Source organism: Methanobrevibacter sp., from assembly GCF_045130115.1.
GTDB lineage: Archaea > Methanobacteriota > Methanobacteria > Methanobacteriales > Methanobacteriaceae > Methanocatella.
The window spans coordinates 1-57,671 of the sequence record NZ_JBGUPC010000022.1; the positions used below are offsets into that span (position 1 = coordinate 1).

Annotated in this window: 49 protein-coding genes and 1 pseudogene (1 of these 50 running past the window's edge); 12 read left to right on the forward strand and 38 right to left on the reverse strand. The window is 36.2% G+C overall.

All coding sequences use genetic code 11. From position 1 onward, the window contains the following. The 5 genes from psmB to ACJMML_RS03795 all read left to right on the forward strand — a co-directional run. Positions 1–606 (forward strand): archaeal proteasome endopeptidase complex subunit beta (gene psmB / locus ACJMML_RS03775; RefSeq protein WP_405306043.1); only part of this gene is annotated, 606 nt, incomplete at its 5' end. Positions 607–737: 131 nt separating this feature from the next. Then, positions 738–2,651: a beta-CASP ribonuclease aCPSF1 gene (locus ACJMML_RS03780; protein ID WP_405306044.1), complete on the forward strand. Its 1,914-nt coding sequence runs from the start codon at positions 738–740 to the stop codon at positions 2,649–2,651. A gap of 97 nt (positions 2,652–2,748) precedes the next feature. Next, complete coding sequence (purM, locus tag ACJMML_RS03785) at positions 2,749–3,768, forward strand: phosphoribosylformylglycinamidine cyclo-ligase (RefSeq protein ID WP_405306045.1); 1,020 nt, start codon at positions 2,749–2,751, stop codon at positions 3,766–3,768. Between the two features lie 30 nt (positions 3,769–3,798). Continuing rightward, a complete protein-coding gene (comC, locus tag ACJMML_RS03790; RefSeq protein WP_405306046.1) occupies positions 3,799–4,827 on the forward strand; it encodes an L-sulfolactate dehydrogenase in 1,029 nt (342 codons plus the stop codon). A 216-nt stretch (positions 4,828–5,043) separates the two neighbouring features. After that, entirely contained in the window at positions 5,044–8,436 is a 3,393-nt protein-coding gene (locus ACJMML_RS03795; RefSeq protein ID WP_405306047.1) for a hypothetical protein, read from the forward strand. A 45-nt stretch (positions 8,437–8,481) separates the two neighbouring features. Here the strand turns inward: ACJMML_RS03795 and ACJMML_RS03800 are convergent, their stop codons facing one another. Genes ACJMML_RS03800 through ACJMML_RS03820 form a run of 5 tightly spaced genes read right to left on the reverse strand, consistent with a single transcriptional unit; the run spans position 8,482 to position 13,565 of the window. Beyond that, positions 8,482–10,266, reverse strand: coding sequence for a DNA polymerase domain-containing protein (locus ACJMML_RS03800; RefSeq protein ID WP_405306048.1), 1,785 nt, complete (start codon positions 10,264–10,266; stop codon positions 8,482–8,484). Continuing rightward, positions 10,267–11,289, reverse strand: coding sequence for an AI-2E family transporter (locus ACJMML_RS03805; protein ID WP_405306049.1), 1,023 nt, complete (start codon positions 11,287–11,289; stop codon positions 10,267–10,269). It abuts the gene before it with no gap. Between the two features lie 16 nt (positions 11,290–11,305). After that, positions 11,306–12,103, reverse strand: a complete 798-nt coding sequence (locus ACJMML_RS03810) for a dihydroorotate dehydrogenase electron transfer subunit (RefSeq protein WP_405306050.1) — start codon at positions 12,101–12,103, stop codon at positions 11,306–11,308. After that, a complete protein-coding gene (locus tag ACJMML_RS03815; RefSeq protein WP_405306051.1) occupies positions 12,096–13,001 on the reverse strand; it encodes a dihydroorotate dehydrogenase in 906 nt (301 codons plus the stop codon). Before ACJMML_RS03815 ends, ACJMML_RS03810 begins: the two co-directional genes overlap by 8 nt. A 24-nt stretch (positions 13,002–13,025) precedes the next feature. Next, entirely contained in the window at positions 13,026–13,565 is a 540-nt protein-coding gene (locus tag ACJMML_RS03820) for a coiled-coil domain-containing protein (RefSeq protein ID WP_405306052.1), read from the reverse strand. 115 nt (positions 13,566–13,680) lie between these two features. Between ACJMML_RS03820 and ACJMML_RS03825 the strand changes: the two genes are divergently transcribed. Both ACJMML_RS03825 and ACJMML_RS03830 read left to right on the forward strand, forming a co-directional pair. Next, on the forward strand, positions 13,681–14,832 hold the full coding sequence (locus tag ACJMML_RS03825; RefSeq protein ID WP_405306053.1) for an NOP5/NOP56 family protein: 1,152 nt from the start codon (positions 13,681–13,683) through the stop codon (positions 14,830–14,832). A 2-nt stretch (positions 14,833–14,834) separates the two neighbouring features. After that, the gene (locus tag ACJMML_RS03830) at positions 14,835–15,476 is read left to right on the forward strand and encodes a fibrillarin-like rRNA/tRNA 2'-O-methyltransferase (protein WP_405306054.1); all 642 of its coding nucleotides are present in this window, start codon (positions 14,835–14,837) and stop codon (positions 15,474–15,476) included. Positions 15,477–15,549: 73 nt separating this feature from the next. On the opposite strand, the gene ACJMML_RS03835 is transcribed toward ACJMML_RS03830, so the two are convergent. The 14 genes and pseudogenes from ACJMML_RS03835 to ACJMML_RS03900 form a co-directional block, all read right to left on the reverse strand. Then, positions 15,550–17,274: an MATE family efflux transporter gene (locus ACJMML_RS03835; protein WP_405306055.1), complete on the reverse strand. Its 1,725-nt coding sequence runs from the start codon at positions 17,272–17,274 to the stop codon at positions 15,550–15,552. Between the two features lie 11 nt (positions 17,275–17,285). Next, entirely contained in the window at positions 17,286–25,103 is a 7,818-nt protein-coding gene (locus ACJMML_RS03840; protein WP_405306056.1) for an amino acid adenylation domain-containing protein, read from the reverse strand. Positions 25,104–25,252: 149 nt separating this feature from the next. Then, the gene (locus ACJMML_RS03845; protein WP_405306057.1) at positions 25,253–25,552 is read right to left on the reverse strand and encodes an STAS domain-containing protein; all 300 of its coding nucleotides are present in this window, start codon (positions 25,550–25,552) and stop codon (positions 25,253–25,255) included. Between the two features lie 1,563 nt (positions 25,553–27,115). Beyond that, positions 27,116–27,760, reverse strand: a complete 645-nt coding sequence (locus ACJMML_RS03850) for a phosphopantothenoylcysteine decarboxylase (protein ID WP_405306058.1) — start codon at positions 27,758–27,760, stop codon at positions 27,116–27,118. A gap of 1 nt (position 27,761) precedes the next feature. Beyond that, positions 27,762–28,271: a flavoprotein gene (locus ACJMML_RS03855; protein ID WP_405306059.1), complete on the reverse strand. Its 510-nt coding sequence runs from the start codon at positions 28,269–28,271 to the stop codon at positions 27,762–27,764. A 9-nt stretch (positions 28,272–28,280) separates the two neighbouring features. Continuing rightward, a complete protein-coding gene (locus ACJMML_RS03860) occupies positions 28,281–28,823 on the reverse strand; it encodes a hypothetical protein (RefSeq protein WP_405306060.1) in 543 nt (180 codons plus the stop codon). A gap of 15 nt (positions 28,824–28,838) precedes the next feature. Next, complete coding sequence (locus ACJMML_RS03865; RefSeq protein ID WP_405306061.1) at positions 28,839–29,576, reverse strand: endoglucanase; 738 nt, start codon at positions 29,574–29,576, stop codon at positions 28,839–28,841. Positions 29,577–29,637: 61 nt separating this feature from the next. After that, positions 29,638–30,441 (reverse strand): prephenate dehydratase, encoded by an 804-nt coding sequence (pheA, locus tag ACJMML_RS03870; protein WP_405306095.1) that lies wholly within the window; start codon positions 30,439–30,441, stop codon positions 29,638–29,640. A gap of 34 nt (positions 30,442–30,475) precedes the next feature. Next, positions 30,476–31,279 (reverse strand): annotated as a pseudogene (locus ACJMML_RS03875) (CBS domain-containing protein). 22 nt (positions 31,280–31,301) lie between these two features. Next, positions 31,302–32,240, reverse strand: a complete 939-nt coding sequence (locus tag ACJMML_RS03880; RefSeq protein WP_405306062.1) for a CBS domain-containing protein — start codon at positions 32,238–32,240, stop codon at positions 31,302–31,304. Between the two features lie 64 nt (positions 32,241–32,304). Next, entirely contained in the window at positions 32,305–33,003 is a 699-nt protein-coding gene (locus ACJMML_RS03885; RefSeq protein WP_405306096.1) for a 7-carboxy-7-deazaguanine synthase QueE, read from the reverse strand. Then, positions 33,003–33,518: a 6-pyruvoyl trahydropterin synthase family protein gene (locus ACJMML_RS03890; RefSeq protein WP_405306063.1), complete on the reverse strand. Its 516-nt coding sequence runs from the start codon at positions 33,516–33,518 to the stop codon at positions 33,003–33,005. The genes ACJMML_RS03885 and ACJMML_RS03890 overlap by 1 nt, the downstream gene beginning before the upstream one ends. Next, positions 33,518–34,108 carry a DUF366 family protein gene (locus ACJMML_RS03895; RefSeq protein WP_405306064.1) on the reverse strand — a complete coding sequence of 197 codons (591 nt, stop codon included), beginning with the start codon at positions 34,106–34,108 and terminating at the stop codon, positions 33,518–33,520. The genes ACJMML_RS03890 and ACJMML_RS03895 overlap by 1 nt, the downstream gene beginning before the upstream one ends. A gap of 118 nt (positions 34,109–34,226) precedes the next feature. Next, entirely contained in the window at positions 34,227–38,663 is a 4,437-nt protein-coding gene (locus ACJMML_RS03900; protein WP_405306065.1) for a hypothetical protein, read from the reverse strand. Positions 38,664–39,152: 489 nt separating this feature from the next. Here ACJMML_RS03900 and ACJMML_RS03905 point away from each other — a divergent pair, with 489 nt between their 5' ends. The 3 genes from ACJMML_RS03905 to cas4 all read left to right on the forward strand — a co-directional run bounded on the left by ACJMML_RS03905 (position 39,153) and on the right by cas4 (position 42,849). After that, positions 39,153–40,226, forward strand: coding sequence for a DNA polymerase subunit beta (locus ACJMML_RS03905; RefSeq protein WP_405306066.1), 1,074 nt, complete (start codon positions 39,153–39,155; stop codon positions 40,224–40,226). Between the two features lie 213 nt (positions 40,227–40,439). Then, entirely contained in the window at positions 40,440–41,918 is a 1,479-nt protein-coding gene (locus ACJMML_RS03910) for a sodium-dependent transporter (RefSeq protein WP_405306067.1), read from the forward strand. Between the two features lie 136 nt (positions 41,919–42,054). Beyond that, positions 42,055–42,849 carry a CRISPR-associated protein Cas4 gene (gene cas4 / locus ACJMML_RS03915; protein WP_405306069.1) on the forward strand — a complete coding sequence of 265 codons (795 nt, stop codon included), beginning with the start codon at positions 42,055–42,057 and terminating at the stop codon, positions 42,847–42,849. A 53-nt stretch (positions 42,850–42,902) separates the two neighbouring features. On the opposite strand, the gene ACJMML_RS03920 is transcribed toward cas4, so the two are convergent. Genes ACJMML_RS03920 through ACJMML_RS04000 form a run of 17 tightly spaced genes read right to left on the reverse strand, consistent with a single transcriptional unit; the run spans position 42,903 to position 52,756 of the window. After that, positions 42,903–43,562 (reverse strand): DUF5612 domain-containing protein, encoded by a 660-nt coding sequence (locus ACJMML_RS03920; RefSeq protein ID WP_405306070.1) that lies wholly within the window; start codon positions 43,560–43,562, stop codon positions 42,903–42,905. Then, positions 43,555–43,818 carry an energy-converting hydrogenase B subunit P gene (locus ACJMML_RS03925; RefSeq protein WP_405306071.1) on the reverse strand — a complete coding sequence of 88 codons (264 nt, stop codon included), beginning with the start codon at positions 43,816–43,818 and terminating at the stop codon, positions 43,555–43,557. The genes ACJMML_RS03920 and ACJMML_RS03925 overlap by 8 nt, the downstream gene beginning before the upstream one ends. A 13-nt stretch (positions 43,819–43,831) precedes the next feature. Next, entirely contained in the window at positions 43,832–44,830 is a 999-nt protein-coding gene (locus ACJMML_RS03930) for a respiratory chain complex I subunit 1 family protein (protein ID WP_405306072.1), read from the reverse strand. A gap of 4 nt (positions 44,831–44,834) precedes the next feature. Next, positions 44,835–45,962 carry a nickel-dependent hydrogenase large subunit gene (locus ACJMML_RS03935; RefSeq protein ID WP_405306073.1) on the reverse strand — a complete coding sequence of 376 codons (1,128 nt, stop codon included), beginning with the start codon at positions 45,960–45,962 and terminating at the stop codon, positions 44,835–44,837. A gap of 10 nt (positions 45,963–45,972) precedes the next feature. Further along, entirely contained in the window at positions 45,973–46,419 is a 447-nt protein-coding gene (locus tag ACJMML_RS03940; RefSeq protein ID WP_405306074.1) for an NADH-quinone oxidoreductase subunit B family protein, read from the reverse strand. Continuing rightward, positions 46,420–46,911 (reverse strand): 4Fe-4S dicluster domain-containing protein, encoded by a 492-nt coding sequence (locus ACJMML_RS03945; protein ID WP_405306075.1) that lies wholly within the window; start codon positions 46,909–46,911, stop codon positions 46,420–46,422. It lies immediately after the preceding gene. Further along, complete coding sequence (locus ACJMML_RS03950) at positions 46,912–48,321, reverse strand: 4Fe-4S binding protein (protein ID WP_405306076.1); 1,410 nt, start codon at positions 48,319–48,321, stop codon at positions 46,912–46,914. An 11-nt stretch (positions 48,322–48,332) separates the two neighbouring features. Then, complete coding sequence (locus tag ACJMML_RS03955) at positions 48,333–48,584, reverse strand: energy-converting hydrogenase B subunit J (RefSeq protein WP_405306077.1); 252 nt, start codon at positions 48,582–48,584, stop codon at positions 48,333–48,335. Beyond that, complete coding sequence (locus ACJMML_RS03960) at positions 48,581–49,057, reverse strand: MnhB domain-containing protein (RefSeq protein WP_405306078.1); 477 nt, start codon at positions 49,055–49,057, stop codon at positions 48,581–48,583. The genes ACJMML_RS03955 and ACJMML_RS03960 overlap by 4 nt, the downstream gene beginning before the upstream one ends. Continuing rightward, positions 49,054–49,332: an EhbH gene (locus ACJMML_RS03965; protein ID WP_296785701.1), complete on the reverse strand. Its 279-nt coding sequence runs from the start codon at positions 49,330–49,332 to the stop codon at positions 49,054–49,056. Before ACJMML_RS03965 ends, ACJMML_RS03960 begins: the two co-directional genes overlap by 4 nt. Further along, on the reverse strand, positions 49,325–49,660 hold the full coding sequence (locus tag ACJMML_RS03970) for a hydrogenase (protein WP_296785697.1): 336 nt from the start codon (positions 49,658–49,660) through the stop codon (positions 49,325–49,327). Before ACJMML_RS03970 ends, ACJMML_RS03965 begins: the two co-directional genes overlap by 8 nt. Next, positions 49,657–51,111 carry an energy conserving hydrogenase EhbF gene (gene ehbF / locus ACJMML_RS03975; RefSeq protein WP_405306079.1) on the reverse strand — a complete coding sequence of 485 codons (1,455 nt, stop codon included), beginning with the start codon at positions 51,109–51,111 and terminating at the stop codon, positions 49,657–49,659. The genes ACJMML_RS03970 and ehbF overlap by 4 nt, the downstream gene beginning before the upstream one ends. Continuing rightward, a complete protein-coding gene (locus ACJMML_RS03980) occupies positions 51,104–51,490 on the reverse strand; it encodes a cation:proton antiporter subunit C (RefSeq protein WP_405306080.1) in 387 nt (128 codons plus the stop codon). Before ACJMML_RS03980 ends, ehbF begins: the two co-directional genes overlap by 8 nt. Further along, positions 51,490–51,723, reverse strand: coding sequence for a DUF4040 domain-containing protein (locus ACJMML_RS03985; protein ID WP_405306081.1), 234 nt, complete (start codon positions 51,721–51,723; stop codon positions 51,490–51,492). The genes ACJMML_RS03980 and ACJMML_RS03985 overlap by 1 nt, the downstream gene beginning before the upstream one ends. A 2-nt stretch (positions 51,724–51,725) precedes the next feature. Further along, a complete protein-coding gene (locus ACJMML_RS03990) occupies positions 51,726–52,103 on the reverse strand; it encodes a cation:proton antiporter (RefSeq protein ID WP_405306082.1) in 378 nt (125 codons plus the stop codon). 41 nt (positions 52,104–52,144) lie between these two features. Then, entirely contained in the window at positions 52,145–52,411 is a 267-nt protein-coding gene (locus ACJMML_RS03995; RefSeq protein ID WP_296785682.1) for a hypothetical protein, read from the reverse strand. A 30-nt stretch (positions 52,412–52,441) separates the two neighbouring features. Next, on the reverse strand, positions 52,442–52,756 hold the full coding sequence (locus tag ACJMML_RS04000; RefSeq protein WP_405306083.1) for a monovalent cation/H+ antiporter subunit E: 315 nt from the start codon (positions 52,754–52,756) through the stop codon (positions 52,442–52,444). Positions 52,757–53,051: 295 nt separating this feature from the next. On the opposite strand from ACJMML_RS04000, the gene ACJMML_RS04005 reads away from it, so the two are divergent. Continuing rightward, entirely contained in the window at positions 53,052–54,017 is a 966-nt protein-coding gene (locus ACJMML_RS04005; protein WP_405306084.1) for an arsenic resistance protein, read from the forward strand. On the opposite strand, the gene ACJMML_RS04010 is transcribed toward ACJMML_RS04005, so the two are convergent. Continuing rightward, positions 54,014–54,721, reverse strand: a complete 708-nt coding sequence (locus ACJMML_RS04010) for a metal-dependent hydrolase (RefSeq protein ID WP_405306085.1) — start codon at positions 54,719–54,721, stop codon at positions 54,014–54,016. The two genes, ACJMML_RS04005 and ACJMML_RS04010, sit on opposite strands and share 4 nt — an antisense overlap. Positions 54,722–55,015: 294 nt before the next feature. Continuing rightward, positions 55,016–55,756 (reverse strand): succinylglutamate desuccinylase/aspartoacylase family protein, encoded by a 741-nt coding sequence (locus tag ACJMML_RS04015; RefSeq protein WP_405306086.1) that lies wholly within the window; start codon positions 55,754–55,756, stop codon positions 55,016–55,018. 44 nt (positions 55,757–55,800) lie between these two features. On the opposite strand from ACJMML_RS04015, the gene ACJMML_RS04020 reads away from it, so the two are divergent. Then, on the forward strand, positions 55,801–57,671 hold the 5' portion of the coding sequence (locus tag ACJMML_RS04020; protein WP_405306087.1) for an IGHMBP2 family helicase. Its footprint extends 52 nt past the window's final position; the window shows 1,871 of its 1,923 coding nt (coding positions 1–1,871); the start codon lies at positions 55,801–55,803; its stop codon lies beyond the right edge, outside the window.

Below are 57,671 nucleotides of genomic sequence, written 5' to 3' on the forward strand. Positions count from 1 at the left end.
AAAATACTAGAAGGTACAACAACCGTTGGAATTACTTGTAAAGACGGAGTTGTATTTGCAAGCGAAAGAAGAGCTAGTATGGGAAACCTTGTAGCTCACAAAGTAGCAGAAAAAATATTTAAAATTGACGATCACATTGTAACCACCATAGCTGGTTCCGTTGGAGATGCTCAAAGCTTAATGAAAGTCATTGAAGCAGAAGTCTCACTTTATCAGATGAGAAACAACGACGCAATTAGCGTTAAGGCTGCTGCATCATTAACTGCAAACATCTTACGTTCCGGACCGATGTATGTTCAAACATTACTTGGAGGAATGGACGGTGACAAACCATCTCTTTACTCATTAGATCCAGCTGGAGGTATGATTGAAGATACCTACATCTCAACTGGATCAGGTTCTATCGTAGCTTACGGAGTTCTTGAAGACAGATTTAGAGATGACTTAACAACTGACGAAGGAATTGAAATAGCCATAAGAGCTATAAGAGCCGCTGCTGAACGTGACACATTCTCCGGAAACGGATATTTGGTTGCTAAAGTAGACAAAAACGGCTTTGAAATGTTAGATAATGAAAAAATTAATGAGATTCTTGGGAAACTATAAGTAATAAGCTAATTTTTCATAACTAACTATTTTTTATATAACAGTGTAGATAGTTTATGGAATTTTACTAATTATAGCTTAAATGCTTTCATAAACTATTATCCTACACAAACTTTTTTTGAAGGGATTATATGACTTCAGACATTTTAGAAGAAATTAAAAAAGAGATTTTAGATAAACTGCCGGATGAAATTCAGGTTTCAAAAGTGGAATTTGAAGGTCCAGAAGTAGTGGTTTACACTAAAAATCCAGAAATTATTACTGAAAACGGCGACCTTATTAGGTCACTTGCAAAAGAACTTAGAAAAAGAATAATTATTAGATCTGACAAAAGTGCTTTACTTGAACCGGAAGCAACTATAAATAAAATTCATGAAATAGTTCCAGACGGAGCTGAAATTACAGATATTTACTTTGACACCGTAACCTGTGAAGTGGTCATTACCGCAAAAAAACCTGGACTCGTCATTGGAAAATACGGAGTAACCTCAAGGAATATCGTAAAAAATACAGGATGGGCACCTAAAATCTTAAGAACCCCTCCAATTAGTTCAGACATTATTGGAAAAATTAGAACAATTCAAAAGAACAGCAGTAAAGACAGAAAAAAATTACTGCAAAAGCTTGGACGTCAAATCCACCAAGGAAGCAAATTCCCAAATGATTGGGCCAGAGTCACTTCAATGGGAGGATTTAAAGAGGTAGGACGTTCATCAATGTTATTACAAACACCAAACAGTCGTGTTTTACTCGATTGTGGTGTTAATGTTGCTGCATCAGACAATAAAAATGCATTCCCATACTTGAATGCTCCTGAATTTTCAATTGAAGAATTGGATGCAGTCATAATATCTCACGCTCACTTAGATCATTGCGGATTTGTACCGTACCTTTTCCATTATGGATATGATGGACCTGTTTACTGTACAACCCCGACAAGAGATTTAACCACACTTTTACAATTCGATCACCTGGATATTGCTCACAGAGAGGGCAATCCATTACCGTTTACCTCAAAAAATGTAAAACATCAAATCAAGAATACCATTACACTCGACTATGGTGAAGTAACCGACATTTCACCGGACATAAGGTTGACCCTACACAATGCAGGACACATCTTAGGTTCAGCAATCTCCCACATGCACATTGGAGACGGAGCTCACAACCTGGTATATACCGGAGACTTCAAATATGAACCTTCAAGACTACTTGAACCTGCTACAATCAGATTCCCACGTGCTGAAACCGTGATAATGGAAAGTACCTATGGTGGAAGGGAGGACGTGCAGCCTTCCAGAAACAACGCTGAAAAGGAAATGATGAAAACCATTTATAAAACCCTTAAACGTGGCGGAAAAGTATTGGTTCCAGTATTTGCAGTAGGAAGGGCACAGGAATTAATGGTAGTTCTTGAGGAGTACATGAGACATGGAATGATTGAAGAGGTACCAATCTACATTGACGGTATGATTTGGGAAGCTACCGCAATCCATACCGCAAGGCCGGAATACCTAAGCAAAGATTTAAGAGACCAAATATTCCACATGGGAAGAAACCCATTTGTATCCGAAATGTTTAAAAAGGTCCAAAATCATGAACAAAGAAAGGACATTGTTGAAGCGAAACAGCCTGCAATCATCCTATCAACATCTGGTATGCTGACCGGAGGAAACTCAGTTGAATACTTCAAATGGCTATGTGAAGATGAAAGAAATACAATCATCTTTGTAGGATACCAATCCGAAGGATCAATGGGTAGAAGAGTCCAAAAAGGTTGGAAGGAAATTCCTCTTGAAGATGATGATGGAAGAACAAGACAATTCTGTGTCAAAATGCAAGTTAAAACCATTAATGGATTCAGTGGTCACTCCAACAGAAAACAACTAATGGAATATGTCAAAAGACTCAATCCAAGACCTGAAAAGGTCATCACCTGTCACGGTGACCCATATAAGGCTGTGGACTTGGCCTCATCAATTCATAGAAGTTATAAGATTGAGACCAAAACTCCAATTAATTTAGACTGTGTAAGAATTCATTAATAATAATTTTATATACTATATAAAACAAAATATATAGTATTATGAAGATGTTGTAAATCCATTACAACATTAATTTTATTTTTAAATAGGTGTAATTATGGTTACTTATTCAGAATCTGGTGTTGATATTGATTTGGAAGCAGTTACTGTTTCTGCACTAGCAGACAAACTCAAATCAACATTGGAATGTAGAGATATTATTACTGACAGTGGTCATTATGCGGCTTTAGTGAGATTAGGCGATAAAGCCATCGCAATGAGTACTGATGGTGTTGGAAGTAAAATTTTAATTGCTGAAATGATGAACAAATACGATACCGTTGGTATCGACTGCATTGCAATGGTTGTAAACGACATATTATGTGTCGGAGCAGAACCGATTGCACTTGTCGATTACCTTGCAGTTGAAAAGCCTGACCCTAAAAGGGCAGCAGAAATTGCTGAAGGATTAGTAACAGGCGCAAACGAGTCAAGAATCGCAATCATTGGAGGGGAAACAGCTTCACTTCCAGGAATCATTAAAGACTTTGACCTTGCAGGAACCGGTATCGGTTTTGTGGACGTGGACAAAATCATCACAGGTGAAGACATCCAGCCTGGAAACGTTTTAATAGGTATCAACAGTAATGGAATTCACTCCAACGGATACAGTCTTGCAAGAAAAGCATTGTTCGATGATGCTGGATTAAGTGTTGACGACAAGATGCCTAACGGTGAAACTACAGTTGGCGAAGAGCTAATCAGACCTACTGAATTATACGTTAAGCCTATTGTAAGCCTATTTGAAAAAGAATATAAAATTAATGGACTTGCCCACATTACCGGAGGCGGATTTACCAATCTCAGACGTTTGAAAAAAGGTGTCGGATATGACATCAATGACCTTCCGGAAGTTCCAGAAATATTCAAACTTATTTATGAACAGAACGTGGACATCAAGGAAATGTATAAGGTTTTCAACATGGGTGTCGGTTTTGTTGTTATCTGCGATGAGACAGAAGCGGATAAGATCATGGAAACTTTAAAAGAATACTGTGATTGTCAAATAATCGGTAAAGTTACAGATGATGAAAAAATCACCGTCAAGACTTTTGAAGGAACTCAAATTGAATACTAATTATTACAAAATAGAGAGGGGAGTGAAAGAATGAAGATAATGAAAGATAAGGAAATGGCTCTTGTAAAGGAGATATTGGCTAAGCTTGGAGCTAGCGAAGAAGATCAAGAATTAGTTGCAGAAGCTACATTGGATGCAGACTTAAAAGGATTCACATCACATGGGCTTGGAAGATTCCCACAATATTTAATTAGTATCAAAGCAGGCACAATCAATTTGGAAGAAAATATCACTATCGAAAAGGAAACTCCTGCTATCGCATTAATCAATGGTAACAGCGGATTTGGACAAGCAGTATCATACAAAGCAATGCAAATCGCAATCAAAAAAGCTAAAGAAGTTGGTATTGCATGTGTAGGTGTTCACAATACCAATCACTTTGGAGTTACAGGATTTTACTCTGATTTGGCTTTAAGAGAAAACTGCATCGGTTTGGTTTTAGCAAATACCGATCCTGCTATCGCACCATTAGGCGGTAAGGATAAATTAATCGGAACCAATCCTCTCGCATTAGGAATTCCATCAGATTCATACATTACCGTGGACATGGCAACTTCAGTCACTGCCCGTGGAAAAATCATCGAATCAAAAAGAAAAGGACTTGATTTGCCTGACGGTTGGGCATTAGACAAAGATGGAAACCCAACAAATGACCCTGAAGCAGCACTTGAAGGTTCAATTTTACCATTTGGAGGATTCAAAGGATATGCATTATCCTTATTGATTGAAATCCTAACCGGACCATTAGTACAGGCAGGATATGGTCTTGGAGTAACAGGTACAGCTTCACCTGATAAGGACTGTACCAAAGGAGACTTATATGTCGTTATTGACCCTTCAAAATTCGGTGACTTTGATGAGTTCAAGGCAAACACCGAAGACTTCATCTCCCAAGTGAGGGCAACCGGCGAAACCGTAGCCATTCCTGGAGATTTGGAAGTTAAAAGAATTGCTGAAGCTGAAGCAAACGGTGTGGCAATTGATGAAAAATTATATGAACAATTAAAAGGAATTTGTGACGATTTAGACATTGACATAGATTCATATGTTGAAGAATAGTCACTATTCTTCATAAATCTTTTTTTTAAATCATCGATGATATATTTTTACATATCATTAAAATTTTGCCTTAAATTTAATTTTAACTTGAAAATACTAAAAATATCTTGAAAATAGACAAACCTTTAAATGTAAAAAAATACCAATATTATTATACTGAAAATCATAAATTATTTTTCAAAAAATATGATTTTCATAAAAGGAGGAACTAAATTTATGAAATTTAAAAACTCTTATATCTTATTAATAGCGATGGTAATATTCCTATTAGTAAGTATCGGGTCTGTTTGTGCTAGTGAAAACATCACTGCAGATAGTGACAGTCCATTAGCTAGTGCAGATACAGAAGTTGCTCTTGCCGACGGAGAAGACACAGGCAATGATGCAACGCAAGAAAAAATCAATACTACTATTGAAGCTGAAGATAAATATTTTAACTATGATGAAGACAAGAACATTAGTGTTACTGTAAAAGACAATGAAAGTGCAGACATTAATGTTAACGCAAGTGATTTACAGGTACTTGAAGGAAGCAAATCACTTAACTTCACATACAACAATTCAATACTCAGTATTACAGAAAAATTAAATGTTGGAAAACATAACATTACACTCAATTACTTAGGTAATGCTACATATGCTAATTCCACAAAAAATATTATACTATCTATTTTAGGAAATAAAACATTGGAATCTCCAGATAATATTGTAAAAACTGGGGATGAATTTGAAATCAAGGGCATTAAAGTCTCTGATGGAGTTGATGATCATATCACAGATTTAGATGTTACAAAATTCATCGTAAATGTAACATACATTGACAGCGAAGGAAACCTAACATCAGAAAATATTCGAGATTTTACTTACAACAATGGAACAATAAGATTCACATATGAGAGACTTATAAAAAGCATACTTTTAAACTACACTGATGCAGTTAATACAAAAACAATTGGCGTAAGGTATGCTACAAGCGTTAATGCAACTGGCGGCAAATTTAAGATAACCGATGACAAAAACATTACTGGCGTACATGTTTATGATAATCAAAATCATGAAATAACAATCAGCAAAAACGATTTAAGAGTTCTTGAAAATGGTAAAGAAGTTGCTTTTGATTATAATAACTCAGTAATTACCGTCAAAAATTTAGCTATTGGCGTTCACACTTTAAATGTCCTTTTTGTAGGTAACAGCACATATGCACAATCCAACAGGACAGTGACAGTTAAAGTATGGGGCAATCAAACATTTGACCCTGATAAAACTGCAAACTTAGATTCAAACGGTGATGTAAATATTACTTTAAACCTTAATGATGGTTCAGATCCAGTTAATGTTACTATAGGCAATTTAACCCTTACATTATTCTACAAAGTGGGCAATCAAACTTACAATAAAACTATTAGCCCAGTTACACTTCTCGATGACAAACAAACCATCAAATTTAATGTAGATAAGACCTTTGACAGTGCATATGTTGACATCAAATATGCTGCTGAAAACAACTTAACCGCTAGAACCACCATTAAAGTGGGTACTGAAATCTCTGTTCCTGCATCATTAGCACAAGGATCAGAACAAGTTGCCAACTTTACCGTTACTGTTATTGCAGCTAACGGAACTAACATTGCAATTAATGTGAACAACACTAAAGTCTACAGCAACGGCAAAGAAATCAAATTCACATGCAACGACTCAGTTATCACATTAACTGACAAGTTCGGTTTCGGCGTTTACAACATTACTGTTAAGTACCTTGGTACCGACACATACTCTGAAGTGTCTAAAAGTTTTAACCTGACCGTTTATGGAATCAATGCTACTTCAACCATTAAAGTTAACTCTACTAAAGAAGGAGACATTAAATTAACCATTGTAAACGGTACTGAAATCGTTGAAATCACTGCAGACGAATTAACTCTTAATCTTACATATAAAGATGGAAATAATACTGTAGAGATTCCAATTGCATCAAAAGTGATTAACAATAACACTTTAATTATCACTCTTGAAAATGGAAACTTCACTACCGCAACATTAAACATCAGATATAACAATGCTACAACAAATGTCACTTTAAACAGAGTTTACAATATTAAAGTTGAAGCTATTAACAATGTTGTTGAATATCAAAGCGGAAAGTTAACCTATAAAATCACTGATATTGATACAAATGAAGGTCTAGCAAATAAAACTGTCAATTTAGAGTACAAAATAACAGCTGGTTCAATTAGTATAAGTGGTATCAGCGGTAGTGGAATCACAATCATATCCACAATTTCCAATACAACCGATGAAAATGGAATAGTAGCTTTCGATAACAATAAAATGAATGGTCAAGGATGGGGATTCATGGATGCAGGTAATCATACCGTTACCATCAAATCCAATGCGTTCAATAAAACAAATGGAACCAGTCAAAACATTGTCATTAACAAAGCAAACATAAACATCAAAATCGACGATTACAAAGAGTACTATGGCAGCGACAAAAAGATTAAAATTACTGTAACCAATGCAGCAAATGGAGATCCAGTTAAAAATACCATATTACATCTTTACTTGCCGGTTACCACTCAAAAAGATTACTATTTCCAAACCAATGAAAACGGTACCAGTGAAATTAATGTAAAAGGATTTGTTGCTGGAACTTATGATTTAACCATAAGCAACAATGACACTAAAAACATCAACAGCAAAAGTACTAAAGGAAGTTTCACAATTATAAAAATCCCTGTTACCCTTACTGCCAAAGACGTTAGTGTATACTATAATTCTGGAGCTACCCAAACAATTAAAGTTACCAAAGACGGTAAAGCTGTAAGCGGAATGTATCTCCTCATTAGATTGTACAGCACTTCCAAAAAGTACAATGACTACCTGTTCCAAACCAACAGCAAAGGTCAAGTTTCATATAGTGCTTCATTAGCAGTCGGAAAACATAAAGTTATAATCGCTTCTGCAGATAACAGATATGACTTTAAACAGGCAACTAAAACTATTACAGTTAAAAAGGCCAGTGCAAAAATCACTGCTAAAAAATTAACCACCTACTACAAAGGCGGCAAATACTTCACTATAAAATTGACCAACACTAAAAATAAGAAACCAATCTATGATGCAAAAATGAATATCAAATTATTCATTTCAAAAAACAGATATTACAACTACAATGGTAATACAGGTATGAACGGTCAAATAAAATTATCACTTGACCAATTGAAACCTGGTACCTATTATGCAGTTGTTTCAGGTGCAGACAAGAAAAACTTCGCCGCCAAAGAGGTAACTGCAAAGATTGTTATTAAAAAGGCTCCGGCAAAATTAACTCCTAAAAAATTGACCGCTAAAAAAGGCGCTAAAAAATACTTTAAAGTCACTGTTAAAAACAAAAAGACTAAAAAAGTAATTCAAGGAGTTAAAGTTAAAATCAAAGTCTATACTGGTAAAAAAGCAAAAACCTACACCGCTAAAACTAATGCGAAAGGTATTGCAAAAATCAGTACCGCCAAATTAAAAGTTGGAAAACATAAGGTAGTGGTTGCTTCAGCAAACAAGTATGTTGTTGCTAAAAAAGCAAAATCAACTATTAAAATTAAAAAATAAGAGAAATTAATTTTCTCTTAACCCTTTTCTTTTTTTTAAAAAAAATTATTCTTTTTTGTATTTCGCATAAAAACCATCAGTGTCAGCATATATTGCATAGAATCCGTATTCTTCAGCTTTTTTTATTGATGATTTAATATATTGTCTTCCCCATGAGGTGATTGCCTTTGCACATTCAAAGGAATACCATCTGAATCGTGGAAATCCATAAATCCCATACATTGTATTTGCCAATCTCTTAATGGCCTGTTGCTGTACATCAAGAGCTATCTTTTCCTGAGGATCATCAGATTCCTTCATCTGACGCTTGATTCTAAACCTTTCCTGCAATATCTTATCAATGACGGATGGAATGAAACCCTGTGGAGATTTTTTGAATTTAACACCATGTTCAGGTGAAATATTGTAATCGTCTTCGTTTTCAACCTCTCCCAAAGTCATTACATCAGGAGATATATTTTTTGAAATGATGATGCTCGGATACAGGCTCCTGAAGTCAAACTGAACCAAATTCTCATGCAGACCCTTTTCAGGTTCCCTTACGTATCCCCCTTCATTGTCTTCAGCGGAAGCACGGTCAGCGAAGTTTGATCCCTGCTTATTCGGCACAACCTCACCGTCAAAATAAGCCTGCTTTACCAAAAACCATTCCGCCTGCTGGCCTGTTGCCATACGAGATACGTCAAACAGAGGCTGACCTATAATACGAGTAAGTTCCAGATTAAGCGGCAAGGTCTGTTCAGCAATTTTTAAGGTGGATACCACATCATCAAGAGAATAATCAAATAATGTATCAAGTTCCTCTCCTTCATTGTCCCAGAATTCCCAGATACGGTCACCGGGAACATCAATCTTTTCCTCGCCGAACAGTTCATAATAAACCCTTTCTAATGTATATCTGTCCAATGTCATGTATCTTCTCATTACAAGATATAAATCAACATGAATCAATCCCTTAAAGGATGCTGCATTCGCATATCCCCTGCGGATAAATCTAACATCAGACTCATCCATTCCAATATCCAAATCGACATCCAATATTTTTGCCCTGTCCTTAAGGTATGGGAAATCAAAATTATCCGAGTTGTATCCGACAATTATGTCGACATTATTGTCTTTGATGATCTTTACAAACTCCTCAATCATTTCCCTTTCAGATGAAACCTGATTTACAAAGTTTCCCCTATCTTGTGAGTTTGTTTTGGTGGATATCACCTGATTGATTCCGAAATTGCTGGCAACACCAATCATGATGATTTCATCTTCGGCAGAATCAGGCATTCCATGAGGGTTTCTGACTTCCAAATCAAAGCTCAATATCCTGAAATTCTGCGGATATTCCTCTGCCCTCACTAACCTATCAGTCAATTTTATTATTCTGACATCCTGCTTTGTTGAATCCAAATCCATGAACGTTTCAAGTTCCTCTCCGATTGCAGTTACTTCAGTCATAGGAATCACGTCACGGTCCATCAGGTATCTCCTGTAGAATGGAATGTCAAATTCCCTTATCTGGATTACGCTTTCCAAATCCCTTATTGCATCACGATTCTTTGCAAGTTCCTGAGGATGCTTGAATGTGACCTTAATGAATTCCGTTTCGATTTGGAAATCCTTTTTTATCACTCTTTCTATATTAATCACATCAATGTTATCCTCAATTTCGGATATGCATTCCTCAATATCGTCTGACATAACATATAAGTAAGGTTCGAACGTGTCGTCTATGAGAATTATGTTCTCATCACCTTTTTTTGAAAATAATCTGATAACAGGCCTTTCCTCATATGTGACATAATCTATATCCAAAATCACAACATTATCCTGCATCTATTCATCCCCCAGAATATATTCCTTTCTATAGTTATCTAAAACAGTATATGTGATTCCCAAAATAAGAGGACCTACAATAAAACCGACTATTCCGTAAACAAGAGGTCCTGACAGGAACCCGACAAGCAATATCAGCGGATGAATGTCTGCATAATGGCTTGACAGAGCTGGCCTTATATACATATCTATTGTGCTTAGGAAAAATCCGAAAAGAAGAACAATGATTGCTCTCGGATAATTTCCGGCAAGAATATCCATAAAGAACAATGCCCAATAGATAGGCCATGGGCCGAATACCGGAATGAGCTGCAGGATACCGGTTATCACACCTAAAAAGATTCCAAACGGATATCCCAGAAGAGAGTATCCTATTGCCCCAAATATCCCAATTATTACTGAAGTCAGGAAGTGTCCGTAGAAAATGCTTCTCAAGACATCCTTCACTGATTCAACTGTATTGTCAAAGAAATCCTTTGAATCGTCAGGAACAAAAGACCTTATGAATTGAAGAAAATTATTTCCGTCACGAACAAAGTAGAAAACTGAACAGACAAGAATAAACAGGTCCAGAGTGATATTCATAAGACTGCTTGCAAACTTGACAAGATAATTCAGGACATATTTTCCAATTTCCTGGACTGATGAGTTTATTGATGCTGAAATGGAATTTACATCAAAGCTCCATGGCAAGTAAGCGGATACTGATGACATCACTGAATTGATGTCAGTATAGGTAGTTGAAGATGATGCACCGGACAATATCGCTATAAGTTCAATGACAATATATGCAATCAGCAATATCAACGGTATCAAAACGACTACCATCGCAAGCAATATTGACAATGAGCTGAACTTGAGCTTTGACTGGATTTTATTGGCCACCGGCTTTACTCCATATGCCAAGATGGCTCCCAGGACGATCATGTTCAAAACGGGAAATACAATCATCAATGAGACTATAACCAGAAATATTACCAAAAGCACTGGTGGAGTCAAGTGTTCTTTAATGTCAATTCCCATTTTATCATACCCTTAATCAGTATTTTACGCCTGAGGCATCCCTTCTGTATTTTGCAAATTCAGTGATTTTAGTAATCTTGTCGTTTTCAAAAACAGGACCTTCAACACAGATTCTCCATCCTTCACTGTCAACACAACACTGACCACACACTCCCAGTGCACATTTCATGTATCTTTCAAGAGAATATTGGCCATTTATTCCTGCATCTTCAAGGATATCAAAGATTCCCTTCATCATTATCTCAGGTCCGCAGACAAATGCATAATCATAAGTCGAATCTTCAAGCAAATCACTAAGACAATTTGTTGCAAATCCTTCAAATCCAAAACTTCCATCATCAGTGCATGGGTAAACACTGACCCCTGACTTTTCAAGTGAATCCAAAAACAGCAATTCATCTTTTGTCTGGGCAGCTGAAATGACACTAACATCATTATTTGGAGCCAAATCAGTGGCAATGGCATTGACCGGAGCCATACCTACTCCTCCACCGATAGCTATGATTTTTTTGCCTTCAAATGAATTGTCAAATCCGTTTCCGTAACTTCCCCTAACTCCAATTTGGTCTCCAACCTGCAAATCATGCAGCTGGGAAGTGAACTCACCGATGTTTTTAACGGTTATGGCAAGCTCGTTGTCATTGATTTGAGATATTGACATGGGCTTTTCATTATTGAAATTCCAGATCATTAAAAACTCGCCGGGATTAGGTTTTCCGAGTGTTTCAAAATCCCAATCGAATTTGAAGGTTTTAATTGTAGGAGTTTCAGTGATAATTTCCTTAATTTCAACGATTTTCGGTTCATTAATCATGTGCAATCCCCACCATTTCATCAATTGAAGAATAACCTTTGTCTTTCATGAACTCTTCAAGGCCCTGATTGATTTTACCGAATACCTCAACGCCCTCGTCCATGATGGCAGTGCCTATCTGGACCGCACGGGCGCCTGCAAAGATAAATTCGACAACATCTTCAAAAGTATAAATTCCTCCAACACCAATCAATGGAATGTCCACAGCCTCATAAACTGAATAGACATTGCTGACGGCAATAGGTTTTATGGCCTTACCGCTCATTCCGCCTGATTTATGGAATAGCACAGGCTTTGCAACATCAATATTGATTTTCATTCCAGGACCCAATGTGTTGATTAAAGACAGACAATCTGCCCCTGCATCCTCACAGGTCTTTGCGATTTCAGTAATGTCAGTAACATTCGGAGTTAATTTGGCAATGATAGGCACATCGGAAGCGTCTTTTGCAGCCGATACGATAGTATGGCTCAAGTTACAGTCCTGACCTATTGATGCGCCATAGCCTTCCATTGCATGAGGGCATGAGATGTTGAGTTCAATCATGTCAACATATTCCTGAACTTCCTCAACAAGTTGTGAAAACTCAAGAGGGTTTGCCCCGTAAATTGAAGCGATAACCACATTGCCCTCATGATCAATCTTTTTCAGCTCTTCCTTGAAATTCTCAACACCCGGATTTGAAAGGCCGATTGCATTCAGGATCCCCCCATCAACCGCTACGGTTGTCGGGTTCGGATAGCCCGGATGAGGATTAAGTGAAAATGATTTGGATACGACTCCTCCAGCACCTGACTTTAAAATCCAGTTCATTGATGAGGCATTGCTTCCCATAATTCCTGCCGCCAACATCAATGGATTTCTAAATTCTACTCCACAAACGTTTGTTTTCAACATAATATCAACTTTGTAATTAATTGTTTAATTAGTTTTTGTAAATTTATCAATGATTTCCTGATATTTTTCATTTTGCAATTTCAAGCTAATGACATTGGTCTTATTGGACTTGACAATTTCTTCATTTGCCTTTGTCAGATTAGCGATTTGCTCATCCTGTTTTTGAATTATAGAATCCTTTTGGGCAAGCAAATCCTCATAGGATTTGGTGATTTTCTTAAGCTGAAGTTCCAGATTCTCGGTATTTTTGCTTAATTGCTCCTTGTAATCATCAATCAATGACCTCAAATACTTCACCTGGTCATGCTTGTCCTCAATGATGGCTTCCTTTTCCCTGATTTTTTCCTGCAAGTCATCAAGCTCATTGATTCTTGCCTTGTCATAATCGATTTTTGTGTCGAGCTTGTCCTCCAAATTCTTTTTCTCATATTTTAATTTGGTGGAATACAGCTTCAGCTTGTTGATTTGCTCATTTTTATCCTGAAGTTCCATATTAAGCTCATCGATTTCGGCATTCTTAAGTTCCAACTCATATCTTAAATCATCCAAACTCTCTTTTGACATACAGTTAATAGTTTAAATTTCATGATAAAAATAGTTTAAAGAAAATCAATGCCTCCAAATAATTCAATGCACTTATTGAAAATACTTATTAAAAATAAAATAGATAATTAATCTTATGGAATGCTATATTACTTATTGTGTTAAAGGATTTCTAGCCTTTAACAGTGAAAACGAATTAATCTCAGAAAAGTTATTTCCGGAAGATGAAATACTTAACAGATTGGCCGATATCGATGATAAAAAAATCGTTGCTGAAGAAATGGAAATAATCGATGAAGTTTCAAATGACTATGATGAAATCATTATCGAATCCAATAAAAGAAAGTCAGATTACGACAATGAAAAAGTCATCATCAAAAATCCGAATCCTGCCGGAGAATATCTAAGAAGCAATTATGAGGAATTCGGATTGGACAGCGAGGAAATAACCGAAATCTACAGAAATCTGGCGATTTACAAAATCAAGAAGGAATCAGCCTCTGAAGACAAGCACCTGATTCAGGCAATCAATACCATAGATGAGATTGATGAAAGCATTTCCAAACAAATTGAAAGAATCCGTGAATGGTATGCATTGTATTTCCCTGAAATGGATGTTATTAAAAACAATGAAACATACATCAAGTTGATTTCCCAAAACAAAACCAAGGAAGAAATCATCAATGCCCAACCTGAAGCATTCCCAGGTGACATAATCGATCTGGAAGAGGACATCAATCCGAAAGACATAGAAATAATGAACAACTATGCAAATTCAATCTATGAAATGCAGCAGACAAGAAAAAACCTTGAGGAATATGTTGACTTTAAAATGCAGGACATTGCTCCCAACTTGAGATTACTGGTCGGATCATCTCTCGGAGCCAAGCTGATTTCACATGCAGGAGGGCTTAAAAGGCTAGCAGTCTACCCATCAAGTACAGTCCAGATAATGGGCGCTGAAAAGGCTTTGTTCAGGCACCTGAAAAGTGGGGACCGACCGCCAAAATACGGTTTGATATATCAGCATCCGCAGGTTCGCGGAGCAAAATGGTGGAATCGTGGAAAAATTGCCAGAATGCTTGCAGGAATGATATCACATGCCGCAAGACGGGATGTTTTTACCAAGACATTTGATGAAAATGCCTTTGATGAATTTATAAAAAAGGCTGAAGAAATTGAAAAGAATAATCCTTTTCCAACCAAAACTACAAAAAAACGAAATGAAGAAAGGTCAAAAGGCAAAAACAAGAAGAGAAAAGGTAAAAAGAAAAGGAAGAGGAGATAATCATGAAAGTTTATTTTAAAGACGGAAACGTTGCAACCAAAAATTTGACTCCTGGAATATCAGTCTATGGAGAAGAATTGATTCAAGAGGACGAGGAATATAGAATCTGGAATCCGAGACGTTCAAAATTGGCTGCAGCACTCCTAAACGGACTGGAAAATTTGGAGATTGATGATGCCTCAAAAGTACTATACCTTGGAGCTTCAACCGGAACTACCGTTTCACACATTTCAGATATTGTAACAAATGGAAGGGTTTATGCAGTTGAATTTTCACCGACCACAGCCAAAAAACTGGTTCAGCTTTCACGCCAAAGGTCAAACATTGCTCCGATTCTGGGCGATGCAACCAAACCGAAAGAATACCTCAACATTCTTGAAATGTCAGCCCTAGTATACTGCGATGTTGCCCAGCCAACACAGACCGAACTGTTCATGAGAAACATGAATCTGTTCTGTAAGGATGACGGTGCAGGCCTTTTGATGATTAAGGCCAGAAGTATCGATGTTGTTCAAAAGCCTAAAAAGGTTTTCAAGGAACAGGAAAAGAAATTGAAAGAGAAAGGCTTTAAAATTATTGAAAAAGTGAAACTGGAACCTTACGAAAAGGACCATATTGCATTTCTAGTAGAAAAAAATTTTTAAAAAAAAACACCGGTAAAATTTCATTACCGGACTAATTAAAAAATGGGAATTGAAATCCCATTTTTCTGTTTTCTTAATTTTTGATAGTTATTACAGTACTGTTTAAACCTAAAACCCTTGAATAATCAATTTTATCAGCAATTTTATTTAAAACAGAGATATTATCGAATTTAAGCTGTTCATTTTCAATAACAGGATTAAATTCAACACCGGTATCCTTAATGGAAATCAAAATGTTATCTTCATTCTCCCTAACAATGACATCTATTGTATCAACGCTTTCATTAGTGTTAATGATGTTTACAAGCATTTCCTCAATAGACAGACCCACTAAAGCAGCGGATTTATTGTCCTTTAGATAATTTTGAACATCACGGGCCAGATTGACAGCATCTTCAACATTTCCTGAAATTGTATGTTCAAACACGTTATCATCATTATGCTTATTAATGAAAAATCCTGTGTATTCACCGTCAGTCTTTTTATTGATGTATCTTGAATAACAGAAAATGAATAATATTGTCAGTGCCTCAGCTATTGCAAATGAAATCCAAATACCGTTTCCGCCAAGTGGATAAGAAAGTATGATTGCAGCAGAAATTGGCAAAACGAAACCTTCTAGCAATGAAATGATTGTAGATAACTGATTCTTTTGAATTGCCTGAGAATAAAATGTATATAAGAATGTGATTGCAGTTCCAACATAGCTTATTGCAAATATCCTTAATGCATTCAATACAACAGGAACATCAGCCGGATTTTTGACACTATACAAGAACAATAAAGCTTGAGGATAAACAATGAATAAAACAGATAGCGCTAAACTTGAAGCCAAAACAAACTTTAAAGATCTTTTTACAACATAATTAACGCCTGAATAGTCTTCCTCCTTAAAGTAAACAGACACAATTGGAGACATTGTCTGTGCAGTTCCAATCAGGAAAATATATAATATGAATAAACTATTATAACAGATACTGAATGCAACAACACCTGATTTTCCAATAGAAAGACCAATCAAAAAGTTTATGACAAGCAATTTTAATGTTAAATACAATTGAGTTGATGCGGATGAAAATCCTGAAGTCAAGATTTTTTTAAGGAAATTGAAGAATGAATTTACCTTCAATTTAATAAATTCCAAGGTACGCTCTTTTTTAATGAAATAATATGAAATTAAAATGGACCCAACAATATAACCTGTTGAAGTGGCCAATGCAGCACCTGAAATTCCCATGCCGAAAAATTTGATATAAATTACATCGAAACAAATATTGACAATATTGGCAACCAGTATGGCTCTAAAAGGCAATGAAGGAATACCATCTGCCCTTATAAAATAAGACAAGCTCATCATATAACATAAAAACGGCATTCCAATTATCAATGCTATGAAATAACTGCCAACATCAGAAATCAATTCAGGCTGGGAGAGACATAAGAACTTTGCAATATTGCCGGAAAACAACAAACCAAGGATTGTAATCAATATTCCAATCGATACGAGCGAAATGATTGACACTGAAAAGTAGCTGTTACTTCTTTCATCGTCAAATTCCGCTTTTGAAACGGAACAAAGTACACTGCCCCCCAATCCGATCATCCAGTAGATAAGATTAACAAAAGTAATTACCGGAGCGACTATTTGAATAGGTGCAAGATTGCTTGCACCAAGTAAGAAACTTACCATCAAACCGTCTACAAACAGGCAGATATTGCCCGCCATTGATGTGAATAATGTTGGGAAGAAAAATTCACCAAATTTACTTCGCAATAATTTATAATTTCTCTCATACATCGTCTTAACCTCTACAGACTAAAGAAGTCTAAATCATCCAAATATTTAACAAAATTGTAAATGTAGTCTTCAGATATGAATGGCCATTTAATGCCCAAACGATATAACGCCTGAACAGTGTATACATTGTCAACAGGCACCCAAATCTTTTTGACTTTTCCGGAACCTATTGAAGTGATGAGACCAGACACACCTTCCTGTTTTGATTTATCTGCAAGCGCTTCATCTAAAGCATTTTCATAATCATCATCCTCGGCAGGTTGAATATCCAATCCTAAAGGTTTGATAATGTCAATTATGTCTCCAAATGAAATGCTGTGATAATCATATGGATGGAAAACTGTACATTCCTTAGGAGTCTTTGAAAGACCTAAAATAGCTTTTGCAGTTACATCAATCGGTGAAAATTCCACATTACTCATTAACATTGAATATGGCATTTTTCCAATTGTCACAAATGCCTTTAAACGATTAATGAAACCGTTAGTTTCAAAGTTGATTTGGAATTCACTGTCAGAACTTCTTGCCATCAGGTTTCCAACCCTCATGATTTTAACGTCCAAATCATCATTGACAGCAGCTTCCAGAACTGCACGTTCTGCCAGGAATTTTGAATTGAGATATTGATTGTTTACAGCTTGGCCAATGAACAAATCGTTTTCCGTGAATTTGACATCGACTGGAGGGTAGTTGTTTATACTTTCACCCGCAATACTGTATGTTGAAACCTGGACATATTTAGCATCTTTCATCTTTGCAAATTTCAGTCCGTTTATTACACCACCAAGGTTAATGTCTTCAATATCGGTTCCTGATGAGAAGTGTTTAACATTAGCTGCACAGTTAACTATCGTATCGATTTTTTCATTGATAAGACCTTCAAAGTCTTCAATGTTAGTGATGTCCCCCTCAATGACATGCAATCTTTCTTTGAATAGCTCCTCATATTCATTTGAGAAGTAATAGAACAGCAAGGATTTCAATCTTTCTTCGCCACTTAATACCTTATTGGCCCTGATGAAACAGTAAACATCCCCTGTTTCATTTTCAAGTATTTCACGAAGCACATGTATTCCTAAAAATCCTGTTGCACCAGTGAGCAAAATATTGCCTAAGCTATCCTGAATTTCACCTTCAAGTATTGTTTCAATATTGTTTTTCTTGAGCAGGTCATTGATTTGGGAATAGTCATATGCCAATTCCTCTTTTTTCTCCATTGTTTCATCAGACAGGATAAACTCTGACAGTGCCCTAGGAGTAGGATTTGAGAAGACATCACCATAGCTTAAATTATAGTTCCTATTTAAAGCTTCCATAGTTATTTTAGTAACTAGGAGAGATGTTCCACCGATTTCAAAGAAACTGTCGGTGACACTTACTTCATCAAGTCCTAAGATTTCTGCAAATAGGTTTGCAAAGAATGCTTCAATGTCGTTCTCAGGAGCAACATATTCGGTGATTAAAACCGGTTCAGGCAAGTTTCTCAGGTCTGTTTTTCCGTTTGCTGTTTGAGGCATTTCATCAAGTTCCATGTAAACTGTCGGAACCATGTAATATACCAATTTTTCGGCAAGAGATGCCTTTAAATCGTCAATGTCAATGGAATATCCGTTTTCTTCACGGTTTTCATCCTTGTATTCATCATGGACTGTGAAATATGCACAAAGATGATCGTTGCCTTTGATTTTTTTAACAACAACTGCAACGGATTTGATTCCAGGGAATTTTGAAAGACCCACTTCGATTTCGCCTATTTCAATTCTTAAACCTCTAAGCTTGATTTGGTTGTCCATTCTTCCGAAAACATAATAGTCCCCATCTTCAGTGACTTTGACAAAGTCTCCGGAATGATAGAATCTGACTCCATTAATCACTTCATATGCTTTGGCATTATTTTCCGGACGGTTCAGATATTCTCTTGAAACACCTTTTCCCGCAATGAAGAGTTCCCCAATGACATTTGGAGGCAGAGGATTGGAATCGAAATCCATAACCATCTCATGCACATTGAACAGTGCCTTACCTATATGGATGTCTGAACTTTCAAGCAATTGACCGTTACAGTAGACGGTTGTTTCAGTTGGCCCGTACATGTTAAAGATTTTTCCGTTGGAGTTTTCGCTGAGCAATTCATATAACCTTGCTGAGAACGGTTCTCCCGCATGGATGTAAACTTTAAATCCATACATTGTTTCCTGCATAGCCTCAATTTCCAGATATTGTAGAATACGTGAAGGTGTAGCAACGTAGACATTCGCTCCGGACCTGTGGATTAAGTCCATCATTTCAATCGGATCCTTGTATTCAACATCATTAGCAAATACCATTGGAACTCCATTCAATAGAGATCCCATCAGTTCTTGCTGGAATACGTCAAAAGCTACAGTTGTAGTGGACAATACCTTATAATCTTCTTTTTCAAGATTTTGAACCAATTCATAGGTACAGACATTTCTAGGGTCAGGATAAACAAAGTTTGCAATGTTTCCATGCTCCAATATTACTCCTTTCGGAAGTCCTGTGGAACCTGAAGTGTAAATAAGATATGCCATATTATTTGCATGCACATCAGGGTCCGGATTGGAAGTGTCCTCTTCCTCAAGCAATTCATTGACATCCAGCAAATTATCGGCATATTGTGACAAGTCTATGCCCTTTTTCTCGATTACATCATCCACAATGATGAATTTTGATTCACTGTCAGTTAGAACATGTTCAATTCTCTCGGAAGGATATTCGGAATCAACAGGAATGAATGCAGCTCCTGATTTTAGGATACCGAATGCAGATGCCATTACATTACTGTTTCTGTTCAATATAAACATTACCCTATCTTCAGGGCCGACTCCTCTTTTAATCAGGCTATGGGCAATTCTATTAGCCTTTTCGTTTAGCGCCTCATAAGTGAACTCGCCATCGTCGGCATATAAAATGACCCTGTCAGGATGCAATTCGACCTGCTTTTCAAATATCTTATTTAACCTGTCTTCAGGAATCTCATCATATTCGAAATCATCGACACCCCAATCATCATTTTCAATGATTGAAATGTCCTTCATCAATGTATTTCCATTGAATGTCATGAATTTGTTTAAAACTATTCTGATGCAGTCAAGGAAAGTGTTAATCAATGATTCAGAGTATAATTGATCGTTGTATTCACAGAATATCCTATATTGGCCATCCACTTCAACAACATTTATGTTAATCTTGAATTTCAGTCCTTCATAGTCGATGGATTGCCTTTCGACTTTCATTCCACCAATTTCAATGTCTTCGATGATTTTTCCATGATATGCGTACAATATTTCAGGAGTGATGTCGAATTTATTTGAAATTTCTGTAAGAGGATATGATGAATATGCCAATACATTCAGCCATTCCTCATTAATGTATTCCAGATATTCATTAAGATTTGAATCAGAATTTAATTTCAATGCCAATGGTAATGTCTTAACCATCATAGCCAATGTTTTTTGCTGATTTGGATTGAATCTTCCATTGGTGATTGTTGCAATCAATATATCTCTGTTGTAAACGAATTTATTTAAAACAAATGATGTTGCAGCAAGGAACAGATTGTTCTGACTGAGGTTTGATTTCACACAGAACTCATCAATATCTTCCTTATTAAGGAAAATATCCTCCATTGCGGCATTGCCCTTGGATTCATCACCGTTGATGTCCTGTGCAATCAATGTTGCGTCATCAAATTCCTGAATCTTATGGGAGAAGAATAATTCCGCTTCCTTATATAATGATGATTGCTCTGTTTTAATTTCATTTAATGAATACTCGAATCCGTCAAGTTCTTCCAACTCATAATCCTTTCCATCATAGATTTTTGATATTTCATCAAATAAAATGTTTAATGAAGTTCCATCCACAATAATATGGTGGAAATCGGCAAGCAACATTGAGTCTCCAACTATCTTAAATCTGAATAATGGCCCTTCATCAAGTTTGAACGGCTTTACAAATTCATCGATATCAGCTTCATCCACAACTTCAATAAGATCATCGACTTTTAGGCCATCTCTTCTTTGCTGATAAACCTCACCATTTTCCATTACAATAATTGTTTTTAGATATGGATGATTTTCTATAGCAGTTATGATTGATGATTTGAGTTTATCCACATCAATTCCTTCACTGAATTCCATTTTCTTTGGAAGATTGTATGCAGTGTTATTAGGATCCTTGATGCAGTCAAAGTAAACACCAAGCTGATTTGAAGTTAATGGATAGAATTCCTGAACATCAGATGCTTCATCATCAACGATTTTAATTTCAGATGCGATTTTTTCGATTGTTTTATATTTTAATATTTCTGTAACATTCAGCTGTGCATTCATGTTTTTATAAATTGCTGAAGTCAGCTTGATTACGGAAAGGGAAGTCAGTCCGATGTTGAAAAGATCAGTGTTTACACCGAATTCATCGACTCCTAAAATATCAGATACGATATCGAATAGCTCTTGTTCAATGTCAGTTCTTGGTTTTATGAATTCATCAACATCAATTTCTGGATCAGGTAAATTTTTAAAGTCTGTTTTTCCATTAGGAGTTTTAGGGAATGATTCAAGCTGTGTGAAATATGACGGAACCATATATTCCGGCAAGGAATCGATTAAGTGTTGTTTCATGTCATCCACATCAATTTCGCTAGATGCAGTGAAATAAGCGCATAAGTGTTCCACATTGTTGAGTTTTTTAACAACAACCTTTGAAAGGGAGACGTTTTCATAATTTGCAATTGCCCCTTCAATTTCAGACAACTCTATCCTTAATCCCCTGAGTTTGATTTGAGTGTCATTACGTCCTGAAACATACAATTCACCATGGACATCCTTTTTACCCAAATCCCCTGTATTGTAATATGGAATGTCATTTAATGTTAAAAAGACCTTTTCAGTTTGTTCAGGGTTGTTCAGATATCCCCTTGCAATTCCGGCCCCTCCAACATAAATTTCACCAGTCACATAAGCAGGCAGCTGATTTCCATCAATATCCATTATCTTATCAACTACATTCAGCATCTCCCAACCTGCAGTAACCTCATTGGAGTCTATTAACTTATAATGTGAAGCGATTGTCACTTCTGTTGGCCCATATGAATTATAGATGTCTGCATTTGTGTATTTTGATAATCTGTCATACAATACTGGAGGGAATCCTTCACCACCGACAATAATCACGTTACACTTTCCAACAACTTCCTGAATTTCTTCAAGCTGCAGGTATTCAAGCAATCTGGTTGGTGTGGAACCGAATCCTTCAGCATCAGTTGCCTTGAACAATCCGACCAATTCCAAAGGATCAACGGCCTGTTCATCATTAGCAAACACTACAGGCAATCCGTTCAGGACAGTACCGAAAATTTCCCTTAAAAATACGATGAATGAAACTGTAGAAATTGATATGAACTTGTTACATTTGTGGTTCAATTCGTAAATCGGAACATTCTCCTCAACATTCGCCACATAGTTTGTAATTCCACGGTGAGTAATCATTACCCCCTTCGGTTTTCCGGTTGAACCTGAAGTGTAAATCAGGAAACATAAATTGTCCGGAGTCAAATCAACTTCAGGATTTGAATCATCAGCCTCCATCAGCAATTCATCAACATCAATCCTGTTTTCCCCACCATAGTCTATTTCAGAAGAGGTTATTACAAATTTGGAATCACTATCCTCCAGAATCTGATCGATTCTGTTTTTCGGATAGTTTGGATCGATTGGAATGAACGCCGCTCCCGCTTTGACAATACCCAAAACAGCAGCAATCAAATCACTGTTTCTTCTCATCATGAACATTATTCTGTCTTCTATGCTGACTCCACGTTTGATTAAACCGTTAGCTATCTTATTTGCTTTTTTGTTTAATTCATCGTAAGTGAGTTCACCGTCCTCAGCATAAAGTATTGTCTTTTGCGGATTTTCAGCCACAATATTTTCAAATACCTTATTTACAATTCCTTCGTTTGCAAGATTAATTTCAAAGCCTTCATCCAGTTCAATTTCACGCCTGATAGAAATATCCTTAAGCAATGCATCATCAGAACTGAACCTTTCCAATAGAACATCCATGGAATCCAAAAAGGTTTCCATTAATTCTTTTGAGTAGAATGATTCATCATAACTGATGTTGATATTACCGCTTTCAAAATTAAATACCAATTTGTAATCCTTTGCATCATATTCATCCACTACGAACAGCACTTCACTTTCAAAGTTTAATTTTCTGTTGTTCAGGAGAGGATAATTTTTATATTCCCTGAAATATTTTTTGAAGTCGTCCATGTATTGGCGGACGGACATATCTGTATTGAAGTGATATCCTGCAGCAACACGGTCATATGCAATTAAGATATCCTTTGAAAATGAAAATTTGGTCAAATTAAATAAAAATGTTGCAAGCAAGAATTTTTCTTTTGACAAACGGTATTCACTAGACAAATACTTTAATTTTTCAATGTCAATTGGTTTGGATATTTTTACGAAATTTACTTTATCACCACTTACATCCGGAGAAATTGTGGTTGGATTGTCAAATGAATTAATCAAATTATTGTAATAATTTTCCGCCTTGAAAAATTCGATTTCATTTACATTGTATTGGCGGCATTTTTTAGTGGAATCATCCATTACCTGCTTCAACAAATCTGTTAGACCGTCTGCAATGAATTCAATTTCCCTTTTACTGAAACAGGATTTGTCATACTCGATAAATATTGATTGCAAACCATTTTTATCAGAATAGTTCTTATTTATTCTGAAGTGAAGAGGGAATTTAATATCCTTTTGGAAACTTAGGAATTTTGAATCATAATCTGTAGAATTGGATACTATTGAAAACATTGAAATGCAATCTGGGTCAATGCCCATGTTTCTCAAATCTGTTGTGTATTCACTGAATTGCAATTTTGCATGGCCCAAACCCTCTTTTAAAACGCTTTTTGAATAGGCAAGCAATTCATCGAATGTGAGGTCTTCATCATAGGTCAATCTTAAAGGAATTGTATTAACGAACATTCCTAAAGCATCATCTTGATTGAAGTATCTTCCATGAACCGAAGTGTTCAATACAATGCTCTTAAATGATTCATTATCTTTTTTAGATTTTGAAAAGTATAAAAAATTAAGTGCCAATGAAATAATAAATGGAGAATAGTCAAAATCAGGAATTTGATCTAAAAGGAGCTCAAAAAATCCAAATTCGGAATCGTCAAATGAATACCAATCCTGAGTATAATCCTTTAAAGCATCCAACCAATATTCTTTATCGGCTTTTGCATCATCAGAATTGAGATAATCCAATTCATCTTCAACATAGGATTCATATGAATAATCAATTGGAACATATTGTTCATTATCTTTTATGCAATCAATATATCTATCAATTTCGAGGGGAACAATTGAGTAAAGTGATGTCCCATCGAGCAAAATATGTTGCACGAGCCCAATAAGCACTGTAGAGACATCTGTTTTTAAAACAGCCCATTTATATAATGGAGAGTCAAAAACATCATCAAAGGGACTATCCAAATAATCTTTTATGAATTCATCAAGGTTTTCATCTGAAACCTCAAATGAATCAACAACAACATCACTATCTGCGAAATATTGTTTAAATTCACCATTTTCATCATATTTAATTTGCAAATTCAAATATTCACTAGAAATACATTCTATCGCAGATTTTACATTTTCAAAATCATCCAAATCATAATCCTTTCTAAATGCTAGATAAAAAGAATCATTTTGAGGATTTTCTATCTCTGAAAACAACAGCATTTTCTGAGCTGAAGACAAGTTAAACAAATCCATAGCATTCACCCAACAACTTTAATTCGTCAAAACGATTATTACAATTAAATTACCAAATTATACTCACAATATGAATCCACCATCATTTGCATTGCAATCCAATGGAATCAACATTCTTAAATTTAAGACAGCTTGTTTTGAATCAAAGATTATTCAATCTTCAAGATTTTATCAAAACCGGACATCCTAAATATTTCATTAACGACTTCATTTACATTTTTAATAACGAATGGAATGTCGTCTGCTTTTAGTTTCTTTTGTGTTGATATTAGAACTCTAAGTCCTGCACTTGAAATGTATTCCAAATCAGCAAAATCCAAAATTAATGAGTTAAAATTACCCATTTCATTATTAATTTCATTATTTAGGTCTTGAGAAGTGATCGTATCAATACGACCTTCAACAGATAACGTCAATTCTTTTTCATTAAAACTTTTTGTAATATTCATAGTATCATCCTATTATTAAGTTATTTATTAATATCTTTTTATTATCTATTAAATAATTATGCAAACAACACATTTTTCTCAATTTAACAAAAAAAATATTCAAAACAATTTATACCATTGAACCACCCATAATTAAATAAATTGAATATTAATAACAGTTTTCCAAAATAATTTATTTTATCACATTTTTTGACTAATATCATTTTTATTTTACATTTAAGAGGAAATGGAGGAAAATAAGATGAAAAAAAACAAAATCGCCTTAAAAGTTAAAGGTAAAACACACAAGCAAAAACCAATAATAAATGCAAAGTAGCCTTAAATTACTAATTAACTAAAAAAGGAAGTTGCAAAGCAGTTAACAAATATAAGGGAAACAGCTGCCCTAAAAAATCAACCAAAAACATTAAAATTAAAATCAAGTATGTGCAACACCCATCTACCTTTCTTCCTTTTATCTGGTGAATCAAGCAAAAATTTTTTAAATTTTACCATATGACTGATGAGGATTTGGAAAAAATAGATATAATTCAGAGAATCTGTTAAAAAAAATTAATTTTTCAATTTTAAATAAAAATCAAAAGATTCATATTGATTTAAATTTTTATGGAATTACAAAAAAGAACTGATATCAATCGATATCCGAAAAAGTATACTGAGGATACTCCAATAAATATCAACACCATAAAAATTGCATAATGAAAAACATTCAAAAATTTTATCAAACATAACAAATAAACAGTGATTCAACAACACAATCATTCAAAACCCGAACCATATTAAATCCCAAATCAAAATCCACCCATTATCAAAAGAAATACTAAGATAAAGTTTTTAAAATTTATCAAATCATGAAATAGGGCAAGTACAAAAAAGGCAATTATGCATTGTCAATGCAAGAAAAATCTTTGAAAAAATCACTTGATTTTTGAGTGATAAACAACAAAAAAATAGCTTTAAGAAAATTAAAAAAATACTACAAAAACCGCCAAAAAGTATTACTTAGATAGCTTTTTATACTATAAAATTAAATATTATAATTGCTAATGCAAATAAAATAAAAGTTCATTGAAATGTCCTTTAGGTTGATTCACTCTATTAATCACTCCATTTAACTCATACCTAAAGGCATGAACTTATTTTTATTAAAAACTAATTTTAAAAAAACTTTTTTTCAAAGATTAATTTAGTGTTTTTAATTAAAAAAGTATTACTTCAATAAGCTTAAATTTTCATATAAAATTACTGCATAAATCAAAAAATAGATTGATTAAAACTCAAAGTACAAAATTAATTTTACATCATATACAGTATAATACAGCAAAAACAAAATTGATTTGAAAATGCAATACCGAATTAAAACATATATGACAGATTTTAGAATATTTTTAAAATTTCAATGGCATGGAAAAATAGCTCTGAAAAAACCATCAAAATAATCCACTCATTGATTAATTAAACTAATTGAAATTATAAAAAACATTAAAATAAACAAATGTATTTTTAAAATAAATGAATTTATGATTGAAAATTATATTGGATGGTCTTGATAGATAGATGAACTCATAACTTTTGAGAAATTACGTCAAAAATGCTTTTTGCAATCTCCCTTTTTGAAGCCAAAGGCACTGTCAAAACCTCATCGTCAACAATCAGAACCTCATTTTCATCAGAACCGAACTGGCAGTTGTCCTTTGAAATATCATTGGCTATAACCAAATCCGTTCCGGCATCTGCAATTTGCTTTCTAGCGCATTCAATAATTTCATCCCTTGAAATATTGAACTCGGCCTTAAAACCAACAAGAAAAATATCAGGATTGATTTTTTTAATCTGGCGAATGATCTTGGTTGCAGGCTTCAAATTCAAAAAAATAGAACTTGAAGAATCGATTTTCTTATCAGATTTTTGTCCCAATTCAAAATCGGAAACCGCAGCGGCAGATATGAAAATGTCACAGTCTGGAACTATGCTTAAAATGGCTTCGTTCATTTCGCTACCTGTCTCAACGCGAACGACATCAAAAACAGAAGGGATTTCAACGCTGACATTTGCAACGACCAAAGTCAAATCGGCACCCCTTATATAGGCTTCACGAGCAAGAGCCAAACCCATTTTACCGGAAGACTTATTTGTGATACCTCTTACGGAATCAATAGGTTCATAAGTACCTCCAAGACTAATCAAAATCTTCTTGCCTTTAATCATATCAATCTTTATGTAAATTAATGGTTCTTAGAGATTCAAGAACAATATCCTCTTTTGAAGGGAATTTAGCTTTTCCTTCATCCATTCTAGGTTTTATAAAAGACGCTGAACCTTCTTCCTTTATCTTTTCAATATTTCCTTTGATAGCACGATACATTGAATCATGCATTGACGGAACAAAGATGATCGGAGTATCATGGCCCTGTGCGGTAATCAGCAATGTAGAAATCGGATTGTCTGCAATCTTATAAGCAAATTTGGAAATTGTGTTTGCAGTTGCAGGAGCGACAAGTATCAAATCTTCCTGAGAATATTTGACATGCTCAATTTTACCGGTCAATTTGGTTACTACTTCTTGACCGGTGGCAAATTCCATGGCATTCGGATGGATAATCTCACATGCGGAATCGCTCATGAAACATTTAACTTCAACGCCGTTTCTTCTAAGCTCACGAGCTAATTTGATGGATTCGGTAGCGGCAATGCTACCTGTAACACATAGAACAATCATCTAAACACCTTAAGTAATCTGAATATCAGACAGGATATAATCAAATACGTATAAATTCTGTTCGAACTTATCAATTGGTGCACTATACATTAAAGCATATGCCTGACCGCCCTTTTCAAACCAGACAACCTTGTGCTCACGTTCAATACCCTTGTCATTTGAAGTGTAGATATATTCCAGTGCCTGCCTATCGCCAATTAAAGAGTCACCTGAGGAGATCAACTTAAAAGAAGCGTCATACTGCATGGACTTGTAAGTGGAATTTACAAATGTATAGAAGTCTCCTTCAATAGGCTTTTTCTCAAAATTGATATTGACCTGACCTATTCCTGCTGAATCTATTGAATCCAGTTTTGAAATTGACATTATGGAATAATTTGAGGTGGCCTGTGAATATCCCCAGTCTGAAGGGTAATTGATGACCAATCCTCCTTTTGATAATGTTAAAACTTTTGTTTCGTCATCAGTATTATTTTCTGCACTGACGCTGGAAATCAAGAATATAATAAGAATAATTGCTATAATACTTCCCATTAAAATTTTGCCTTTCATGAAATCACCTTTACATTATCCATCTGTACCCTCACTTGAAGAGTCACTTGAGGAATCCGAACTATCCGATGAACTTGATGAATCACTACTGTCAGAGGAACTTGATGAATCGCTTGAGGAACTGGAATCAGAACTGTCTGACGAATCGGTTGTGGTTTCAGTTGTAGTTGTAGTGGTTTCCGTTGTAGTTTCAACCTGATCCTGATTATCATCATCGGTACTGTCAGTCTGAGTGTAGTTGTCATTTGAAGTATAATTATAATTAGTATTTGTATTATTTACAACAGCAACAACTTCAGGGAATGCTGTATCTTCAACAGTTGCAACAACACCTGTGCTGGCCATGGATTCGGAATCCAGATTGAAAATACCATAAGCCACACCTGCACTGAATGCGATTACAAGCACCAATAATGTTATCGCTGTAAAAGCGCCGCTGCTCATTGAGGATTTTTTCTTTTTATTATATCTAGCGTCATCCTTTTTAGGATTAATAATATATTTTTGAACCAAATCTTGTTCCTGTTTTTTCTTTTGACTGGTAGGTTTTTTACTTCTCTTTTTAGTTTTAGTGGTAGACTTGCCCTGCATAGATCTGATACGTCTGGTTGCTTCCATCGCATCAATAGAATTTAATTTATCTTCATATTTAGAACGAAAATATCTGTATTTTTCTGCAGAAATCTTACCAGACTTGTAGTCTGCTTCCAAACTATTCATAACTTGAAGAAGTTTATCTCTATCTTCTGACATTCCTACCCTCCCTGAAATTATTATACTTTAAATTATATTCAAACAATAATTTAAATGTTACCTAAAATTCAGGATAGGAACCTAAAACTTTTAAAAAATAGGTATTTTCATCAATCTCATCAATGATATCTTGAATTACTTCATTATCCTTATGACCATTGAAGTCTATGAAAAACAGATATCTGCCCAAACCCTTTTTAGATGGCCTTGATTCGATTTTAGTCAGGTTTATATTATTTTTTTGGAAAATCCCTAAAATATTATACAGTTCACCCGGACGGTCCTCATATATGGAAAAAATGATTGATGTCTTATCCCTGCCGGTCGGTTCATGGTCACTGTTCGAAACGACAATGAATCTTGTCTCGTTATTGTCCATGTCCTGAATGTTGGGCTTGAGAATTTCCAAACCATATAACTCCGCAGCCTTTGCGTTACCTATGGCCGCTTTGGACTTATCTCCAATGATATTTTTGGCAGCATTTGCAGTGCTTATGGCATAATGGGGCTGAATCCTATTCTGGCTTATGAATTCCTGACATTGTGAAATGGCCTGCTGATGAGAATAGACATCCTCAATGTCATCCATTGTGCATCCAGGATTTACAATCAGATTCTGATTGATTGAAATGATAATTTCTCTGAATATTTTCAAATCGAACTTATGAGCCAGGGAATCCAAGGTCACCCCTACCGGGCCTTCTATTGAGTTTTCGATTGGAACGACACCAAACTGGGTTTCATCATTTGCCACACTTTCCAGCACTGCCGGAATTGTGCAGTATGGAATCAGCTCATCTCCAATCATGCTGGCCGCTTCATGAGTGAATGTTCCTTTTGGTCCTAAAAATGATATTGGTGTAATAGTAATCACCCAAAAAAATAAAAAAAGTAGATATTTAAGATTCTAATTTTTCAATTAGTCTTAAAATATCAGTTTGTGTTATGATACCAACGACTTGACCGTCATCAACAACAGGCAAACCGTTATATCCAGTTTCAATCATCACGTTAGCCACTTCGGAAATGGTTGCATCCTTTGAAGTGACGGTAGGATTTGAAGACATGATGAATTCCACCAAAACCTCCTTGATTTGAGATTTTTGGTATTTTTCAGGCACATTTTTTCTAAAATCGATGAATGCTCTCATCAAATCTTTAGAAGTCAGCATACCCACTAATTTTTCATCTTCAACAACCGGCAATCTGCCTACATGATCTTCAATCATGAGCCTTCTTGCATGAACAAGTCTTTCAGTTGGTGAAACTACTGTCAGGTCTTTAGTCATTATTTCCTTAACAGTAATCTTATCAAAAGCAATTCCCACAGCAAGAGTAACAAAATCCGCCTTGGATACGATTCCAACCATTTTGTCATCAGCATCCATGACCGGAACGGAACCTATTCCGTTTTCCAACATTAATTTTGCCACTTCATCCAATTGCATAGTTTCAGGAACTGTAAATACGTCTTTAACCATTACAGATGAAATATGAAGTCTTCATGCAGGCATACTTTCATATTTTGAAGAACCAAGCTTGTCGGCAATGTCCCTCTCGGAAATAATACCAACCAATTCTTTATTATTGGTTACAGGCAAACGTGAAACGTTATTTTTGCGCAATAATTTCAAAGCATCAGAAAGATTTTGATCCTTGTCTATGGTAATAATATCCTCAGACATCAAATTCTTAATTTGCATATTATCATCTCCTAAAAATGTTTTAATATCTTTTAACTGCGTTTAATATGTCTCTTTCAGTAATAATTCCAATAATTTTATCCTCTTTAACGACTGGGACTCCACCGATATTCTTTTCGGCAAAGATTTCGCATAATTCCCCAATAGTCATGGTAGGTTCAACTGTTATTGGCTCTTTAACCATGATATCTGAAATTTTTGTTTGGTCCAATACGTCAGTTGCCAAATTGGAATTCAAATGGTCAAACAGTTCTTTTGCATTGATGAATCTTATGACATCAGTAGAGGTTAAAATACCTAATAATTTTTTAGCCGCTTTGGATATGTCAGCTTCACCACCGACAATTGGAATTCTCCTTAAACCATTTCTAACCATGATTTTACATGCATCTCCTAATGAAGTTCCAGGAGTTGTATTGAATACTTTTGTAGTCATGTAATCCTGTACAATGTCTTTTCCTGCAACGCCTGCTAATGATAGGGCAATATCCCTTTCGGTTACAATTCCTGCAAGTTTTTCATCGGCGTCAATAATAGGTATAGCACCTAATTGGTTAGCTAACATTACTTCAAGGGTTTCTCCAATAGAAGCTTTGTTAGATACAGTGATTAAATCACGAGTCATAATTTCTTTTACTGGCTCGTTAATAGCTGCTAGGAAATTATCTTCGTATTTTTTCTCAATAATGTTGAATTTTTTTCCTCCACCAAAGAAATCCAATATATCCATTACGGTTACAATACCTAATAATTTTCCAGAACCAGGGTCAGTGATTGGCAATCTTCTAAATTCATGTTCCATCATTACTTTAGCAGTATCCTTGATACTTTTTGAAGGAGGGATTGAAATAACATCTCTGGTTGCAATAGCCATGATGTCTCCTTCTCTATCATGAACTTTGGTTTCACGTTCAACTGCGCCTGTGTTTGATTTTCTGTTAATAGATGTTTTATCTTTCATTTACACACCTCATTTACAATTGCTATCGTAAAAATAAAAATCAATCAATATTAAAAACAAAAATTCACTCAATATCCAAAATCTTATGGATTTGAGGAATGGTGGAAACTTCAAAATATTGCCCAACAACTTCGGAAAACTCAAATAATTTAAAATTAATGTCTTTCCATTCTCCTAACGGACTGGAAGGTTGGATAATTATTTTAAGGTTGCTTTTGTTTGAAATATTTTGCGATAATTTTTCAACTACCCCTTTAAATGACTTTATTTTTGTTGATGGCAATATAACTACTTTACAATATACATTTATAGATTTTTTCATTAATAAATTTAGTGATTTAATCTCATTTAAAAAAATGGAATTGTCAAAATCACCATCAAAATGCTCAGGCAGCTTAATATCCAGAGAAACAATGTCCAATTTCTCAATGGAACATATATTTTCCGGTAGAGTGCCATTTGTTTCGAGCATTATTTTAAGATTGAAATTTTTTGCCACCTCAGAAATGAACTGAGGATATAGGCTCGGCTCACCTCCAGTAAATGATATGGTTTTGCAGTCAGGAGTAATCAATTTAGTTATCTCAGCTGTGACCTCCTCCGGAGTCATCAGATTGCCTGACTTTTCGGATTTACTGTCATTGGTGTCGCAATAGTTGCAGTTCAGATTGCATCCTGCAAATCTTACAAAAATCTGTCTTTCACCTATCAGAAGGCCTTCACCCTGAAAGGATGAAAATATTTCAATTATCGGCGCTTTCATCATAAATCTTTCCTATATTCAGCGCCCTGTCCGATTCCCTCATTTACACAGACCGCAACATATTCCAAATTGTCATAAGTTTCGGATAGCTTTTTGGCCAAAGTTTCAGCAAAGAACTTTGACAGCTCTTCAGCGGAAGTGTACGGAAGAGGAAGGAACACACAGTCAACACCCGGCAAGGAATATCCCTTGCCATCAATTTTAAAATGAACAGTGTGCTTCTTTTTCAAATCAAAAATTGAATCTGTCTTCTTGTCGAAATCCTTGAATTCAATCAAGTCATTATAAACCGGAATGAGCAATCTGTGATCAAGCTCGTCACAAATCGCTTTTGTATAACCCTTAACGTCTTTAAAATCAACTACAAATTCAAAATCTCCTGCCCTCTCACCTTCAATTTCAACATCAACAAAGTAAGAGTGTCCATGAATATATCCGCATGATTCATGACCTGGAATTACATGTGCAGAGGAGAATCTTAAATTTGATTGAATACCATTAACTAAAATTTTCATCATAACACCTTAGTTTTGCTTATATCATTTTCAATAGTTTCCAACTCATCAATGAACCTATTGACTGTTTCATTAATTAATTCCAATAGATTATCCTCAGTGAATATCTGTTCATCATCAATTCTGATGTCAAAAAGTCCAATGGTTTCAACATCATCAGGAGTTCCCTTGTCTTCCAGATTCAAGGCAAAATGAATCTTTGCAGAGCTGAGTGATATGCTTGCAATTGAGATAGATAACTTCCTATCCTCAACAAAAATGTCATCACCTTCCCTTTTTGTTTGAACTCCATATTCAGTCAATACTTCTCTAAATATCATGACAAGAAGCCTTTGTCTTAGATAAGCCACCCTCATGTTCGGTGGTTGCTGGTCAAAAAATTCACAGATGAAATTGACCATATTGTTTGATTTGATTTCCAAGCCCACATCAGCGAAATCCTTTAGATTATCTGGAGTGATGTTAACGGGACCTATCCAGGTTATGATTGATGATCCGTAAATTCCAAACTCCTGAAATGCCCATGAGGGATTTATTTGACTTCCATCATATTCAAATATTTCATCAATGTGTTTATGAGTAATAGCCATGATATAACCTATTTTAAAATTATTAAATTACCTATTTATATTTAGTCAAAGGTATTAAAAAAAGTATCGTATAGCTATTTTGAAAAAAATAAAAAAAAGTAAGTAACTGCCGAAGCAATTACTTGATTTTGATTTTGATATTTTTGGCTACTTTGTTGTAGTATTTGTTTCCTTTGAAGGTCACTGTTGCCTTGTAAGTTCCCTTTTTAGTCAATTTCTTGATTTTAAAGGTTGCTTTACCTTTGGAGTTGGTCTTGGCAGTGATTGTCTTTTTGCCCTTGATTTTCAAGGTGACCTTGACATTTTTCATTGCCTTACCTCTGTTGTCCTTTAAGACAATAGTGTATTTTTTGGTTTTGACTGTCCTTTTGAATGTTTTCTTTTTGGCAGTCATCTTAGGTGTTGCCTTTTTCACGATAACCTTGGTGGTTTGGCTTGTTTTTATGTAGTTTTCATTTCCGTCAAAACTAATTTCCACGTTGTAGGTTTTCGGAGCTAAACCGTTGGTGGATATTTTAACTTGACCGTTAGCATCAGTTTTTAGAGTTTTGATTCCATTAAGGCTAATCTTTAAGTAAACACCTGAAACTGGATTGTTGTTACTGTCTTTTAACTTAATTACCAGATATTTGTTTCCATTGTATACTGTTTTGACAGCTGAAGATGTAATCACAGTGGCCAAAGAAGTTTTATTTATGACTGTGTTTGAAGTGTCGTTTCCACTGACTCCTGCGCTATTGCCTTGGTAAGTACAATCGTCAGTTACAGTACCGTTTTCAACAGCTCCACCATTTTCGGTTGCAGTATTGTTTATGAAACTGGAGTTTGTAGCGCTTATTTCACATCCTGCACCACCGTTTGTAGCGCTATTGTTGTTGAATATACAATTGCTGGCGATACCTCCAAACATTGCCCCACCGTTTTCAGCTTGACAGTATGAGAAAGTACAACCGTTAGCCTTGCCGTTGCTTCCGGTAACATGCATTGCCCCTCCGTTTTGTGTTGCTTTGCTGTTTTCAAATTTGGAGTTGGTTACGGTACCGTCGTCTCCAGCCAATTCAATGGATCCACCGTTTGCAGCTTCACATTTGAGGAATTTACAATCGTTTATATTGGCGTTGTTTCCAGTTATGTCAATTGCCCCTCCATTTTGTGTTGCTTTGTTCTTATTAAAAGTGGTTTGAGTTATTGTACCTGCGGTTCCGGTCCATTCGATTGCTCCACCATTTGCAGCTTCGCATCTAATGAAATAAGAATTGATTAACTTTCCGTCGCTTCCGACCCATCTGATTGATCCACCGTCTTGTGTTGCTTGGTTGTCATCGAAGTTAAGATGGTCCATGATACCGTTGTTTCCTATCCATTCGATTGCTCCACCGTTTGCAGCTTCACATCTGATGAAGTTATTACCATTTTCAGTTCTTATAATTTTTCCGTTGTTTCCTATCCATCTGAGTGCTCCACCATTTTGTGTTGCTTTGTCATTATCGAAGTTTGTGTTAGTTATGGTACCGTCATCTCCAGTCCATTCGATTGCTCCACCGTTTTCGGCTTCGCATCTAAGGAAATTGGATTTGATTATGTTTCCATTGCTTCCTGCCCATATGATTGCCCCACCGTTTCGTGTTGCTTTGTCGCCATCGAATCTGGAATTGCTTAATCTACCTTCGGTTCCATTCCAGCAGATAGCTCCAGCTTCTTGAGCTCTGCAGTTGGTGAAATTACAATTGTCCACAACTCCCTTTGCACCTTTCCAGAAGACTGATCCTGCAACCATATCGCTGGTACAGTTATTGAAGTTAGAATTTGTTAACTCACCTTTGTCAGAAACCCAAACTATTGTTCCTCCGCCTTGTTTTGCGGAACAGTCTGTGAATTGTGAATTGGTTATAATATCTTTTGCTCCGTTTACCTGGATTGCCCCACTACTGTGGTCACTGTTACATTTAGTGAAAGTGCAGGCATCTATTATGGCGTTAGAGCTGTCTAAAGCAATAGCTCCTACTCCTACACCAAAATCATTATTGAAATTGGAATTGGATATTCTTGCACCGGACCCGAGCCAGTATATTGCTCCTGCACCCTGGGCAGTGTTGTCATTTAAATTGGAATAGGTTAAAGCACCATTATTTCCTTCCCAGTATATTGCACCACCCGTGTTAGAGGAGGATTCTGTGAAATTTGAATTGGTAACTTTACCATTATCTCCCTTCCAGTAGATTGCTCCAGCATATTCATCTGAAGAGCTTTTTTCGAATTTGGAATTGGATACTATACCATCAGCTCCTTGCCAGAAGATTGCTCCTCCATTTCTTGCATTTGAGCGAATGAAATTACAGTTATTTACCATATTAGTATCGTTGGCTATTGTAATGGCTCCACCATTTTTAGGTGATGAACAGTCTGTGAATGTGGAATCGCTTATTATAATGTTCTCTTCATTTATATAAATGGCTCCTCCAGAGGATTGGCCATCAGTAACTTTGCTATGGCTAAAAGTACATCCTGTCACAGTAGACCAAGGGCCTTGTAAGAAGATGGCACCAGCAGCTAATTTGGCTCTAGTGTCGGTGAATGTGCATGATTCCACATTAATTTTTGAATTATATCCTAAGATTGCGCCTCCATATTTATCCGCATCAGCACGATTGAAATTGGATTCGCATATTCTACCATTATCTCCAGACCAGAAAATCGCGCCTCCATCTTCAGCGTAAGCCATCATGACCCCACAGTTAGATAATTCGCCATTATTTCCTGTCCAGTAGACTGCACCTCCATCCCCGTTGGTGGCATATGATTCGTTGAAATTACAATAGGATAACACACCATTGGCTCCAGTCCAGTAGACTGATCCACCGTCTCCATTTCTAGACAAGCCTTTATTGAACTGATTATAACTTAGTCTTGTTCCTTCACCAACTACAACAAGTGAACCTCCGTTGTTTAGAGCTGTACATAACTCAAAGGTACAACCTTGAATAACAGCATTATCACCTGTGCTTTGAATTGCTCCTGCGGAGTTGAGGGCAGATGTTCCTGTGAAAGTAGAATCTCTCAATTCAAAATCGTTTCCATGAATGTAAAGTGAACCTGCAACTCCCTCAGCGGAATCCTCGTTGAATTCAGATTGATATATCTTTCCTCTATCACCGCTCCAGTAAATTGAACCTGCATTTTCACCTTGGTTTCTATTGAAAGTTGATTGAGAAATGGAACCACGTTCACCTTCCCAAAGAATTGCTCCTCCTGTGCCTGAAGAACATTCAGTGAAATCGGACATTATTATTCCACAACTGTCTCCCTTCAAATGGATTGCACCACCATATGTGTCGGAATGACAATTTGTGAAAGAGGAACCCTCTATTACAATTCCAATTCCGCTACATGATATTGCACCGCCGTAAGTGCTGGCTCCAGAATCAGTGAAATGAGACCCTTTTATTCCTCCACCATTTCCGGTTTGATATATTGAACCTCCTTCATTAGCAGAGGATCTTGTGAAATTACAGCCATCTATGATTAGTGTATTACTATCAGAATAAATTGCACCTCCGTAGACAGCAGCTATGTTGTCAAAAAATTCACTAGTCTCTATACGGGCGGAGTTTGATTTATATAAATGGATTGCTCCTCCATTAACGCTTGCATTATTTCTGGAAAATGTGCTTGATTTAATTGATAATCCAGTTATATTGTATGTGTACATGGCCGCTCCGGCGATAGCCTTGTTATCGTTAAAATCACAGGAGTTGATTGTTAAACTATCGTGGCTTTGTGAAAAGATGGCTCCTCCGACATATGCATCATTATTATTGAATTCGGTTGTTTTAAAAGAAACACTTGAGCGGACTGCACATATTGCTCCACCCATACCAGATTGTGTATTTGCTGCATTGTTTGTAAAGACACATGTATCAAAATTCACATCTGAATTTGTCATGAATATTGCACCACCGTTGGATGCTCCGTGGTTATTTATAAAATTACATGAATTAAAAGTGACTTTTGCGGAATATATGAAAATTCCTCCACCAGCACCATCATCATCTCCGGTAGTGCTACTGAATCCATTTTTAAATACAATGTTTTTTAATGTCACTGTCACGGATTCATGTGGGTTTGCTATAGAAAATATTCTTGCTTTGCCCATTCCATCAATGGAGTGTCCATTTCCATTGATAGTGATGGATCTATCAATGTATATTAGCGGATAGTCGCTATCAATAGTCTGGTCATAATGATAGTTCCTATTTAATGAAAATGATGTAACTGTAGGAGAAAGCTGGTCAAGCTCATCTTGAAGAGTTTTATAAGTTCCATCTGCTGCACCTAAAACGTTTTCATCTTCATCACTGTTTGAAACAACCGAATCGGATTCAGCTATTTCAAGGTTATTTTCATCTTCAGATACTTCCTCATCTATTATTTCTATCTTGTCATCACTATAATCACCAATTTTCTCGTCCGCTAAATCATTAGCGTTTACTGTGGAAATTGCTCCGATTACCAGTATCAGTAAGATAAAAACAAAAACAAGCCTCTTACTTAACATGATATGTAATGTGTTTTTTCCAATATTTAAATTTGTTCAATATATTATTTAGTATGCTCAATTTTTTCAATTGAATCCAATAAATCATGTCAAAACATTTTTAATCATCAAATATTCTGTATAATATTCAAGCACGAGTTTAATGGGCAACCGCTAATCAGTTGCCTGTGCAGTACATTGAATGTAGTCACTCGACGGCGTCAATGTCTATAGTGCTTTTGTTCTTTCGTATACTCTTGACAACCTGAAACAACACCATTAACACCATTCTACATGATAGCACCCCCCCAAGATACATTGTCGTAATATGATTGTTTTGAAAATAATGCAAAATTAACATAATTAATAATATATGAACATTTTAAAAAATGAAAATTGAAAAAAGTAAAGTGAAATAGTATCTGAAAAATTTTCGAATATATGATAAACCCATATCATAACAATACATTAATTAAAGAAAAAACAAAATTTAACTAAGGAGTTAAAATTATGGAACAAGTAAGAACAAGAGATTTTATTTACACAAGTGACGACTTATACTTCGCATCAACCAATTACATTCACCCTGAAGACAGAGTAATCTCATTTTTAAGATATGTCCCTGATCCAGAGGGCGATCGTGAAAAAGATGGAAAAAGGTACAGAAAAGTAGGATCTGAAGAAGCCTACAGTTATTTGAGAGAAAATCATCCGGATTACCTATATTTTTCTCAAGTTACAAACGTTGAAATGATGGGAGTTCCATTGGACAAGGTTGAAAGAGTCATTAAACCTGAAAATAGACTTTTAGGCCTTAAAAAGACATTTGAATCAGGCGGAGAAGTAAAAAATCCCGAATTGATTGCAAAATTAATGGATGTTGCTGACTTTTTCCATTTCATGGCCGGCATTCCATATGACCATTTGGGAATCTCAGGTTCCATTCTACCAGGTCTTCAAAAAAGCGATGTCAGTGACTTGGACTTTGTTGTATATGGCCTTGACAACCACAGAAGAGCAATTGCGGCATTTAAAGAGCATAGAGGCAAGGAAGTTTATCTTGAAGAGGTTGACAAGCACATCACTGTCGAGGGAATCACCAACGACTACTGGGATTTTGTATACGACAAAAGAATGTATGATGAAAGCTTGACCAAGGAAGAGTTCAGATGGTATGAAAACAGAAAAGCGAACAGAGGAACAATCAACGGAACCCTGTTTGACATTTTGGCCACAAAGGATTATGATGAGATTGAAGGCACTTGGGGAGATACCGTATACGAGCCTCAGGGAATTGCTCAAATCGAATGCGACATCGTAAGCGCACTTGGAGCATTTGACAACCCTTCACTTTACACAATAGAGAATGTGGAAGTCATCGATGGCGTGGACTTCCCATTAACAGAGGTCGTATCATTTACCCACACCTATGCCGGCGAGGTCGTTGACGGCGAGCATGTGGTCGCCAAAGGCAAAGTGGAAAAGGTTATTGTGAATGGTGAGTTCAGCCATTACCGCATAGTTGTCGGAACCACCCGTGAAGCAATCGATGAGTATTTGAAGCTCAAGGAAAGCCCGGCATAATCATTTTATATGGGAGCCGATACTCCCATAATTACTATTTTTTTAAACAAACAAGTAAATTTTAATAATTAAATTAGACAAATCTACAATTTTTATCTTTATTTAGCTTATTGAGCAAATATGATTAAAAAAATCACGATTTAAGCAAGATTAATGCAAATAATATATAAACCTTAATGACAAATATATTAACTATTAATTTAAGTGATAAAAATGACAGAGACTAAAAAACAAGAATGGAACAGTAATCTTGCATTCATGATGGCCATGATTGGTTCCGCTGTCGGACTGGGAAATATCTGGCGTTTCCCAAACGTATTGTACTCCAACGGAGGAGGATCATTCATGATTCCATATATCATTTCATTATTCCTGCTCGGAATTTCATTTGTTCTTGTGGAATATGCGGTAGGATTCAAGTTCAAGAAATCAATTGCAAGAATAATGTATTCCATAAAAGATAAATTGGAACCGGTAGCATGGTTCATCCTACTGGTCGTATTTTTGATAACAACATATTACGTTTGTGTTGTTGGATGGGACTTTATTTATATAATCTTAAGTTTTACAAAAGCATGGGGAGCCAATCCCGATTTATATTTCTCAAATAATGTATTGCATGCGACAGATTCAATGTCCGGACTGTTTACAATCGTTCCAAACGTTCTCATTTCAGTGTTCATCATCTGGTTCATTGCATGGATGATTATCAAAAGGGACCTGAATGATGGAATCGGTAAAGTGAGCCAAATCCTATTGCCTTTGCTTTGTCTGATTGTTCTTGGAATTGTCGGGTTCTCCCTGACCTTGCCTGGCGCATCAATCGGATACACACAAATCTTCACCCCCGACTGGAACGCGTTGCTCAACCTGGACGTATGGCTTGCGGCATTCGGACAAATCGTGTTCTCCCTAAGTCTGGGAATGGCAATTGCAATGACATATGCAAGCTACCTGCCTGAAGGCTCAAAACTGGTGGACAATGCGGTGATGGTGGCATTTTCAAACTCAGGATTTGAAGTGTTTAACTCAATTGGAATCTTCTCAATTTTAGGGTTCATGACAGCAACTTCAGGAATACCGTTCAATGAACTTGTAACTGAAGGAACAGGACTTGCATTCGTTGTTTTCCCACAAGTGTTCAATACCATGGGAGGCGTCGCATACATCGTAGGACCATTGTTCTTCATATGTATCCTGTTTGCAGGAATCACCTCCGTTATTGCCCTTCTTGAGGGAGTGTGCTATTCAATTTCCGAAAAGTTCCTTATTGAACGTAAAAAGACAGCAACCGTTGTCTGCATTATCGGATTTTTAATATCCTGTATCTTTGCAACCGGTGCCGGAAGTACAATCCTGGGAATATTCGATGCATATCTGAATAATTTCGCATTGCTGTTGGCGGTATTGGCCGAGTGCCTAATCTTCGGTTGGATTTACAAGTTCGATGACCTGATTGAAACATTGAACAACAACTCCAGACTTCAAGTAGGCAAAACCTGGAAAGCAGTAATCAAATACATATTGCCTATTTGTATTGGAGGCCTCTGGATTCAAGGGGTGTACTCCACAGTCTCCCAGGCAGATGGCCTTAGCCTGACAGTTATGGGAATCCTAAGTGTAGTGCTGATTGTGATTCCAATCATCTTTGCAAAATTGCCTGCACTCAACAAAAATTATTACAACGTGTAAAATTGCATTTAAATAGCTAAACTATTAGCTATTTACTTTTTTTATTTTATTTAACTAAATTATAATCATTTATAACTTCTTATTTTAAATATTATTAGTTTAATAGTAATAATAAGAATTTTAAGAGGTTATAAACATGATGAATGTATCTTCTATTAAACTACATATGTACTGTCCAATGAAATTATACATCAAAACCCATGTAGATACAAAGGAAAACGAGGACTACCAATTGGCTGTGGAAATCAAGAAGCTGAAAATCGATATCCATGATTTAATCCAAAAGAACATGCGCAAGGTCAAAAAAGACATGACCCTCAGCGAAATTGAAAATGTCCTATCCCAAAACATTGACCCCCACATCGAAAGCACAACCAAATCCATAAAATCAATGAACCTGGGCCTTGAAAACTCACAAATCAATGAAATAATTGATGACGCATACTTTAAAATCAAGATAACTGCATTGAAAACCAAACAGGCTATGACAATTCTCAATAAGAATGCCTTCGCAATAACCGACATGTTTTTTCCAAATTCAATGTATTCCTATATGCTGAAAGACAAGAGTCTTGATTTGATAGGCATTTGCGACAAGATAGAGATTGTTGACGGCAATTATTTCCCGATAACCATCAAGAATGGAAATCCTCCACTAAAGGGAGTGTGGGATCAGGATGCTATCGAGCAGGTCGCATATGCGATACTCATTGAGGAGGAATTCAACACCGAGGTTTATGTGGGATTTGTCGACTATGAAAAGATAGGCGACAGGCGCCCCGTCGTGATGGATGTCAACCTCAGAAAGGCACTGTTTGAAATCATCCGGGAAGTCAAGGAAATAACTGAGAACAAAAAGCTTCCAAACGTGAAAAAAACTACTAAAAAATGTGAAAAATGCGAATATAAGGAAATTTGTCTTAAAAATTAGATGAAAAGGGAGTTAACAATTAACTCCCTTTCCTATACGTCCATAAACATGAATTAATATTTGATATTGTCACCTAAACGGGAAATGTCAAAAACAGCAGTGTCGGCGATTGACATCACCGCAAGCACACCCGCCTGAATAGGATCTGTAATAATCAAATCGGCATACTTGGTCACGCTGCCAGGCATGTTAAGGCAAATCACAACAAGGTTGCCTTCTTCCTTAACCTTTTTAACGGCCTCAGTGATTTCACCACCCATAAGGGAACCTGCCAAAACAAGTGCTCTTACACGAGGAAGTCTTGAGATGGCTTCGACCGCTTCAGCCAAGGATTTTTCACCGACCAAAGGTATTGTATCGATACTTATACGCTCTCCACGTATATTGTGTCTGTCGGCCTCGGTGATTGCACCCATAGCAACCTGGGAAACCTGTGCTCCGCCACCGACTATGATTATACGCTTTCCATAGATGTCCAATTGGGAGCCATGCAATTCAACTGATTTCACTTCAGGAATGCTTTTCAAATCTGCTACCAACTCATCAATATCCTCAACATGCTCAAGCTCCAGATTAATGGAACCTCTGTTGTTCTGTTCAACAAAGAGATGAACATAACTAATGTTAGCACCATGGGATGTGATGACGTCGGTTATGTCATCCAACACTCCTTTTTTCTCAGTCGATTTGATTGTTAAAGTATAATCACTCATTTTTTGGCTTCACCTTGTCAAGTTCTGCATGTGCCCTTTTCCACATGCTCAAATAATTGTCATCCTTGGTGACTGGAATCACTTCAAGACCCAAGTCCCTGTGTTCCTGTATCCATTCCTCATGAAATACTGGGATTTCTATTTTAATTGGTTCAGAGGTTTTATTTACAACTATAAGATTCCTGTAAGGAAAATCCCATTCGACAATATATCCTCCAAGACTTACCATATGATACGGTCTCATAACAAACTTCATAAATAATACCTCCTCATAATAATCCAAGCACAATGGCCAATATTCCTAGCAATGTAGTACACAATATTGTTGGCAATAGCTGCCTATTTGTAAATACAGGAGCAAATGCTGAGAAAATTCCCATCATGAATACGAATATCAGTGCTACCAGCACATTTACCAAAAATCCAATTGACATGATTGTTGGCGGAACTCCAATGAACAATACTGAAAAGACACATCCAAGCACAAACATGAAAAATCCTCTTGTCAGATAGACAACAGCCCTGTATTTAGCTGCATATTCCATGTATGGTCCTTCAATTACATCAGATTTTGCCTTGATAATTGAAAATGGATATTCGTTCAATATAATCATGTAACCGATGAAAAATACGATTGCTGCGATTCCACCTGATACGGTAAACAGGAAAGGCCCATTCGCTTGCTGATACGCTACAATATCCTGCAAAAAGATGCTTCTTGCAGCTGTAATAGGTGCAAACAATGCCAGATACAATGGGAAAGATCCATATGTAATCATCCTGAGTGATCTTCTTGCACTTATGTCCTCAATGAATGAAAGATTGGAATTGTTGTGAACTGCCCCCTTAATCTTATCAGGGAAAGGCATCCTGACGGACATTACTGATTTTGATAATGCTCCCATCAATACATAACATATCTCTTCCACTTTTAAAAATCCGACAACAGCCACCAAACTTGCAAGTGCAGGAATTTGATAGGCCTGTGGAGTCAATGCGATTAAAACGCACAAAACCACAATAAAGCATATTATCGGCAATGCCTTATATAATCCAGGTACCGGAGATGAAACTTCGACATTTTCCTTGAACATAAACTTTATTGGCGCCATAATTCCAGGAGCAATTACAATTGGTCCGATTCTTTGCTGAATCCTTGCATGAATGTATTTTCTCTCAATTCCTGGAAGCAATGTTGAAATTATAAAGCAGACTAAAATTGTCAATATTACAACAATAATCGGATTAGTGAGTATATTTTCAAACATTTTTCTATCTCCTTATGATTTCAATTGCCCTATCGGTACATGTGAAACACGGGTCACACTGTACGATACATAATTGAGCATCTGTAATCTGGTCTCCAATACATGCATACTGCATTGCACCAATGTTTGCCATTGATGGAGTCCTTATGATACAGTGCCTTACTCTTCCGCTTTCAAGTGCATATGAATGATAAAGAGTTCCTCTCGGAACCTCAATATAACTTTCAGAAATATCTGTGTCAACCATTTCCCAATCACGGTTCACTACTTTTCCTTCCGGGATGTTTGCAATGGCCTGACGAATGATTTTGATTGCTTCAAATGATTCCAATGCCCTCATTACCAGATTGGATTTGACATCCCCGTCAGGCTGTGTGATTACATTAAAGTCAAATTCATCATATTCGAACATGGTGGTCCTCAAATCCCTTGCAACACCGGTTGCCCTTAGGGTAGGACCTGTAACTGCAAGTTCGATTGCCTGCTTTTGAGGCAGGACTCCGATTCCGGTAATCCTTGACATGACTATGGAATCGCCTAAAAACCTTTCGACGAATCCTGTAAGTCCTTCTTCTATTGCATCCATGTCATTTTTAAGTCTTAAAAGTTTAGCTTCATCCAAATCACATCTTGGCCTTACTCCTCCAAGGACGGAACAGCCGTATTGCACACGGTTTCCTCCAATCATTGCAAGCAGTTCCATTACTATTTCCCTCAGGTAGAACACCCTCATTGAAAATGTTTCATGAGACAATACTTCGCAACCGTGAGCCAGATACAAGAAATGTGAGTGCAAACGTTCAAGTTCGCTCATGATCACACGAATATAAAGGGCTCTTTCCGGAATTTCGATGCCCAATCCCATTTCCGCAGTTCTGCAGGAGTTCCATATATGTGCATTAGAACAAATTCCACAAATTTTCTCAGTTAAGGCATTGGCTTTTTCAACTGGAAGACCTTCCATGATTCTTTCAATACCCCTATGATTAACACCAATAGTGATTTCGGCTTCCTGAACTATTTCATCCTCTACAAAAAACCTTACCCTATATGGTTCCAATGCAGCAGGGTGAACTGTACCCATTGGAATTTCTGTTTCAATAATATTGCTTCTTGGTACTTTCTTATCCATCAAATCCCCTCTAATCCGCATCTAATAATGTAGGTAAAAGTGATACAACACCAGCCAAAACATCCTGAGGCCTTACGGCACAGCCCGGAATCTTTGCGGCAACAGGTATGATATTTTCAACCGGCCCTTCAATCTCCTCTGAAGGAATGTCACCATAACAGTTCTTATAAACACCACCCATCAGAGCGCAACTTCCTGCAGCCACAACCAGTTTAGGGTTAGGAATGGCTTCATAGATTGCCTCCAATGGTTTTCTATTCAAATGTGTAACCGGTCCTGTGACAACCAATACATCAGCTTCACGAGGATTCCAAGTTAAAAACACATTATATTGTTCAGCATCAAATCTAGGTGATAGAATTGAGTTAACAATCTCAATATCGCAACCGTTGCATCCGCCGGTATAAACCAGCATGACGTGTATTGCCCTTGCTCTTGAAAATGATTTAAGTCCCATCTAATCACCCTCCTCTCTATTCTTCAATACTGTATTATCTGATAAATATTGTGCAATGAATTTGAGCTTGTCGTCTGAAATCTTAAATGGCTGTGACATTGTTTCTGTGATGTCAACTTCCTGGTCCCCGACATTGCTCGGATGTATTGTTCCCTTTTCACCATAAAGAGAGTAGACCGGACAGAAGTCATGACAATAGTAACATACAACACATTTTTCGAGAGTAATTTCAGGCACTTCCCTTTTAGTCCAATCGTCAGTGATTTTAACTGGATTTGCTAATTCTTTCATCTCAATTGCACCAGTCGGACAGACATTGGCACAGCCCGCACATCCTATACAGGCCTTTTCGTCAACCCTGTCATCAACTTCCACTGACAGTGTTGCGATCTGGTTTCTCAATTCCATATCTGTAACCCTATCAGCTGCAAAAAAGATTCTTTTAAAGTTGGTAAAAGCTCCTTCCAAAGCTATTCTAAGTAAACTGCTCATTTAAATACCCTCTATTGAATCTTTAAAATTTCTTTCGAATAAGAATGCCCTTGCAGGACAGGCGTTCTTGCATGCTCCACAATAGGTACATTTCTCTTCATTAACCACATAATTGCCATCAATTTCTTCTATTGCATCATATGAACAGATTCCATGACAGATTCCACAATGCATACATAATTTTTGCTCGATGAAGTTGAATCCATCTGTAATCTCATTCTTGTACATTGTTGATTTAGGAATCGCATCAACAGGACAGTGGACTGCACAGTTTTCACATAAAATACATTTGTCCATATCTACTGAGATTTTGCCCCTATGCAATGTAATCGCATCTTCCTGACACATTTCGACACAGATTCCACAGGAAATGCAGTCGTCTGTAACTTTGCCGTCCCATGTGTGGGTCATTAGCTGACGCGCATTGACCTCATCACAGACCTGCACACATTTTCCACAGCTTACACAGAAGCCGGCAAGTGCAGGAAGCTCCTCATCTGAAAACTCATCATAGATGAACATTTCCTCATCTTCACGCAATGTGTGAACCGGACAGTGACTAATGGCATTATCATGTGTAACGTTTTCCGTATCTATTGTCGGATCGTATCTCAACTTGCCGTCGACATTTTTATGTGATTCGTTTTCACACAAATCAGCACACAATCCGCAATTTAGACAGGATATGATTTTGCCGTCAGGTTTCTGGTTCAATTTATTCACAATAATTTTGAAATCGTCAACTGAAATCGCATTGTTAGGACATGCCTTCATACAGTTCAGACAAAGTGTACATGATGTTGTATTGACCATCTGATGCTTGTTCATTGATTGGTTTGGACAAACATCTGCACATATTCTGCATTCACGACAGATTCCTTCATCCCTATCCACTTTAACATGAATCGCACCGGTTGGACAGTATTCCTCACATCTGCCGCACAGAATACATTTTTCTGTATCTGTTCCGAAGTAAGTCCTTGAAACTTCCTTGACCTTGCTTTCGCTTTTAGAAGGAACGTTATCCAATGGAGGATTCAGGATGTTGAATGACCTGATTAAATTGATTTGCTTTTCCTTTTCAAATTCAAATCCGTCAACACGACATTCAGGGAATTTCTCTGCACAAACGCCACAACGTGAACAGATACCATATACTATTCCATCATCTATATGGATGTTGTTTGTAGGGCAGTTGTACATGCACATTCCACAGCCGTTACATTTGGCCCTGTCAACCACATATCCTCCATAGCCGTTTTTAAATATTGCATGGTTAGGACAGTTATCATGACAGATTCCGCAGGTAAGGCAACTGAATGGAATCCCATTGACTAATCTGATGGATTTTGTAGGACATGACTTAATACAATTTTCGTTTTCATTACATGTATTAGTTGATAAAAACATTTTAAAACCCCTTATTTACTCCTTGCAAATATTAGTTTGCCTACAAAAATTCCTATTAATGCAGATAAAAATGCAGTTGATAACGGCAAGTCTGTGTAAAACGGATAATTGCCGGATTGCCATGCTACAATAATTCCTGCAATAAGTATCACTATAAATGCTCCAAGAGTGAAATGAGTATCTCCGTTATGGGTCTTGATTTGTGAACCTATGATTATGCCCAATATCAGTGCAATTATTATTGGCCCTATGATTACCATCATTCACCCTCCTCGACATATTTCTTAAAACCTGCAAATGCAATTGCAATTGCGGATAATCCTGCAAATACCTTTAAACCTACAAATATATTAAGGTATGGAATAATTCCGGCATTTGTAACATCAGGATAATGCAATACAGACTGGATAGTTTGAGGAACGACATTAAGGAGATCAGTTCCGACATTGTAGAGATAAAAACCTCCAACAAACAATCCAATTAATCCGAATATTACGAAACCTAGCGCACCAACAGATTCTAAAACTTCAATATATGTATGTGACAATTCAAATGGGGAATTACCTATTCCATAGACAAGAACAGATAATATAATTCCGCTTGCTATCATTGCACCACCTTGGAAACCTCCACCAGGAGTGATGTGGCCCCCAAGAATGGTCATTATACCTAAACAGATTAATATGATTGAAATCGGCAAAGATATAAGTTTTAAGATTATACTACCCTGACTCATCTTTTATCCCCCAGTAATCCTCTGCCAAATATCAGTAAAACAACTAATCCGGCAGTCAACAATATAATTGATTCTCCCAAAGTATCGTATGCTCTGAAATCAAAGATAACAACTGTTACCATATTCGGAGCGATTTTAGTTCCTAAAGTGTTATAGATTAAGCTCACACCAGGATAAATCATATCGCTTATATGATATATCGCGTCGAATAATGTAACTGAAAAGATTGCTGTTAAGATTGCTGCAAGCAAATTGCGTATTGTAGTATTAGACAAGATTACCACCCCAGTACATGAATACTGCTATAAGCGCAAGTGTTACAATTGCATAGAACAGCATTTTTTCAAGTGAATCTTCCTGTTCTATCTTGAACTTTGGAATAAGCGGAATACTATAAATCAGCACTATAGCCAGTGCCAAGGTAAAGATTCCTGCAAGCAAGACATTTACATGCCTTAGCAATATTGCAGACAGAACCAATGATACGATTAAAAATATTTCTGCTGTAAGGCTTCCTGAAACATCCGCATTGGTAACGGGTCCAGGTGAAAACAATTTCCTGAACTGCTTTACAACATTGAATATCTGATCATACAGTTTCATAATATCCCTCCTACAAAGTTAGAAATTCCGTTTGTAACGACATCTGGGAAAATACCTAACAGTATAACAATGATTAACAATATTCCCATTGCGAAAATCATAGCTCTTGGAACTTCTTTTCCTTCCAATTCTAAGTCATTTGGTTTCGGTTTTAAAAACATTGTGTAATATGTTTTTACAAATACTACAAATGTGGCAATACTTACCATGATAGCCAAAATGGATAATTCTGGGAATCCGCAGCTTAATGATGCCTGAACAAGCATCAATTTGGATTGGAAACCACTTAATGGAGGAACTCCTGCCATTGCAAGACCACCAATAAGAAGCATAATTGCCACTTTAGGATGGTATGCAAGAAGTCCGCCCAATTTTCTTGTATCCACTTCATTTGTTGCATTTACGATTGCGCCAAATCCTATGAATAATAATGCTGTGATTACGATTTCATTCAATGCTTGGAAAAGTCCTGCTGTAATTGAAAAGTTTGTTCCAAGCCCAATACCTAACCCGATGAAACCTAATTCACCTACCGCTAAAAATCCAATCATTCTTCTGAAGTCTGTTTGGGTAAGTGCAAGAGAGACGCCCAATATCATAGCTAAGATAGAGAAGAAGACTATGAGAACTTCAAAGATTGGGAGTGAAGCGTAAATTCTAAACATTATTAATACGATTGAAATCATTGAAATGACTGTAAATGATTGCAATAGAGCTGCACCATGAGGTTCCGCTTTTGAATAGATTCCAGATTTTATTGTATGGAATGGTGGTAAACCGGATGCGTATAACCAACCAAAGAATATCAATGCGAGTGATAATAAAAATACTGGAGAAGTTGCGTCAACCAGACCGTTGTGAACAGCAGCTGCAATATCTGTAACATTTACACTACCTGTCAATGCCAGTAGGAATCCAATTCCTAAAAGCATCATTGGAGAACCGATTGATCCTAAAACCATATACTTCAAGGCCATTTCATAGCTGTAATCAATTGAAGATGCAGCCACAATTCCCACCTGTGCAAGTGCCAATATCTCAAAGAACACAAACATGTGGAATATGTCGTCAGTCAAAATCATTGCAGTCACTGCTGAAGTACCTAAGAACAATAGGAACAGGTATGGTCCTGAGACTTTCTTGTATTTTGTCAGGTAAATGAAGATTACCAGAAATGTCAAAAGACCAATAGCTGCTATGAATATTTGCTGCAGGAATGTGAATGAATATGTGATTGCCGGATGATACATCATGTTTACCGCACTATCTAGAATAGGCTCATAACCACCGAAGTAGTGAAGACCATAATTAGACAGCAGCGGAATTAACGGCAGACATATTGCCACAACAAATGCAAAAATCTTAGTTACAGTGTTGAATTTTGAAAAGGCACTGATTAATAATGCGGCCATTAAAGGAACAATAACCATAATTGGAATTAATTCATTCATCGTATTCCTCCCGTTTTGATGTGTCAGCCAACATTACTTTTGTAGATAATGTGCCGTATCTTCTGTATAAAACCATTACTAAAGCAAGCATTACCGCCAGTGTACTTGCACCGATTACGATACTGGTAAGTACCAAACCGAAAGGCAAAGGATAGGCTGCGTTTGTAGCAAACCATGAGGTATCCATTCCAGGCATTAGGATTGGCACGACACCGCCTGCCTTATAACCGATAGCAACAATGAAAAGGTTTACTCCCTCTTCAATGAAACTGATACCAATAATCTTTTTGATGATATTGTCAATGAAAATTGCGGAATAAAGTCCGATTACGACTAAAGCAACAGATGTCAACAATATCACAACTTGTACATCAGCCATCAGCCATCACTCCTTTGAGTCTTCTTAACAGCCAGTGCAATGAATATCGGTATGATTGCCCCTTCAACAATTGCCTGTGTCAAGGCAACATCCGGTGCAAGCAATACCTGAAACAATACTGCAACTGAAGCGCCGGCAATACCGGTTAAAATTGCTGCTTTAAATAAATCCTTTTGAATAAGAGCAAGAATTGCGCTTAATACTATTACAATACACAATATTATTTCCATCATGACTACTCACCCTCATCAATCTCTATGGTAGTAACTGAAAATCTGTCATCCGCCTTAAGCTTTTCAGAATTTTCACTTTCCAAAGCCTGCATCTTTTCTTTAGGATGTATAAATGGATGATTTTCATCTACCTCTTCTTCAACTGTCATTAAATCAGCGTTATTTTCTCTATCTTCTTTTTTCCAATAAGCATTAGCTATTGCATGTGCTGAAAACGGTGCTAAAATAAAGTAGACACCAGCCAAGAGATATTGGCCAAGACCAATCATAGCAATAATACATGCAACATCAAACAAACCCACAATGTGGATTCTTCCGTATACTGCATTTTTAGTATCTTTGCTTAAGCTAATAAGACCTATTGCTGAGATAATAATCAAGAAAGCTGCAATAATGAGAAGGGCTGATTGAATATATTCGATCATTTATCTTCCCCTCCTACGGTTACAGCGAAAGCAATAGTTCCTACAAAACCAAAGAATATTAAAGCTAAAGATATATCTCTATAGAATGCAAGATTATATAACTCTCCACCTACAAGTAACACTAATGCGAGTGCATTAATAACAACGGAACTTCCTAAAAGCCCCATGGATGTGGATTTATATGCACTTGCTCTTATGGTGGCTAACAGCATTATAATTATTGCAATAACCAAAATAAATTTTGAAATAAACAATATATCCATACTATCTCACTCGTCTTTTTTGAAAATGAATTATTCCAACATTTTCTTTATATAAGGTTCAAAAGGAATAATATCCTCTTTTTTTCTTGGAGAAATAGCAGCTACTTTGATAATGTTATTCTCGCTGTCCAAATCAACAGACAAGGTACCTGGAGTTAAAGAAATACTGTTTGCTAAAATTGTCTGTGAAACAGGTCTCTCTAAAACTGTTTCAATATCCACGACAATAGGATCAATATTTCTCCCCATAACTCCACTAAAAGCAACATTAATTGTTGCTTTTATGATTTCGTAAATAAGAACTAAGAAATATATAATTCCATAGCCAATTCTAGTCAAAAACATTAAACAAGCTCCATTTCATTAATATTAATAATAGCCATACTACTGACTAATTAGTAATATTATTATTTATCATGATTATTCATTATAAAGTTATGCTTTTTTAAAAAAAATATTCAAAAAATAGATTTACATTGTTAAAAATATTAAAAAAATATACATGAACGAAAATGCCACTTAAATTAATTAAATACTGTCAAATCAACAGTTAAAAGAAAAATTAAGTGATTTAATACATTCATGAAAATATTATATATGATAATATACAAATTTAGTTATGCCTAAAAAAAGTGATACTATGGATTTAGTGGAAAAAATTGAGCCGATTATAATCTTTTTTGCAATAATATTGGGACTTGCATTTTCAAATGTCAGCATGATTGCCCAAAATACAGGCAATCTGATAACCCTGTTTTTATGCCTAATGCTTTTCGGACTGTTCCTCAAAATACCACTGAATGAATTAAAAAACAGCTTTAAAAACGTTAAATTCAGTCTGACAAGCCTGATAATCAATTTTCTATGGACCCCATTATTCGGATACTTTTTGGGGACACTTTTTCTGAAAGGAAATGTAGACATTCTTGTAGGATTCTTCATGCTAATACTGACCCCGTGTACCGACTGGTATCTGGTGTTTACCAAGCTTGCAAAAGGGGATTTGACACTGAGTCTATCCATACTGCCGATAAACCTAATCATTCAGATTGTTCTGCTTCCAATTTATCTGATAATATTCTTTTCAAATGGAATAAACCTAGATTACACTCAGCTTGCATATTCACTGCTAATCGTTATCGTCATGCCTTTCATAGCATCACAAATTGTCAAATTCATCTTAAAAAATGATTTAAAAGACAAAGTAATCAACTCATTCAGCAGTCTGCAAATCTGGCTTTTGTCATTAGCCGTATTCTGTATATTTGCAAGCCAAGGAGAACTATTATTCAGCAATCTAAACTCAATTATGAAAATATTCATTCCTTTGATTCTATTTTTCATATCCAATACAATAATCGATTTACTGTTATCCGAAAAAATTAATTTTACTTATCCCGAGTATGCAAGCCTAACCATGACAACACTGGCCAGAAATTCCCCGTTAGCTTTAGCAATAGCAATCAATTCATTCCCAGGTCATGAACTGATAGCGATGGCACTGGTAATTGGACCACTGATAGAACTTCCAATATTGTATATCGTTTCAAGATTCTGCCTATGGATTAAAAATTCCGGGCTGTTCTTTGTCTGCGGCAATTTCTAGTTTCCCAAAATATATTGACCATACAGTTCAAACAATAAGGGAATATGATATAATATTGATAAGAATATCAGCAGGAATATAATGCCCACTCCAAAATTCCTATATACCTTTTTAGAAGACAATGGGGCAAATATCTTAATTCCTGCCGGAGTGAATGAATCAAGAATTATATGAGATAACAATCCCAAAAACAGGCTTAAAACAATTTCGATGTATGAAACCTCAAATGTGGGAAGAACAAATAGGCTAATGAAAAACAATGGCAGAAAAACCATCAAAACTTTCTTGTTTAAAAACAGAAAGCTTATAAGAGCGATTAGAATTGCCATTACCATATAATGGTTTTCCAAAACGGTTAAGAATGTAGTTAGCTGAAACGCCCAAATCAATATCAGGCTGACAGCAGAAGCCAATGTCAAAGCGCCGAAAATGGAATGAGTAAAACTTCGATGTTCTGAAAAATAGAACGTTACACCTAAAAAAACAATAATCAAACCGATATAATAAGGTAATTTAAGGATATAAAGTGAAATGAACACTATTAATCCCAAAATGATCATCCTATAAACGTTTTCCTGCTTGAACTCATGGTCAAAATCAGGAATATTTGCACCGATTAATGTTAAAGCAATTGTTAGAGGATTGTGAAAAAACATCAACGAAAGTAGAACTGCAAATATTGAATGACCCTTATAAGACGACATTTTAATCACCTTAGTTAAAAATAGAATGTCCATATTTAAAAGATTAATGAGAGAGCATTTGAAAACTAATGCTCCCAGAAAATATGCGTCAGACAAAGACCTGGATTGATTCAAGATTCTTATTTAACTTTAATTTTTATCGTTTTTCTGGAGGCTTTATATATTTTATCTCCTTTGAATCTGATTTTTGCTTTGAATGTTCCTTTTTTATTGAGTTTTTTGATTTTAAATATGGCTTTACCCTTCTTGTTGATTATAGCCTTATAAAAATTTCTAAAAATTATTCATATAATTTTAGATTCCGAAATATTCCAAAAAACTCACGATTTGGGCATATGACCTTTCAACCGTTCCCTTACCTATATTGGCAAATGGACATACAACTTCACCAGTGATGGCAGGAACACCCTTTAGATTACAAACATCCTCAACTGCTCCTTTATAATAAGAGCCCGCAAAGTCAACAGACAAAACTTCACAGCCAGTATCCTGTGAAATGTAATTTGCAATCAAATAGCTTTCAGCACAGGGAGACTTTGATGAAAATATGGACTCTATGCCAGGATTTGAATTGAAAGAAGTTGAATGGAAATCCCCAACAAAACTTATGTCCAAATTTTCAACCGCCTGAACAATTAAATTGCTTAGGGAGTTTTTAATATGGGCTGAACGATTTAAATCCATTGAATTTAATGTTCTTCGATTGTCCATAGTGGATTTGGGCGCTGCAAATGGAATAAAATATAAAGTGTGATTTAAATCTTCATATAACATTTCATTAAAAAATTTCATATTGGCAACTTGCGGAGGCAGTTCATTTCCATGAATTCCCGATAAAACTAATATGCTATTGCCTTTATTGCCTAATTTGAAGATAGGAGTTCCAAAAATACATTTTTCAAGTACAAATTGAGTAAATCTGTTTAATTCCAAATTATCCAGGATCGCCTTATTTCGTGAAACATAACCTCCTGAAAAATCGGAAATGTAAGCCATTTCAAGATTTCCAAATTCCTCAATTTTTTTGAAAAGCATAATTAAATATACAGTGAAACTCTTATTTAAAAATAAGTATGAAAATGAAGAAATATATAAAAAACCTGATAACACTCATCAATTATGAAAGAGATGCCGAAATTGACCTGATGACACGTGAAATAAGCACAATGTCCGGCCAGAAAAGGGAAGAACTTGGAAGGGCAATAAATAAAGTCAAAGGAAAAAGTTTAGGTAAGGAATTGGGCATGCAGATAGTTCAGTTCGGAAGGTCTGAGGTAATCGATACAGAAATATCAGTCGGAGACATGGTATTGGTAAGTACCGACAATCCATTAAGAAGCGATCTGACCGGCACAGTCACTGAGAAGGGAGCCCGGTTCATCAAGGTTGCCTTTGACAAGCGAGTCCCAAAATGGGCAATCAAAAAGAAGGTCAGGCTTGACCTGTATGCCAATGACATCACCTTCAGACGAATGGAAGACAATCTGAATCATTTGAGCCTAAAGGGCAAAAATGCCTTAGAATACATTTTGAATGAGAGAAATCCTAAAAAGAACCGTGATGTGCCCTATATCGCATATATCGATGAAAACCTCAACGATTCACAAAAGAAGGCTATCGAAAATGCACTTTCATGTGAAAATTTCTTTCTGATACATGGACCATTCGGAACCGGAAAAACAAGGACCTTGGTTGAATTAATCTCACAGGAAACAAGGCAAGGACATAAGGTATTGGCAACTGCAGAAAGCAATGCCGCCGTTGACAACATTTTGGAAAGACTGATGAACAACAAAAAATTGACCCTTACAAGGCTTGGACATCCCCAAAGGGTTTCAAAGCACAACATCACACAAACACTTGCATACAAGGCTGAAAACCACAAGCTGAACAAGAAAATCAAAAAGATTCACAAAAAGATTGACAATCTGATTGAAAAACGCAAAGTTCACACAAAACCGACACCTCAGTACCGCAGAGGCTATGGTGACTATGACATTCTCCATATGGCTTCAAAAGGCAAAGGTGGACGTGGAATAAGCTCTGACAAGATGAAATCAATGGCAAAATGGATTGAAATCAATCAGGAAATCGATGAGGCCCATGACGAGATAAAAAGGATTGAAAACAGAATGATTAAGGACATCATCGACACAAGCGATGTGATACTGGCCACAAACTCATCATCTGCCCTTGAAGCCATTGCAAGAGTCAAGTTTGATGTTGCAATCATTGATGAAGCTTCACAGGCCACAATCCCAAGCGTACTGATTCCAATTGCAAAAGCCCACAGGTTCATACTTGCAGGAGACCACAAGCAGCTCCCTCCAACAATAATCAGCGACCGAGCAGGAGCATTGTCAAAAACATTGTTTGAAGAGCTAATCAGAATGTATCCATTCAAATCACAATTATTAGATATACAATACCGTATGAACAGTCTGCTAATGAAGTTTCCAAATGAGGAGTTTTACAATAACGGCCTTAAAAGCGATTCAAGCGTGGATGACATAAACATCAAGGATATCTTGGATTCCCATCAGGACGAAGAGGCACTGCTGTTCATTGATACCTCAAATATTTTAGACAACCGGGAAAGACACCTGAAGGATTCCAAATCAATCATCAATGAGATTGAAGCCGAAATCGCAATAAAAATTGCCAATGACTACCTGAATGATGGAGTGGGCGAAGAGGACATCGGAATAATCAGCCCATACGCCGATCAGGTCAAGTTAATTCAGGAAAACACTCCAATTGAAGTAAAAACCGTTGACGGTTTCCAGGGAAGGGAAAAGGAAATCATCATAATCTCAACTGTTAGAAGCAATAACCATGGAAATATAGGATTTTTAAGCGATTTAAGACGATTGAATGTTGCAATAACCCGTGCCAAACGTAAGCTAATCATCATCGGCAACATAGATACCCTAATAACAAATCCGACATA

Coding starts and splice junctions, on each gene's coding strand:
- ACJMML_RS03780 (WP_405306044.1), top strand. CDS start 738: ATGACTTCAGACATTTTAGAAGAAATTAAAAAAGAGATTTTAGATAAA.
- purM (WP_405306045.1), top strand. CDS start 2,749: ATGGTTACTTATTCAGAATCTGGTGTTGATATTGATTTGGAAGCAGTT.
- comC (WP_405306046.1), top strand. CDS start 3,799: ATGAAGATAATGAAAGATAAGGAAATGGCTCTTGTAAAGGAGATATTG.
- ACJMML_RS03795 (WP_405306047.1), top strand. CDS start 5,044: ATGAAATTTAAAAACTCTTATATCTTATTAATAGCGATGGTAATATTC.
- ACJMML_RS03800 (WP_405306048.1), bottom strand. CDS start 10,266: ATGCAGGATAATGTTGTGATTTTGGATATAGATTATGTCACATATGAG.
- ACJMML_RS03805 (WP_405306049.1), bottom strand. CDS start 11,289: ATGGGAATTGACATTAAAGAACACTTGACTCCACCAGTGCTTTTGGTA.
- ACJMML_RS03810 (WP_405306050.1), bottom strand. CDS start 12,103: ATGATTAATGAACCGAAAATCGTTGAAATTAAGGAAATTATCACTGAA.
- ACJMML_RS03815 (WP_405306051.1), bottom strand. CDS start 13,001: ATGTTGAAAACAAACGTTTGTGGAGTAGAATTTAGAAATCCATTGATG.
- ACJMML_RS03820 (WP_405306052.1), bottom strand. CDS start 13,565: ATGTCAAAAGAGAGTTTGGATGATTTAAGATATGAGTTGGAACTTAAG.
- ACJMML_RS03825 (WP_405306053.1), top strand. CDS start 13,681: ATGGAATGCTATATTACTTATTGTGTTAAAGGATTTCTAGCCTTTAAC.
- ACJMML_RS03830 (WP_405306054.1), top strand. CDS start 14,835: ATGAAAGTTTATTTTAAAGACGGAAACGTTGCAACCAAAAATTTGACT.
- ACJMML_RS03835 (WP_405306055.1), bottom strand. CDS start 17,274: ATGTATGAGAGAAATTATAAATTATTGCGAAGTAAATTTGGTGAATTT.
- ACJMML_RS03840 (WP_405306056.1), bottom strand. CDS start 25,103: ATGGATTTGTTTAACTTGTCTTCAGCTCAGAAAATGCTGTTGTTTTCA.
- ACJMML_RS03845 (WP_405306057.1), bottom strand. CDS start 25,552: ATGAATATTACAAAAAGTTTTAATGAAAAAGAATTGACGTTATCTGTT.
- ACJMML_RS03850 (WP_405306058.1), bottom strand. CDS start 27,760: ATGATTAAAGGCAAGAAGATTTTGATTAGTCTTGGAGGTACTTATGAA.
- ACJMML_RS03855 (WP_405306059.1), bottom strand. CDS start 28,271: ATGATTGTTCTATGTGTTACAGGTAGCATTGCCGCTACCGAATCCATC.
- ACJMML_RS03860 (WP_405306060.1), bottom strand. CDS start 28,823: ATGAAAGGCAAAATTTTAATGGGAAGTATTATAGCAATTATTCTTATT.
- ACJMML_RS03865 (WP_405306061.1), bottom strand. CDS start 29,576: ATGTCAGAAGATAGAGATAAACTTCTTCAAGTTATGAATAGTTTGGAA.
- ACJMML_RS03880 (WP_405306062.1), bottom strand. CDS start 32,240: ATGAAAGATAAAACATCTATTAACAGAAAATCAAACACAGGCGCAGTT.
- ACJMML_RS03885 (WP_405306096.1), bottom strand. CDS start 33,003: ATGAAAGCGCCGATAATTGAAATATTTTCATCCTTTCAGGGTGAAGGC.
- ACJMML_RS03890 (WP_405306063.1), bottom strand. CDS start 33,518: ATGAAAATTTTAGTTAATGGTATTCAATCAAATTTAAGATTCTCCTCT.
- ACJMML_RS03895 (WP_405306064.1), bottom strand. CDS start 34,108: ATGGCTATTACTCATAAACACATTGATGAAATATTTGAATATGATGGA.
- ACJMML_RS03900 (WP_405306065.1), bottom strand. CDS start 38,663: ATGTTAAGTAAGAGGCTTGTTTTTGTTTTTATCTTACTGATACTGGTA.
- ACJMML_RS03905 (WP_405306066.1), top strand. CDS start 39,153: ATGGAACAAGTAAGAACAAGAGATTTTATTTACACAAGTGACGACTTA.
- ACJMML_RS03910 (WP_405306067.1), top strand. CDS start 40,440: ATGACAGAGACTAAAAAACAAGAATGGAACAGTAATCTTGCATTCATG.
- cas4 (WP_405306069.1), top strand. CDS start 42,055: ATGATGAATGTATCTTCTATTAAACTACATATGTACTGTCCAATGAAA.
- ACJMML_RS03920 (WP_405306070.1), bottom strand. CDS start 43,562: ATGAGTGATTATACTTTAACAATCAAATCGACTGAGAAAAAAGGAGTG.
- ACJMML_RS03925 (WP_405306071.1), bottom strand. CDS start 43,818: ATGAAGTTTGTTATGAGACCGTATCATATGGTAAGTCTTGGAGGATAT.
- ACJMML_RS03930 (WP_405306072.1), bottom strand. CDS start 44,830: ATGTTTGAAAATATACTCACTAATCCGATTATTGTTGTAATATTGACA.
- ACJMML_RS03935 (WP_405306073.1), bottom strand. CDS start 45,962: ATGGATAAGAAAGTACCAAGAAGCAATATTATTGAAACAGAAATTCCA.
- ACJMML_RS03940 (WP_405306074.1), bottom strand. CDS start 46,419: ATGGGACTTAAATCATTTTCAAGAGCAAGGGCAATACACGTCATGCTG.
- ACJMML_RS03945 (WP_405306075.1), bottom strand. CDS start 46,911: ATGAGCAGTTTACTTAGAATAGCTTTGGAAGGAGCTTTTACCAACTTT.
- ACJMML_RS03950 (WP_405306076.1), bottom strand. CDS start 48,321: ATGTTTTTATCAACTAATACATGTAATGAAAACGAAAATTGTATTAAG.
- ACJMML_RS03955 (WP_405306077.1), bottom strand. CDS start 48,584: ATGATGGTAATCATAGGGCCAATAATAATTGCACTGATATTGGGCATA.
- ACJMML_RS03960 (WP_405306078.1), bottom strand. CDS start 49,057: ATGAGTCAGGGTAGTATAATCTTAAAACTTATATCTTTGCCGATTTCA.
- ACJMML_RS03970 (WP_296785697.1), bottom strand. CDS start 49,660: ATGAAACTGTATGATCAGATATTCAATGTTGTAAAGCAGTTCAGGAAA.
- ehbF (WP_405306079.1), bottom strand. CDS start 51,111: ATGAATGAATTAATTCCAATTATGGTTATTGTTCCTTTAATGGCCGCA.
- ACJMML_RS03980 (WP_405306080.1), bottom strand. CDS start 51,490: ATGGCTGATGTACAAGTTGTGATATTGTTGACATCTGTTGCTTTAGTC.
- ACJMML_RS03985 (WP_405306081.1), bottom strand. CDS start 51,723: ATGATGGAAATAATATTGTGTATTGTAATAGTATTAAGCGCAATTCTT.
- ACJMML_RS03995 (WP_296785682.1), bottom strand. CDS start 52,411: ATGGATATATTGTTTATTTCAAAATTTATTTTGGTTATTGCAATAATT.
- ACJMML_RS04000 (WP_405306083.1), bottom strand. CDS start 52,756: ATGTTTTTGACTAGAATTGGCTATGGAATTATATATTTCTTAGTTCTT.
- ACJMML_RS04005 (WP_405306084.1), top strand. CDS start 53,052: ATGGATTTAGTGGAAAAAATTGAGCCGATTATAATCTTTTTTGCAATA.
- ACJMML_RS04010 (WP_405306085.1), bottom strand. CDS start 54,721: ATGTCGTCTTATAAGGGTCATTCAATATTTGCAGTTCTACTTTCGTTG.
- ACJMML_RS04015 (WP_405306086.1), bottom strand. CDS start 55,756: ATGCTTTTCAAAAAAATTGAGGAATTTGGAAATCTTGAAATGGCTTAC.